This window comes from Pseudomonas sp. DF5 (genome assembly GCF_058148225.1).
Genome location: NZ_JBYVYM010000020.1, coordinates 1 through 57,079 on the forward strand (window position 1 = coordinate 1; position 57,079 = coordinate 57,079).

The following is a 57,079-nucleotide window of genomic DNA, read 5'->3' on the forward strand; positions in this document are numbered from 1 at the left end:
GTGATTGGGGTGTTCACAGAGTTTGTGTACGCCGCCGATCCTTGTGGGAGCGGGCTTGCCCGCGATGCTTTTGCTCTTAGCCTTGTACCGGAACCCCTTTGAGGTACGGCGCAGGCTCGGCGCCCAGGTTGTTCAACAGACGCTCGCTGTACCAGTCCACGAAGTTCACCACACCAAACTCATAGGTCTTGGAGTAAGGCCCTGGCTGGTACGCGGTGGAGTTGATCCCGCGCTGGTTCTCTTCGGCCAGGCGACGGTCCTGGTCGTTGGTCGCATCCCAGACCTGGCGCATGCGCTCCACGTCGTAGTCCACGCCTTCGACTGCGTCCTTGTGGACGATCCACTTGGTGGTGACCATGGTTTCCTGGGCGCTGATCGGCCACACGGTGAACACGATGATGTGGTCGCCCATGCAGTGGTTCCACGAGTGCGGCAGGTGCAGGATGCGCATCGAGCCCAGGTCCGGGTTCTTGATGCGGCCCATCAGTTTGGCGCAGCCCTGTTTGCCGTCCATGGTCATTGACACGGTGCCCTTGAGCAGCGGCATGCGCACGATACGGTTACGCAGGCCGAAGCTGGCGTGAGCGTAAGGGATCTTCTCGGCTTCCCAGGCAGCGGCGGAAGCGGCTACGTGGTCCTTGAAGGCCTGGTCGGCACGCGGGTCGGTGACGTCGTCCCATTCCAGCAGGGTTTTCAGCAATTCCGGGTGCGACGCGTTGCAGTGGTAGCACTCGCGGTTGTTTTCCAGCACCAGTTTCCAGTTGGCCTTTTCCATCAAGGTGGTTTGCACCGCCACCTTGGTGTTTTCCATGTCGTACGGTTCCATGTAATGGCTGAGCGTCGACAGGAAGTCATCGATGGCGGGCGGGTTTTCCGCCAGGCTGATGAAGATGTAACCGCCGGCAGTCTTCACGTTCACCGGTTTGAGGCCGTATTGCTTCATGTCGAAGTCGGCGCCCATTTCGGTGCCGGCGAACAGCAGGCGACCGTCCAGCTCGTACGTCCACTGGTGGTAGTGGCAGACCAGTTTGGCGACTTTGCCTTTTTCACTGGTGCACAGGCGTGAACCACGGTGGCGGCAGACGTTGTGGAACGCATGGACCACGCCATCGGCGCCGCGAATCACGATGATTGGGTTCTTGCCGACTTGCAGGGTCAGGTAGTTGCCCTTGGTCGGGATCTCGCAGGTCATGCCGGCGATCAACCACTCTTTCTGGAAAATTTCCTGCATGTCGATATCAAACAGCCGCTCGTCAGAGTAAAACGGCTGCGGCAGCGAAAAGGTGCGCTCGCGCTCTTGCAGCATCTGCGCGGTGGCCTTGCGTGCGGGTTCCAGTGGATCGCCCAGGCTCAGGGTAGTGGTGACGTCCATCGTTTAATCCTCAAGGCCATTCTGTGTGGCCGGCGAAAGTGGCTAATCAGACTTGCTGCTAAGGGTTGCTACGCAAGGTGTAAAGGTTGTGTCTTGGTATGGGGCGAGTGTGGGGCCGACGCGCACCAGAACCTTATCCATGGGCGACATGGCCCAATCTGTTCCCGACGCGCAACCCCCGGTAATTGGGGGCTGGTCGCGATAAGTATGTCAATGTCGCAGATAGGTAAATGGCGGGGCTGCTCTATACGCAGAATCGCCAACATAAAGGCCGGTAGTCGGCCGTGGAGATCAGCATGTCCAACAACTTCCTGAACCCGGTAACCACCCAGACCTGGGCCAATGGTCGACATATTGTCCGTTGCGTCAAAGTCATCCAGGAAACCTGGGATGTGCGCACCTTCTGCTTCATGGCCGACCAGCCGATCCTGTTCTTCTTCAAGCCTGGGCAGTTCGTCACCCTGGAGCTGGAAATCGACGGTGTGCCGATCATGCGCTCCTACACCATTTCCAGTTCGCCGTCGGTGCCGTACAGCTTTTCGGTGACCATCAAGCGCGTGCCGGGTGGCAAGGTTTCCAACTGGCTGCACGACACCCTGCACGAAGGCCAGGAGCTGGCGGTGCACGGGCCGGTCGGGCTGTTCAACGCCATGGACTTCCCTGCGCCGAAAGTGCTCTACCTCAGCGGCGGTGTCGGCATCACGCCGTGCATGTCCATGGCGCGCTGGTTCTATGACACCAACGGCAATGTCGACATGGTGTTTATCCATAGCGCCCGTTCGCCCAAAGACATCATTTATCACCGTGAGCTGGAGCACATGGCGTCGCGGATCGATAACTTCAGCCTGCATCTGATCTGCGAGAAGCATGGTCTGGGCGAACCGTGGGCCGGTTATCGCGGTTACCTGAATCACAAGATGCTCGAACTGATGGCGCCGGACTTCCTCGACCGTGAAGTTTTCTGCTGCGGCCCGACTCCATACATGAACGCGGTCAAGCGCATGCTCGAGGCGGCGGGTTTCGACATGAAGCGCTATCACGAAGAATCCTTCGGCGCCACACCGCCAGAAGCTCGTGCCGACGCGGTGGAACAAGCCGAACAAGCAGCGGACGCTCCGGAAATCGACGCGGCGGATCTGCATCAAGTGGAATTCACCGCCTCCGGCAAGAGCATCCGTGTGGCCCCGGGCGAAACCGTCCACGCAGCGGCCGCCAAGCTTGGCCTGTTGATCCCCAAGGCCTGCGGCATGGGCATCTGCGGCACCTGCAAGGTGATGAAGCTTGCCGGCGAGGTCGAAATGGATCACAACGGCGGGATTACCGAGGAAGACGAAGCCGAAGGCTTCATCCTGTCATGCTGCAGCGTGCCGAAGGGGGACGTGCGGATCGAGTATTAAAGTCCGGGGTAATGAGTGACCTGGGCATGGTCACTCATTTTTACTCGGTAAAACATTGTTGGTCATGAGTTTGTGCAGATATTTAATTAATATTATTGGTGTTGTTTTTATGTGAGGAGTTTGATGTATATGCCAATGAGTGTTAGGTCTCCTGAGCCGCCTGTGGGGGTTTTAAGTATGAACTTTTTGCGTAGCACGTAAGCAGTTTCTTTTTCGCTAATGAAAATGGTATCGGATTTGGTCAACGATAGCATCTCATTATAACCGTCAGGGTTTACTGCTTTGTCGGGAGCATACCAGAACTCGCCTTCATTGTTGTCCTGCTCTATAAGAGCTAATGTATGGATGTAGTATCTATCGTCTTTCTTCTGATAGATCTTGTAGCTGACAGATCTAGCTCCAATGCCGCCGTCGACTACAGCGATATCGCCTGTTCTAACCGCTAGATACTCTGGGGATGAAGGGAGATTGTGAAAAAGGCATTTTTCATCTTGGCGTTCCATTTGATTTTCCTTTGTATATAAGCGTCTATGAGGTAAAGACTCATGGGGGATATCGGCCCGCTAAGTAAGCATGAATTTAATAGGGACGTGATAAGTCGTCTAGCTATCAGTTATTACAGCTAGACAAGTCTGTAGGGCTGTGATTCTTGTGCGCTGAGAATTTTGAACTTTCAACAAGAGCATTGTTTAAGCGAAGCGGCGCAAGAAGTCCGACTGTTGGATCGACAAATTTACGCCGTTTTTAAGTTGGCGTTGAAAACTCAATCTACGAACAGATCCGGTATCAACGTAGCGTTGCTGTCCGGTTCGTAGCGATAGTGGGAAAAATCGGTCGTTCCGTGTTCGCGCAAAATCTCCTCATCGATCAGCAAGCGACCGGTAATGCTGCGACCACTGCTGCTCAGAATCGCGTAAGCGGCATCCGCCATGATCGCCGGTGTGCGGGCATGCTTGAAGGATTCGCGCGACCCCAGCTGAAATTCGATGGCAGCCGTGGCGATCATGGTCTGCGGCCACAGGGAGTTGACGCTGATGCCATAGGCGGCAAATTCCTCGCTCATGCCCAGGGTCAACATGCTCATGCCGTATTTAGTCACTGTGTAGGGGCTGTACTGGGCGAACCATTTGGTGGCCAGGTTCAGCGGCGGTGACAGGTTGAGGATATGGCCGCTGGATTTTTTCAGATAGGGCAGGGCGGCCTGGCTGCACAGCAACACGGCGCGGGTGTTGATCTGGTGCATCAGGTCGAAGCGCTTGAGTTCGATGTGTTGCACGCCGGTCAGCTTGATCGCTCCTGCATTGTTGATCAGCACGTCGATGTCGCCGAAATGCTCACTGGCGTCAGCCAGGGCCTGGCGCACGATGGCTTCATCGCGCACATCAACCTCCAATGCCAGCGCCTTGCCGCCCGCAGCTTCGACTTCCGCCGCAACGCTGAAGATGGTGCCGGGCAGTTTGGGGTGAGGGGCGGCGCTTTTCGCGGCAATCACGATGTTGGCCCCGTCGCGCGCGGCCCGCAGCGCAATCTCGCGACCAATCCCGCGACTGGCGCCGGTGATGAACAGGGTTTTGCCTTGTAGTGACATGCGGACGCTCCCGATTGGCGTGATCCGAGCGGATCGAAACGGCTCGCAGTCAATGTAGACCAACTCGTGCGGGACTGTGGCAAGGGGGGCAAGCCCCCTCGCCATAAGATCTCTTGCCAATCAAATAGCTGAGGTCGAGCGCAGAACCTGTGGCGAGGGAGCTTGCTCCCGTTGGGTTGCGAAGCAGCCCCAAAGCCTGAGCATGCGGTCTGTCAGGTGGACCGCGTTGGCTGGTTTTACGACTGCTGCGCAGCCGAGCGGGAGCAAGCTCCCTCGCCACAAAAGTTGGTGGGGTGTCAGGCCGCCATCACGTGCCGAATATCCGCTGCCAGTTCCCGCACGCGTTCTTCTTCGGTGTCCCACGAGCACATGAACCGCGCGCCGCCGTTGCCGATGAAGGTGTAGAAGCGCCAGCCCTTGGCGGTCAGCGCGGCAATGGCCGGTTCCGACAGTTGCAGGAACACACCGTTGGCCTGCACCGGGAACATCAGCTCGACGCCAGGAATGTCGCTCACCAGTTCGGCCAGCAACTGCGCGCAGTGGTTGGCGTGGCGGGCGTATTTGAGCCAGGCGTCGTTTTCCAGAATCCCGACCCAGGGGGCGGAGAGGAAGCGCATTTTCGAGGCCAATTGCCCGGCCTGTTTGCAGCGGTAGTCGAAGTCTTCGGCCAGTTTGTGGTTGAAGAACAGGATCGCTTCGCCCACCGCCATGCCGTTTTTCGTGCCGCCGAAGCACAACACGTCGACGCCGGCCTTCCAGGTCAGGTCCGCTGGCGAGCAGCCCAGGTACGCACAGGCGTTGGAAAAGCGTGCGCCGTCCATGTGCAGGTTCAGGCCCAGTTCTTTGCAGGTGACGCTGATGGCGCGGATTTCATCCGGTGTGTACACGCTGCCGACTTCAGTGGCCTGGGTAAGGGTGACGACGCGTGGTTTCGGGTAGTGGATGTCCTGGCGCTTGAGGGCGATTTCGCGGATAGATTCCGGGGTCAACTTGCCGTTTTCGGTACGGGCGATGAGCAGCTTGGAACCGTTGGAGAAAAACTCCGGTGCGCCGCATTCGTCAGTTTCGACGTGGGCGGTTTCCGAGCAGATCACGCTGTGGTAACTCTGGCACAGCGACGACAGCGCCAACGAGTTGGCCGCGGTGCCGTTGAAGGCGAAGAACACTTCGCAGTCGGTTTCGAACAGTTTGCGGAATTGATCCGCGGCGCGTGCGGTCCACTCATCGTCGCCATAAGCGCGCTGGTGTCCGTGGTTAGCCTGTTCCATGGCAGCCCAGGCTTCAGGGCAAATACCGGAATAGTTGTCGCTGGCGAATTGTTGGCTCTTGTCGGTCATGGCCGGCTTCCGTGATCGAGGCGCTTGTGGCGCTTCGTTGGTCAATGATGGTGCGCACTTTACCGAAGATCGTCCGGGGAGCACACGGGGTGAGTCTGTCAGAAAAATACAAACGCCTCGGGCAATTATGCACATGACGCAGAGGGACGGTGCACTGGATCTGCTCAAATGGCTGGCGCTGTTGAGCATGGTGCTCGATCACCTGCGATATGTCGGCTATTCCCTTGATCAGTTGTATGTGCCGGGCAGGCTGGCGTTCCCGTGGTTCTGTCTGGCGATGGCGGCGAACCTGTCGCGTGCCCGCGCAATGACGACCAACGGTCAGTGGCGCTACCTCGGTTGGTTGTTGCTGTTCAGTGCTCTGAGCGAAATTCCCTATCGGATGTACATTCCTGATCACGACACCTTGAATGTATTGCCTACGCTGGCCCTGGGGTTGTTGGTGGTCCGTGGCTGGCAGCACGGGCCAGTTCAGTCGCGTCTGTTGGCGGTCATTGCCTTGGTGCTGGCGGCACTGTTCCCGCAGCGACTGATGTTCGGTTTCTTCGGCGTGCTGTTGCCACTGGCGATGTTGTTGGTGATCCAGCGGCCCTGGTATTTCGGCCTGTTGCCGGGGCTGGTGTGCCTGGCGGCCAATCAATGGCAAGTGCTGTACTCCGCTGCCTGGTTCGGCAGCGGTGCGGCGATTTTGGGTGTTGTCGTTTGTCTGATTGCGCCATTGTCGGGCCTGCTGCTATTGCGACATGCCCAAGGCATCCAGCCACCGCCGATGCGCCGCTGGGCCTACGCCCTTTATCCCGGGCATTTCCTCGTACTTCTGGCCTTGCGCCAACTCATCGCCTGACGCCCGTCCCCTGTGGCGAGGGAGCTTGCTCCCGCTGGGCTGCGCAGCAGACCCAAACCCGGCGCATGTGGTTAGTCATTTAGATCGAATTTGTCGGTTTTACGACTGCTTCGCAGTCGAGCGGGAGCAAGCTCCCTCGCCACAGGGGTGTTCGCCCGTTCACCCATTTCGGCCCATGTCGTAAACGCACCTTTGCGTGGCGTCCATAGGCATTTGACCTGTCTGCGCCGGTCATACCATCGCTATCAAAGGGCACTGCCGAAATGCCAGTGCCTCACCGAGACGAAAGGCGCACCGCCGCCGCTGGGAGAGACGCGATGTTCAGCAAGCAAGACCAGATCCAGGGTTACGACGATGCACTGCTGGCGGCGATGAATGCCGAGGAGCAACGCCAGGAAGATCACATCGAGCTGATCGCGTCAGAGAACTACACCAGCAAGCGCGTGATGGAAGCGCAAGGCAGCGGCCTGACCAACAAATACGCCGAAGGCTATCCGGGCAAGCGCTACTACGGTGGCTGCGAGCACGTCGACAAGGTTGAAGCCCTGGCCATCGAACGCGCCAAGCAATTGTTCGGTGCCGATTACGCCAACGTCCAGCCGCACTCCGGTTCTTCGGCCAACAGCGCCGTTTACCTGGCCCTGCTGCAAGCGGGCGACACCATTCTGGGCATGAGCCTGGCCCACGGCGGTCACCTGACCCACGGCGCCAAAGTGTCGTCCTCGGGCAAGCTGTACAACGCTGTGCAGTACGGCATCGACACCAAAACCGGCTTGATTGACTACGATGAAGTCGAGCGCCTGGCTGTCGAATGCAAGCCGAAGATGATCGTCGCCGGTTTCTCGGCCTACTCCAAGACCCTCGACTTCCCACGCTTCCGCCAGATCGCTGACAAGGTCGGTGCCCTGCTGTTCGTCGACATGGCGCACGTTGCCGGTCTGGTCGCTGCTGGCCTGTACCCGAACCCGCTGCCGTACGCTGACGTGGTGACCACCACCACCCACAAGACCCTGCGCGGTCCGCGTGGCGGCCTGATCCTGGCCAAGGCCAACGAAGAAATCGAGAAGAAGCTCAACGCCGCGGTGTTCCCTGGTGCCCAGGGCGGCCCGCTGATGCACGTCATTGCCGGTAAAGCAGTGTGCTTCAAGGAAGCACTGGAGCCTGGCTTCAAGGCCTACCAGCAACAAGTGATCGATAACGCCCAGGCGATGGCCGGCGTATTTATCAAACGCGGCTACGATGTAGTGTCCGGCGGTACCGATAACCACCTGTTCCTGGTCAGCCTGATTCGTCAGGGCCTCACCGGCAAAGAGGCGGATGCTGCACTCGGTCGCGCCCACATCACTGTGAACAAGAACGCTGTCCCGAACGATCCACAGTCGCCGTTCGTGACCTCCGGCCTGCGTATCGGCACCCCGGCGGTGACCACTCGCGGCTTCAAGGTTACCCAGTGCATCGAGCTGGCTGGCTGGATCTGCGACATCCTCGACAACCTCGGCGACGCCGATGTCGAGGCCAATGTCGCCAAGCATGTGGCAGCCCTGTGCGCGGACTTCCCGGTTTATCGCTGAGCGCGGTTTTGGAGTAAATGACTATGCAACGCTATTCGGGCTTCGGCCTCTTCAAACACTCCCTCAGCCACCATGAAAACTGGCAGCGCATGTGGCGCACGCCGACCCCGAAAAAGGTTTACGACGTGGTTATCGTCGGCGGTGGCGGGCATGGTCTGGCGACCGCCTACTACCTGGCCAAGGAACACGGCATCACCAACGTGGCCGTGGTCGAGAAGGGCTGGCTGGGCGGCGGTAACACCGCGCGCAACACCACCATCGTGCGCTCCAACTACCTGTGGGACGAGTCAGCACACCTGTACGAACACGCGATGAAATTGTGGGAAGGCCTGTCCCAGGACCTGAACTACAACGTGATGTTCTCCCAGCGTGGCGTCTACAACCTGTGCCACACCCTGCAGGACATTCGTGATTCCGAGCGTCGGGTCAGCGCCAACCGCCTCAACGGCGTGGACGGCGAGCTGCTCGATGCCAAGCAAGTGGCAGACGAGATCCCGTACCTCGACTGCTCCAAGAACACCCGCTACCCGGTGATGGGCGCAACCGTTCAGCGTCGCGGCGGCGTGGCCCGTCACGATGCCGTGGCGTGGGGCTTTGCCCGTGCCGCCGACGCCTTGGGCGTGGATCTGATCCAGCAGACCGAAGTGATCGGTTTCCGTAAGGAAAACGGTGTGTGCATCGGTGTTGAAACCAACAAGGGCTTCATCGGCGCCAAGCGCGTCGGCGTGGTGACTGCCGGTAACTCCGGGCACATGGCCAAACTCGCCGGTTTCCGCCTGCCGATCGAATCGCACCCACTGCAAGCGCTGGTGTCCGAGCCGATCAAGCCGATTATCGACAGCGTGATCATGTCCAACGCCGTACACGGTTACATCAGCCAGTCCGACAAGGGCGACCTGGTGATCGGCGCCGGTATCGACGGCTACAACGGCTACGGCCAGCGTGGTTCGTACCCGGTGATCGAGCACACCATCCAGGCCATCGTCGAGATGTTCCCGGTGCTGTCGCGCGTACGCATGAACCGTCAGTGGGGCGGCATCGTCGACACCACGCCGGATGCGTGCCCGATCATCTCGAAGACTCCGGTACCGAACATGTTCTTCAACTGCGGTTGGGGCACCGGTGGCTTCAAGGCTACACCTGGCTCGGGCAACGTGTTTGCCGCAAGCCTTGCCAAGGGTGAAATGCACCCATTGGCTGCACCTTTCTCCATCGACCGCTTCCACAGCGGTGCGTTGATCGACGAACACGGCGCTGCAGCAGTCGCCCACTAACAGGAGAAATCCCTATGTTGCATATCTTCTGTCCTCACTGTGGCGAACTGCGCTCCGAAGAGGAATTCCATGCATCCGGCCAGGCGCACATCCCGCGTCCACTGGATCCGAACAGCTGCACCGACGAGGAGTGGGGCGACTACATGTTCTTCCGCGATAACCCTCGCGGTCTGCACCACGAACTGTGGGATCACGTCGCCGGTTGCCGTCAGTACTTCAACGTGACCCGTGACACCGTGACCTACGAGATTCTCGAAACCTACAAGATCGGCACCAAGCCGCAGTTCACCGACAAGACCGACAGCCCGAAAGCGGCCGCCACGGCTCTGGGAGAGAAGGTATGAGCCAGATCAATCGCCTGTCCAACGGCGGACGCATCGACCGCAACAAAGTGCTGAGCTTCACCTTCAACGGCCAGGTCTACAAAGGCTTTGAAGGCGACTCGCTGGCCGCAGCCTTGCTGGCCAACGGTGTCGATATCGTCGGCCGCAGCTTCAAGTATTCGCGCCCACGCGGCATCTTCGCCGCCGGTGCCGAAGAGCCGAACGCCGTGCTGCAGATCGGTGCGACCGAAGCCACGCAGATCCCGAACGTGCGCGCCACGCAACAAGCGCTGTATCAAGGCCTGGTCGCCACCAGCACCAACGGCTGGCCAAGCGTGAACAACGACATGATGGGGATTCTCGGCAAGGTCGGCGGCAAGCTGATGCCACCGGGCTTCTACTACAAAACCTTCATGTACCCGCAATCGTTCTGGATGACTTACGAGAAGTACATTCGTAAGGCAGCCGGTCTTGGCCGTTCGCCGACCGAGAACGATCCGGACACCTACGACTACATGAATCAGCACTGCGACGTGCTGATCGTCGGCGCTGGCCCTGCGGGTCTGGCGGCTGCACTGGCGGCTGCCCGCAGCGGCGCCCGTGTGATCCTGGCCGATGAGCAGGAAGAGTTCGGCGGCAGCCTGCTCGACTCCCGCGAAAGCCTCGATGGCAAACCAGCTACCGAGTGGGTTGCCAGCGTCATCGCCGAGCTGAAAAACACCCCTGACGTGCTGCTGTTGCCGCGCGCCACGGTCAACGGTTACCACGACCATAACTTCCTGACCATTCACGAGCGCCTCACCGATCACCTCGGCGACCGCGCCCCGATCGGCCAGGTGCGTCAGCGTATCCACCGGGTTCGCGCCAAGCGCGTGGTGCTGGCGACCGGTGCTCACGAGCGTCCACTGGTTTACGGTAACAACGACGTGCCGGGCAACATGCTCGCCGGCGCTGTGTCGACTTACGTGCGTCGCTACGGCGTGGCACCGGGCAAGAAACTGGTGCTGTCGACCAACAACGACCACGCCTACCGCGTTGCCCTGGACTGGCTCGACGCCAGCCTGCAAGTGGTGGCCATCGCCGACGCCCGCAGCAACCCTCGCGGTGCGCTGGTGGAAGAAGCGCGCGCCAAAGGCATCCGCATCCTGACCGGCAGCGCCGTGATCGAGGCCCGTGGCAGCAAGCACGTGACCGCCGCTCGCGTTGCAGCGATTGATGTAAAAGCACACACCGTGACCAGCCCAGGCGAATGGCTCGATTGCGACCTGGTCGCCAGTTCCGGCGGTTACAGCCCAGTGGTTCACCTGGCTTCGCACCTGGGTGGCAAGCCGATCTGGCGTGAAGACATCCTCGGTTTCGTACCGGGCGAAGCACCGCAGAAACGCGTGTGCGTCGGTGGCATCAACGGCGTCTACAGCCTCGGCGATTCGTTGACCGATGGTTTTGAAGGCGGTGCTCGCGCTGCCAGCGAAGCTGGTTTCGGCAAGGTCGAAGGCGTACTGCCCAAAGCCCTGAGCCGACTCGAAGAGCCGACGCTGGCGCTGTTCCAGGTGCCTCACGAAAAAGCCACTGCCCGTGCGCCGAAGCAATTCGTCGACCTGCAGAACGACGTCACCGCAGCCGCCATCGAACTGGCGACCCGCGAAGGTTTCGAATCGGTCGAGCACGTCAAGCGCTACACCGCACTGGGCTTTGGCACCGATCAGGGCAAGCTCGGCAACGTCAACGGCTTGGCCATCGCCGCCCGTTCGCTGAACGTGACCATCCCGCAGATGGGCACCACCATGTTCCGCCCGAACTACACGCCGGTGACTTTCGGCGCCGTGGCCGGTCGTCACTGTGGGCACATCTTCGAGCCGGTTCGCTTCACCGCGCTGCATCACTGGCACGTGAAGAATGGCGCCGAGTTCGAAGACGTCGGTCAGTGGAAACGTCCTTGGTACTTCCCGAAAAACGGTGAAGACCTGCATGCCGCCGTAAAACGCGAATGCAAAGCCGTGCGCGACAGCGTCGGCCTGCTGGACGCTTCGACCCTGGGCAAGATCGACATCCAGGGCCCGGACTCCCGCGAGTTCCTCAACCGTATCTACACCAACGCCTGGACCAAGCTCGACGTGGGCAAGGCGCGCTACGGCCTGATGTGTAAAGAAGACGGCATGGTGTTCGACGACGGCGTGACTGCATGCCTGGCCGACAACCATTTCGTGATGACCACCACCACCGGCGGCGCTGCGCGCGTGCTGCAATGGCTGGAAATCTACCACCAGACCGAATGGCCAGACCTGAAGGTGTACTTCACTTCCGTGACTGATCACTGGGCAACCATGACCCTGTCCGGGCCGAACAGCCGCAAGCTGCTCAGCGAAGTCACCGACGCCGACCTGAGCAACGAAGCCTTCCCGTTCATGACCTGGAAAGAAGCCCTGGTCGGTGGCGTGCCGGCGCGGATTTTCCGGATTTCGTTTACCGGTGAGCTGTCGTACGAAGTCAACGTGCAGGCCGACTACGCCATGGGCGTGCTCGAGAAAATCGTCGAGGCCGGCAAGAAGTACAACCTGACCCCGTACGGCACCGAAACCATGCACGTACTGCGGGCCGAGAAGGGCTTCATCATCGTCGGTCAGGACACTGACAGCTCGATGACCCCGGACGACCTGAACATGGGCTGGTGTGTCGGTCGCACCAAACCGTTCTCGTGGATCGGATGGCGTGGCATGAACCGCGAAGACTGTGTGCGTGATCAGCGCAAACAGCTGGTTGGCCTGAAGCCGATCGATCCGACCAAATGGCTGCCGGAAGGTGCACAACTGGTGTTCAACACCAAGCAAGCGATTCCGATGACCATGGTGGGTCACGTGACTTCCAGTTACTTGCACAACTCCCTGGGCTATTCGTTTGCCATGGGCGTGGTCAAGGGCGGCTTGAAGCGCATGGGTGAGCGGGTGTTCGCACCGCTGGCCGACGGCAGCGTGATCGAGGCGGAAATCGTTTCTTCGGTGTTCTTCGATCCGAAAGGCGATCGCCAGAACGTTTAACACCACAGTACCTGTGGGAGCGTGGCTTGCCCGCGATAGCGTCAGACCAGGCAACATCAATGGTGACTGATGCATCGCTATCGCGGGCAAGCCCGCTCCCACAGGGATACGAATACAGGACAGGTGCTTTATGACCGCAGCCAATGTTTACCAACAACGCCCAACCACTGGGGCCAAGGCCGAGTCGTCGCTGCATCACGCCGACCTCGCCAGCCTGGTGGGCAAGGGTCGCAAGAACGCCGGCGTGATCGTGCGTGAGAAAAAACTCCTCGGTCACCTGACCATCCGTGGCGATGGCCACGACGCCGCGTTCGCTGCTGGTGTGCACAAGGCCCTTGGCATCGAATTGCCAGGTGCGCTGACCGTGATCATCAAAGGCGAAGCCAGCCTGCAATGGATGGGGCCGGATGAATGGCTGCTGATCGTGCCGACTGGTGAAGAATTCGCGGCCGAGAAAAAACTCCGTGAAGCGCTGGGCGACCTGCACATCCAGATCGTCAACGTCAGCGGTGGCCAGCAGATCCTCGAACTCAGCGGCCCGAACGTGCGTCAGGTGCTGATGAAGTCCACCAGCTACGACGTGCACCCCAACAACTTCCCGGTGGGCAAGGCTGTTGGCACGGTGTTCGCCAAGTCGCAACTGATGATCCGCCATACCGCCGAAGACACCTGGGAACTGCTGATTCGCCGCAGCTTCTCGGATTACTGGTGGTTGTGGTTGCAGGATGCGGCTGCTGAGTACGGGCTTAGCGTCCAGGCGTAATTAGGTTTGTGACTGCTTTTGTGGCGAGGGAGCTTGCTCCCGCTCGGCTGCGCAGCAGTCGTAAACCCTGCCTCCGCGTTCCTTCTGCAGGAATGCGGATGTTGATTTTGGGGTCGCTTCGCAACCCAGCGGGAGCAAGCTCCCTCGCCACAGAGTTCTCTCTGATCACAGATGTAGCAGCAGGAGTCACCGCACTATGAGCCGCGCCCCAGACACATGGATTCTGACCGCCGACTGCCCAAGCGTCCTCGGCACCGTGGATGCGGTGACCCGCTTTCTGTTCGAGCAGGGCTGCTACGTCACCGAGCACCACTCCTTTGATGACCGGCTCTCAGGCCGTTTCTTCATCCGCGTGGAGTTTCGGCAACCCGACGCTTTCGACGAACAAGCCTTCCGCGCAGGCCTGGCGGAGCGTGGTGCCGCCTTCGGGATGGTCTTCGAGCTGACCCCGCCGAACTACCGGCCAAAAGTGGTGATCATGGTCTCCAAGGCCGATCACTGCCTCAACGACTTGCTCTACCGCCAGCGCATCGGCCAGTTGTCGATGGACGTGGTCGCGGTGGTCTCCAACCACCCGGACCTCAAGCCGTTGGCCGACTGGCACCAGATTCCGTACTACCACTTTCCGCTGGACCCCAACGACAAACCATCGCAGGAGCGTCAGGTCTGGCAGGTGATCGAAGAGGCCGGCGCCGAACTGGTGATCCTTGCCCGCTACATGCAGGTTCTGTCGCCAGAGCTGTGCCGCAAACTCGATGGCAAGGCGATCAACATTCACCACTCGCTGCTGCCGGGCTTCAAGGGCGCCAAGCCGTATCACCAGGCCTACAACAAAGGCGTGAAACTGGTCGGCGCCACGGCGCATTACATCAACAACGATCTGGATGAAGGTCCGATCATCGCCCAAGGCGTGGAAGCCGTTGATCACAGCCACTATCCCGAAGACTTGATCGCCAAGGGGCGGGATATCGAAGGGCTGACGTTGGCGCGGGCCGTGGGTTATCACATTGAACGACGCGTATTTTTGAACGCCAATCGCACGGTCGTTCTTTAGATCGCTTTCGCGGGCAAGCCCGCTCCCACAGGGTTTTGTGTTGTCCACAGACCTTGTGTACACCCGATCCACTGTGGGAGCGGGCTTGCCCGCGATGGCGGCATAACAGACAACACAAGACACACAGGCAATACCCGAGCAATCAACGCGCCGCCGCTGTCGGGCGACGCGACCGCTACATAAAAACAACAGCGAGGTGAAAGCATGTCTGGTAATCGTGGTGTGGTGTATCTCGGCGCAGGCAAGGTCGAAGTACAGAAAATCGACTATCCCAAAATGCAGGACCCGCGCGGCAGGAAGATCGAGCACGGTGTCATCCTGCGCGTAGTTTCCACCAACATCTGTGGTTCCGATCAGCACATGGTGCGCGGTCGCACCACCGCTCAGACCGGTCTGGTGCTGGGCCACGAGATCACGGGTGAAGTGATCGAGAAGGGCAGCGGTGTCGAGAACCTGCAGATCGGCGACTTGGTGTCGGTACCTTTCAACGTTGCCTGTGGCCGTTGCCGTTCGTGCAAAGAGCAACATACTGGCGTCTGCCTGAGCGTTAACCCGGCGCGTCCGGGCGGTGCCTATGGTTATGTCGACATGGGTGACTGGACCGGTGGCCAGGCCGAATACGCGTTTGTGCCGTATGCCGACTTCAACCTGCTGAAACTTCCAGATCGCGACCGGGCCATGGAAAAAATCCGTGACCTGACCTGTCTCTCCGACATCCTGCCTACCGGTTACCACGGCGCAGTGACTGCCGGCGTCGGCCCTGGCAGCACCGTGTACGTCGCCGGCGCCGGCCCGGTTGGCCTGGCAGCTGCCGCTTCCGCTCGCCTGCTGGGTGCTGCGGTGGTGATCATCGGTGACGTCAACCCGATCCGCCTGGCCCATGCCAAGGCTCAGGGTTTCGAAATCGCCGACCTGTCGACAGACACCCCACTGCACGAACAGATCGCTGCACTGTTGGGCGAACCAGAAGTGGACTGCGCCGTCGATGCCGTAGGCTTCGAAGCTCGCGGTCACGGCCATGCCGGCGTGAAGCACGAGGCTCCGGCCACCGTACTCAACTCGCTGATGGGCGTGGTTCGCGTCGCTGGCAAAATCGGTATTCCTGGCCTGTACGTCACCGAAGATCCGGGTGCAGTGGACGCTGCCGCGAAAATGGGCAGCCTGAGCATCCGCTTCGGCCTGGGCTGGGCCAAATCCCACAGCTTCCACACCGGCCAGACGCCAGTGATGAAGTACAACCGCCAACTGATGCAGGCGATCATGTGGGACCGCATCAAGATTGCCGACATCGTCGGCGTGGAAGTCATCAGCCTGGATGACGCGCCACGGGGTTACGGCGAGTTCGATGCCGGCGTGCCGAAGAAGTTTGTGATTGATCCGCACAAGTTGTTTAGTGCGGCGTAAGGCTTCATGCAAAATAAGACGGCGACTTTCAAGTCGCCGTTTTTTTTTGGGCGGGGTAAATCAGTGACTAGAGTTTAAATGTGCAAGCAGTCACAGTGTCTGCGCTGCATTCTTTGTTATAGGTGCCTGCGCTGTTTTGATTGGACTGTTTCCAGATGCCTGCCTCACCGGTTGCCGGTTTTGCAGTTCTCTGCGAGAGCCTGACTCGGTCGTTTTCTCCTTGACCTTCATAATCACATCTTACGTAGGTGATGATGCTGCCAGGTTTATCCGCAGGGTCTTCACCACGACCCTCCGAATCGACCTTGCGCTGTGCAATGGTGGCGGTTTTGAACTTGACCCCTTTAACCCCCGAATAATTGACATTTTCCGGCTCTACACCTGCATCTGCGTTGGAGCCTTTCCATTCGCCAGCACTGTATTGATAACTGCCATTAACGCTTTCTGCTTTTACGGAACTGAGTTCAGGGCAGCTTTGAGCGAATGTGTACGTGCTTGCCATCAACGCCATCAGCGTAAAAGTGCCGAGCGATAGTCCTTTCAACGCTTTGTTTTTCTGGGTGGAAAACTGCATGGTTGTACTCCGTTACGTAATTGGAGTGCCAATGCTAGTGGGGGTTATTTATTATGCCTACTATCAGAAATGCTAGTTTTTTATATTGATTTTGAGTTTTTCAGTGCTTGGTTGTTCGAGCTCGATATAAGCGATAAGGCATCATGAAATGCTGCCTCTCCTTTAAAAATGGCCCACACTCACGATCACGCGGTGTAGGCCTTATCGAACACTCAGGCTTCGACTTGGACCTCATCTGCCTGCATTCCCTTCTGCCCTTGTACTACAACGAAAGTTACCTTTTGACCCTCTTCCAGCGACTTGAAACCGTTGCCCTGAATTGCTCTGAAGTGTACAAAAATGTCTGGGCCGCTTTCCGGGGTGATGAACCCATGGCCCCTTTCATGGTTGAATCATTTCACCGTACCGGTTTGTCTAATTGCCATTTCCATGCTTCCTACAAACTCAATAGTTGAAGGGTGTGAGCAATGTTCCTGTTACACACCCAGTTCCGTTGTTTCAAAACCAACGTAAACGCATCCATTACTGGTGCCAACTATCGGATCTGACAGGTCATCATGTTGTTTTGAAATAATGGGCTTCGTGATTAATAGCTCTGGAGAATAAGACACTCCGGCGGTTCACGTTTTATAGACGCCACTTGGGTAAAAATGCCTGCACACCCGAGGAACATGCCACTGGATGCCCGGTCCAATCGGCAGTTTTGCCGCTCCCGTTACCAGGCGGCTTTCATGGCACAAGAGGATGTCTGGATGAACGTTTCACGCGGTTTTGCATTGGCATCGCTCATGGCTGTCGCTTCGTTGACGACGCTGGCCGCCAGCCCGGCCTTTGCACAGTTAAGCCTCAGCGATGCGGTCAAGGCGGTGTCATCGATGCAGGACGACGAGGATGTCGAGGGTGTCGAGGCCGATGATGTCGATGGCATCGTGGCGGCGGCGCCCAAGGCGGCCGGTTTGCTCAATACCCTGGGTTCGCAGCTCGACATTACCCCGGAGCAGGCCATCGGCGGTGCCGGTGCGATGCTGGGGCTGGCGAGGAATCAGCTCAGCGGCCAGGACTTCTCCGAACTGAGCAAAACCGTGCCAGGCCTCGCTCAGATCGCCGGTAACAGCGCGATCAGTGGTCTGACTGGCTTGGGCGGGCTACTCGGCGCGGGCTCGGACAATAATGCGTTGCTCAATGGCTTGCTGGGTAACGTCAAGGACACCAAGGACCTGAACAACGCCTTCAGCGCCCTGGGCATGGACACCGGGATGGTCGGCGTGTTTGCCCCGGTGATCCTGCAATACCTCGGTCAGCAAGGCGTTGCCGGTTCGCTGTTGCAAAACCTCGGCGGGATCTGGGGTACCGGCGCCGGTAGCTGAGTCAGCCCTCGGCGCGTAGTGCCTGGATGCGCCGGTCCTTCTCGATCCAGAGCTGGTTGACCCAGTTCTGGATTGTTTCGCGAAACTCCGGATCGTTTTCGTAATCGCCTTGCCACAGTGCCGGGTCCAGTTCGCGGGTGTGGATGTCGATGATCACCTTGGGCACGTTGCCACTGAGCAAATCCCAGAACCCCGGAATCTTCTGCTGCGGATACACCACCGTCACATCGAGAATGGCGTCCAGCTGTTCACCCATCGCCGCCAGCACAAACGCCACGCCGCCCGCCTTGGGCTTGAGCAGGTGGGTGAACGGTGACAGCTGCTGGGCGCTTTTCGCCGCGGTGTAGCGGGTGCCTTCCAGGTAGTTGACCACGGTCACCGGCTGGCGCTTGTACAACTCGCAAGCTTGTTTGGTGATCTCCAGGTCCTTGCCGGCCAGCTCCGGGTGCTTCTCCAGGAACGCCTTGCTGTAGCGCTTCATGAACGGATAGTCCAACGCCCACCAGGCCAGGCCCAGGAACGGCACCCAGATCAGTTCTTTCTTCAGGAAGAACTTGAAGAACGGCGTGCGCCGGTTCAGTGCCTGGATCAGCGCCGGGATATCGACCCAGGACTGATGGTTACTGATCACCAGATACGAGGTGTCGCCGCGCAGCTCATCGCCGCCGCGAATGTCCCATTGGGTGGGAATGCACAGGCGGAAGATCAGTTTGTCGATCTCGGCCCAGGTTTCGGCAATCCACATCACCGCCCACGAGGCGTAATCGCGAAAGCGCCCGGGCAGGAGCAGTTTGAGCAGCGCGAACACCATCAAAGGCCCGAACAGGACCAGCGTGTTGAGCAATAGCAGCAGGGTAACGAAACAGCCGGTGAGCAGGCGGCGCATAGGTAACTCTTGAAAGCGTGTGGGCGCGCCATAATAAGCAGCTTCGGTTGGCAGGCCAAATCGGTGGTGACGAATGTTTCACCTTGGCAACGGTATGCTCTCAGCGTATCGCTATTGCCTTTGTGGCGAGGGCCACAAAAGTGGGAAGTGGTCCAACTATCGTTGTTTTTTGCGGTCTAGAATTCGGCCATGCATCCATCCCTCAAGGAAGCCCCTTACGTGAAATCTCTCCTTGCACTGCTTGCCCTCGTGGCCCTGCCGGTCCTGGCCGCCGAGCCGACCCTGTACGGGCGTTACGAATACATCGCGCTGCCGGAAATCGGCGGTGAAGTCCTCAAGGCCAAAATGGACACCGGCGCCCTGACCGCGTCGCTGTCGGCCAAAGACATCGAAACCTTCACCCGCGACGGCGACGAGTGGGTACGTTTCCGTCTCGCCACCAAAGGCGCGAGCAACAAAGTCTATGAACACAAGGTCGCGCGGATCAGCAAGATCAAGAGCCGAGCCGATGAAGAAGACGAAGACAAGGTCGTGAGTGACGTGACCAAGCGTCCGGTGATCGATCTGGAACTGTGCCTGGGCAACGTCAAGCGCACCGTCGAGGTCAACCTCACCGACCGCAGCAGCTTCAACTACCCGCTGTTGATCGGCGCCAAGGCGTTGCGCGAATTCGGTGCGGCAGTGAACCCGGCGCGTCGATTTACAGCCGACAAACCCGACTGCTGATTGACGGCGAATCAGCCTTGGGGCACCGTTCGTCCACTTAACCAGCGGGCTCGGACGCCATGCCTCATATCCTGATTGTCGAAGACGAAGCGGCGATTGCCGACACCCTGATTTTCGCCTTGCAGGGCGAGGGCTTTACCACGACCTGGTTGAGCCTTGGCGCGGCGGCGCTCGAACATCAGCGCGCGACGCCTGCCGACCTGATCATTCTCGACATCGGCCTGCCAGACATAAGCGGCTTCGAGACCTGCAAGCAGTTGCGGCGTTTCAGCGAAGTACCGGTGATGTTCCTCAGTGCCCGTGACGCCGAGATCGACCGCGTGGTGGGCCTGGAAATTGGCGCCGACGACTACGTGGTCAAACCGTTCAGCCCCCGGGAAGTGGCGGCGCGGGTCCGGGCGATTCTCAAGCGCATGGCGCCACGACCGGTGGCGGAGGTGGCGTCAGCGCTGTTTCGCATCGACGGCGAGCGGGTGCAGATCAGCTATCGCAACCAGCTACTGAGCCTGACTCGCCATGAGTTTCGTTTGCTGCAATGCCTGCTGGAACAACCTGAGCGAGTCTTCAGCCGCGAGCAATTGCTTGATGCGCTGGGCGTGGCCGCCGATGCCGGTTACGAGCGCAGCATCGACAGCCACATCAAGAGCGTGCGCGCCAAGTTGCGCCTGGTGAAGGCCGACGCCGAGCCGATCCAGACTCATCGTGGCCTCGGCTACAGCTACAGCCCGGGGCAGAGCTGATGTCACTGGGGATCCGGATTTTTCTGGTCTACGTGCTGTTCATCGGCCTGACCGGCTACTTCGTGCTCAACACCGTGATGGAAGAAATCCGCCCCGGTGTGCGCCAGTCCACCGAAGAAACCCTGGTGGACACCGCCAACCTGATGGCCGAGATCCTGCGCGACGACTTCAAGGCCGGCACCCTCAGCCAGAACCGCTGGCCCGAGTTGCTCAAGGCTTATGGCGCGCGGCAACCGAAAGCGAGCATCTGGGGGCTGTCGAAGAATCAGGTCAACCACCGCATATACGTCACCGATGCCAAAGGCATCGTGGTGCTGGATTCCAGCGGTACTGCGGTGGGCCAGGACTACTCGCGCTGGAATGACGTCTACCTGACCCTGCGTGGCGAGTACGGTGCGCGTTCGACGCGCAGCAACCCGGACGACTCGAACTCGTCGGTGATGCACGTCGGTGCTCCGATTCGCGACAACGGCCAGATCATCGGCGTGGTGACCGTGGCCAAACCCAACAGCTCACTGCAGCCTTACGTCGATCGCACCGAACGGCGATTGCTGACGTATGGCGCCGGATTGATCGGCCTCGGTTTGTTGTTCGGTGCGCTGTTGTCCTGGTGGCTGAGCGCGGCACTGCGGCGGTTGACGGCTTATGCCCAGGCCGTCAGCGAAGGTCGACGGGTCGAGGTGCCGCATTACCGAGGCGGCGAACTGGAACAACTGGCCACGGCGTTGGAGCACATGCGTACCCAGCTCGAAGGCAAAGCCTACGTCGAACGTTATGTACACACCCTGACCCATGAATTGAAAAGCCCGCTGGCGGCGATTCGCGGTGCGGCGGAGCTGCTGCAAGGCGAAATGCCGCCAGCCCAGCAGCAGCGCTTCGTCAGTAACATCGACAGCGAAAGTGCGCGCATGCAGCAGTTGATCGAGCGACTGTTGAACCTGGCGCAGGTCGAGCAACGCCAAGGGTTGGAAGAGCGGGTGGCGGTGCCCTTGGCGCCCTTGGTGGCCGAGCTGTTGAGCGCCCAGGCTGCGCGAATCGAAGGCAAGCAGTTACGTGTGGAACGGCAAATTGCAGCGGACCTGAACCTGCTTGGCGAGCCGTTCCTATTGCGCCAGGCGCTGGGCAATCTGCTGGAGAATGCCTTGGACTTCACCCCAGCGAACGGCGTGCTGCGATTGTGTGCCGAACGAGTCGGTGAGCAGATCGAGTTCAGGCTGTTCAACCAGGCCGAAGCGATTCCCGACTATGCGTTGCCACGCTTGAGCGAGCGCTTCTACTCACTGCCGCGTCCGGACAGTGGACGCAAGAGCACCGGTTTGGGGCTCAACTTCGTTGAGGAAGTGGTCAAGTTGCATGGTGGTGTGATGAGTATCGGCAACGTCGACGGCGGTGTTCAAGTGCGTTTGCGGTTGCCTTCAAGCCGCTGAAGATCGCAGCCTTCGGCAGCTCCTGCGCCGAGCGCAAATTCCACACACTCTCCACATTCCTCCCACAAAACCCCCACATACCCAATCCAGACTTTCCCCATCCAAACAGGGAGAGTCCCATGAACCGAAGCCTGACCCTAAAACTCGGGGCAATTGCCCTGCTGATTCTGTTGCTGCTGATCCCGCTGCTGATGATCAACGGCGTGATCCAGGACCGCCAGCAACTGCGCGACGGTGTGCTCGAAGACATCGCCCGCAGCTCCAGCTACAGTCAGCAGCTGAGCGGCCCGCTGATGGTGGTGCCCTATCGCAAAACGGTGCGCACCTGGAAAACCAACGAAAAAACCAACCAGCGTTATCAGGATGTCGGCGAGGAGCGCGGGCGCTTGTATTTCCTGCCGGAGCGTTTTGAACTCGACGGCCAGGTCCAGACCGAACTGCGCGCCCGGGGCATCTACGAGGCGCGGCTGTTCCATGCCGACAACCGCATCAGTGGGCAGTTTTCGGTCCCGGCGCAACTGGGCATCAAGGAAGACTTCGCCGATTACCGCTTCGATCAGCCGTTCCTGGCCGTTGGCATCAGCGACATTCGCGGCATCGAGAATGCGCTGAAACTCGAACTCAATGGCCAGAAGCTGGATTTTGTACCGGGTAGCCAGGTGGGCTGGTTGGGCGAGGGTGTGCACGTGACGTTGCCGGCGCTGGACACCCAGCAGGCCACGGAGCTGGCCTTCGGTTTCGACTTGCGTCTGCAAGGCACCGGCCAGTTGCAGATTCTCCCGGTGGGCAAGACCAGCAAGGTTTCACTGGCCGCCAACTGGCCTCATCCCAGCTTCATCGGCAATTACCTGCCGGCTCAGCGTGAAATCACCGATCAGGGCTTCACCGCCAATTGGCAGACCTCGTTTTTCTCCACCAACCTGCAAGAGGCGTTGAACAGTTGCGTGTCGGGCGGTCAGTGCGAGGCGTTCAGCGGCCGCAGCTTCGGCGTGAGCTTCATCGACCCGGTGGACCAGTACCTGAAAAGCGACCGGGCAATCAAATATGCGTTGCTGTTCATCGTCCTGACCTTCGCCGGTTTCTTCCTCTTCGAAGTGCTGAAAAGCCTGGCAGTGCACCCGGTGCAGTACGCCTTGGTGGGCGTGGCGCTGGCGTTCTTCTACCTGTTGCTGTTGTCGCTGTCCGAACACATCGGCTTTGCCCTGGCGTATCTGCTGTCGGCGAGTGGCTGCGTGGCATTGATCGGTTTCTATGTCTGCCATGTGCTGCGCAGCGTGCGCCACGGCTTGAGTTTTTCGGCGGGGTTGGCGGCGTTGTATGGTTTGCTCTACGGCTTGTTGAGCGCCGAGGATTACGCGCTGTTGATGGGCTCGTTGCTGTTGTTCGGTCTGCTGGGCGTGTTCATGGTGCTGACCCGCAAGCTGGACTGGTACGGGATCGGGCAAAAATCCGCCAAGCCGTTGGCATTTGATATCGGAGCGGTGGAATGAGCCGGTCGTTGGGGTTGCGCGAGGATCAGCGTGTGGGTGAGGTGTTGGCGACGCGGATTGCCGGGTTGTTTCCGTTGGGTCCGGTGTGGCGCCAACGCGAGCAGGCTCGTTCCCACAACAGATCTCCAGTGGTTCGTTCGCGGGCAAGCCTCGCTCCTACGGATCACTTCAACCTGTAGGAGCGAGGCTTGCCCGCGAATAGGCCGGTACAGCCAGCGAAGATTTAAGCCTTGGGCATCGTCGCAATCATCGAAGGCCGCTGACTCACTTCGAAATACCACTCGGCCAACTTTGGATTCTCTTTGCGCCATTCCAGATCCGGATGGCGCAAATCCAGGTAACCCAAGGCACAGGCCACACTGATCGCTGCCACATCGAAATGGCTGGTCAGCTCGGCAATCGCATCGGCCTCCAATAGCGCCAGAGCGCGACGAATCTTGTCGCGCTGACTGTCGAGCCATGCGTCCCAATGTTTTTCCGGCGAGCGCAGGGCCACTTCATAGCGAACCATCACAGCGGCATCCATGATTCCGTCTGCCAGAGAAGCCAGGGTCAGGCGCCGCCAGCGCGCCGAGCCTTCGCGAGGAATCAGCGGATTGCCGACGTGCTGGTAATCGAGGTAGTCGAGGATCACCCGGCTGTCATAAATCACATTGCCGTCTGCCAGGCGCAGGGCCGGAATCTTGCCCAGCGGGTTGTCCTTGTTGAGGGCCGGATCCGGGCTGACCGGCGTGAGCTGGCAGGCTTGCAGCGCCACGCGGTTCGTTTGACCGGTCTCGTGCAACAGCACCATGACTTTGCGAACAAAGGGCGAGGCGGGGTTGTGGAACAAGGTCATGCTGGGGGCGGACATGTCGGCATCTCGATCATGGGCAGAGTCGGGAGCATAGCGCTTTAGTGCCTGAGCTCAAGCTCGTTTCCACAGGTTTTGTACCGTTCGCCGATGTCGCAAGCGACACAAAGCTTGTAGGAGCGAGGCTTGCCCGCGAAGGCATCAGCACAGCCACCGCAGATTCAGAAAGAAGGCGCTTGCCGCCGCCGTTTCCACTGACTCAACCGTTGTTGCAGGTTCAATGGGCTATGAATCTGTTGCTGTCGCGCCCGGCTGAACAAAATCAGCATCAGCTCCGCCGTTGCCAAGGCGTCGGCACTGGCATTATGCCGTTCGAAGACCTCCAGTTTGAACCACTCGATCCACTCGTCCAGCCCCGCCTCGCGAAAGTGTGCCTGGGGGCAAAGCAGCGGGGCGATGTCTGCCACGTCCAGAAACGGATGCTGCAACTTGTAGCCCAGATGTTCTTTCAGTGCGCGCCCGAGCATGTGCTGGTCGAACGGCGCATGAAACGCCAACACCGGACTGTCGCCGACAAACTCCATGAATTCGAGTAAGGCTTGCACCGGGTCACTGCCGGCGGCAATGGCGCTCGGGCCCAGGCCGTGAATCAACACGCTGGGACCGAGTTTGAGTTCAGTGCATTGCAGCGTGCGTTCGAACTGCTGACTGAAGTCGATCGCGCCGTCCTCGATCACCACCGCCCCGATCGACAATAGCCGATCCTTGTTCAGATTCAGCCCGGTGGTTTCCAGGTCGAGCACCACCCAGCGTTGCTCGCGCAGGCTGCAGTCGCTCAGTTGGGCCACGGCCGGCAAGCGATCCAGACGGTGTTGCAGTTCGCCGGGCAAAACGGGACTGGCCGGGCGCAGCCATGAAAACAGGCTCATAGCTGATACCGCAGAGTCAGGCTGCTTTGCAGGCGTTGGGCCTGGCGCAGGGATTCACGCAGGATGCGTCGGTCCAGATGATTGAGGCTGTCGGGATCGACGCGGTTGGAGTAGGGCAGGTTCTCTCGGGTCTGTAGCTGATGTTGCTGCATGCGGGTTTGCTGGATGAAGTGATACGCCTCTTCATAGGCAGCGCCGTCCAGCTGTTCGATGACCTCTTTTTCCACCAATTGGCGAAAGCGCTCCAGGGTGTTGTTGGCATCGATGCCGTGGGCCAGGGCCAGCACTCGCGCGCCGTCGACGAAGGGGGTCAGGCCCTGGAGTTTCAAGTCGAGGGTGGCTTTCTCGCCATTCTTGCGCGCCAGGACGAATTCGCGGAAACGTCCTACGGGTGGACGGTTGCGCAGGGCGTTCTCGGCCATCATGCGCTGGAACAACCGGTTGTCGCCGACCTGATCGAGAATGCCCCGGCGCAGTTGCTCACAGCCTCGCTCATCGCCCCAGACCACGCGCAGATCGAAATAGATACTCGACCCCAACAGGTTTTCCGGTGTCGCCTCGCGGATAAACGCCGCAAAGCGTCGCGCCCATTCGACTCGGGACAAACACAGCTCGGGGTTGCCGGCCATGATGTTGCCTTTGCACAAGGTAAAGCCGCACAGCGCCAGGCTCTGATTGACCTGCTGGGCGATGGGCAGCAACTTGCCGCGAATCTCGGCGGCGTGGGCCGCATCGCGAGCTTCGAACAGAATGCCGTTGTCCTGATCAGTGTGCAGCGTCTGTTCGCGGCGGCCTTCACTGCCGAAACACAGCCAACTGAATGGCACGCCGGGGTCACCTTTCTCCGCGATGGCCAGTTCGATCACCCGGCAGACGGTGTGGTCGTTGAGCAGGGTGATGATATGGGTGATCTGCGTCGAGGACGCGCCGTGGGCCAGCATCCGCTCGACCAATTGGCCGATTTCGCCGCGGATCGCCACCAGGTTTTCCACCCGTTGGGCACTGCAAATGGTCCGCGCCAGGTGCACCAGATCGACCCTTTGCAGGGAAAACAGGTCGCGCTCCGAAACTACGCCACACAGGCGCTGGTCCTTGACCAGGCAGACGTGGGCGATGTGTCGTTCGGTCATGGCGATCGCCGCGTCGAAGGCGCTGTGGTCCGGCGTCAGGTAAAACGGCGCCAGGGTCATGTGTCGCTCGATGGATTCATTGAAATCGCTGGTGCCGTTGGCCACCACGTGTCGCAAGTCACGCAGAGTGAAAATGCCCAGCGGCGCCTTTTGCTCATCGACCACCACAATGCTGCCGACTTGCTGATCATGCATCAGCGTCACGGCTTCACGCAGGGGCGTGATCGGGCTGCAGGTTACCGGGTGACGCATGGCCAATTCGCCCAGCCGGGTATTGAGCGAATACTGGGTGCCGAGGGTTTCCACGGCTTTTTGCTGGACTTGCTGATTGACCTGATCCAGCAAACTGCTGACACCGCGCAGGGCAAAGTCTCGGAAGGGGTTGGACAGTGCGAACAGTTTGATGAACGCGAGCTTATTCAGCTGTAGGCAGAAGGTATCTTCGGCCGCCAGATGTTCGGTACGGGTTGCACGCTCGCCCAGCAGTGCGGCGAGGGGAAAGCACTCGCCGGTGGTGATTTCGAAGGTGGTTTCGGTGCCACCCTTGGCCGTGTGCGGGCGTTCACCCACGACTCGGCCCTGTTTGACGATGTAGAAATGCTCAACCGGGCCATCGGCGGGTTTGATGATGCTTTCGCCGGGGGCATAAAAACGCAGCTGACATTGCTCGACCAGATAGGCCAGGTGGGCGTGTTCCATCTGATTGAACGGCGGGAAGCGCTGCAGGAATTGCAAAGTGCCCTGGATGTTCTGCAATACCGCGGTTTTCCCTGCCTGGGTGAAGGCGTCCGCTTTACTCATAACCATTACCGCAGTCTTTTTCTGATTGTTGTGTCGGATCGTTGTTTCAGATCGTTCCAGGCATGGTCGACCCCTGCGGGCAGGGTGCCCATTGGACGTAAGTCTAGGTAGGCAGTGCAGCGGCCGGAATATGGGAAATGTCTGACACAACGGTGGGAAAAACCTCCTACATTGTCTATTGGAAAAGATTCCGACGAAGTGCACATTGAAGCCTGCTGAGCGATGTCTGACACCCTGTGTCAGGGATCGCATTGAAAACGTTGAGAACGCCATGTCCGACCACGATATTTTGAGTGATGCCGAGCGCGAAGCGCTCAGCGCCGTCATGCTGGAACCAGACTTGCCGCCGCAGCGGGTGCTGATCGTCGATGACGATAAGGATGCCCGCGAATTGCTGTCGGAAATTCTGGGGCTCGATGGCATTCACTGCATGACGGCGGCCAGTGGCGAAACGGCGCTCAAAATGCTGGAAGAGAAGCCATCGATCGGTCTGGTGATTACCGACCTGCGGATGGGCCACGTCGACGGCCTGGAACTGATCCGCCTGGTGCGGGAGTCGCCACGCGCGGCATTGCCGATCATCATCGTTTCCGGCGATGCCGACGTGAAGGATGCGATCGAAGCCATGCATTTGCACGTCGTGGATTTTTTGCTCAAGCCCATCGATAGCGAAAAATTGCTTGAATTGGTCAAGCATGAGCTGGGGATAGATGTGTAGCGCGGACTTCCAGGTTGGCAGCTTTTGTGGCGAGGGAGCTTGCTCCCGTTGGGTTGCGAAGCAGCCCCAAAAACTGCGATCCCAATGTCCCTGATACACCGCATACACCGGATTTACGACTGCTGCGCAGTCGAGCGGGAGCAAGCTCCCTCGCCACAGGGGACCGCAGCGTGTCTCTTCCTGAAATAGGTGTGAACCTATTTCAGGAAGAGACAGCGTAAATGAAAAAGCCCTGATCTCTTGATCAGGGCTTTTTCACGTCCGGCGTCAGCGTTTACTCAAAGGCCGTTGGCAGCCTTGAACTCACGACGACGACGGTGCAGAACCGGCTCGGTGTAGCCGTTCGGCTGTTTAGTGCCTTCGACCACCAGCTCGACCGCCGCCTGGAAGGCGATGTTGCTGTCGAAGTTCGGTGCCAGCGGGCGGTACAACGGGTCGTTGGCGTTCTGACGGTCAACCACCGGCGCCATGCGCTTGAGGCTTTCCATCACTTGCGCTTCGGTAACGATGCCGTGGCGCAGCCAGTTGGCGATGTGCTGGCTGGAAATACGCAGCGTCGCACGGTCTTCCATCAGGCCGACGTCGTTGATGTCCGGCACTTTCGAGCAACCTACGCCCTGGTCGATCCAGCGCACCACGTAACCGAGAATGCCTTGGGCGTTGTTGTCCAGTTCGTTCTTGATCTGTTCCGCAGTCCAGCTCGGATTTACAGCCAGCGGGATAGTCAGGATGTCGTCCACCGAAGCACGCGCACGTTTGGCCAGCTCGGCCTGACGGGCGAACACGTCGACCTTGTGGTAGTGCAACGCGTGCAGCGCAGCAGCGGTCGGCGATGGAACCCAGGCGGTGTTGGCACCGGCCAATGGGTGAGCGATTTTCTGTTCCAGCATCGCTGCCATCAGGTCCGGCATGGCCCACATGCCTTTACCGATTTGGGCACGACCTTGCAGGCCGGTGCTCAAGCCAATATCGACGTTCCAGTTCTCGTAGGCACTGATCCACTTCTCGGCCTTCATGTCGGCCTTGCGCACCATCGGGCCGGCTTCCATGGAGGTGTGGATTTCATCACCCGTGCGGTCGAGGAAACCGGTGTTGATGAACACTACGCGCTCGCTGGCAGCCTTGATGCAGGCCTTGAGGTTGACCGTGGTACGGCGCTCCTCGTCCATGATCCCGACTTTGAGGGTGTTGCGCGGCAGGCCGAGGACGTCCTCGATGCGACCGAACAGCTCGTTGGTGAACGCGGCTTCTTCCGGGCCGTGCATCTTCGGCTTCACAATGTAGACCGAACCGGTACGGCTGTTCTTGCGCGAACTGTTGCCGTTGAGGCTATGGATCGCCGCGAGGCAAGTCACCAGACCGTCGAGAATGCCTTCTGGCACTTCGTTGCCGTCTTTGTCGAGGATCGCGTCAATGGTCATCAGGTGACCGACGTTGCGCACGAACAACAGCGAGCGACCGTGCAGGCTCAGTTCGCTGCCATCGAGAGCGGTGTAGGTGCGGTCGGCGTTCATGGTACGGGTAAAGGTCTGACCGCCCTTGGAGACTTCTTCCGACAGGTCACCCTTCATCAGGCCGAGCCAGTTGCGATAGATCACCACTTTGTCATCGGCATCGACTGCGGCGACCGAGTCTTCGCAGTCCATGATGGTGGTCAGCGCGGCTTCCATCAGGATGTCTTTGACACCGGCCGCGTCGGTCTGGCCGACCGGGGTGCTGGCATCGATCTGGATTTCGAAGTGCAGGCCGTTGTTCTTCAGCAGGATTGCGGTCGGAGCCGCTGCATCGCCGTGGAAACCGATTAGTTGAGCATCGTTGTGCAGGCCGGTGTTGCTGCCGCCTTTGAGGGCGACGACCAGTTTGCCGTCAACGATTTTGTAGCCGGTGGAGTCGACGTGGGAACCGGCAGCCAGTGGCGCGGCTTCGTCGAGAAAGGCGCGGGCGAAAGCAATGACCTTGTCGCCACGTACCTTGTTGTAGCCTTTGCCCTTTTCCGCGCCATCCGCTTCGCTGATGGCGTCGGTGCCGTAGAGCGCGTCATACAGCGAACCCCAGCGGGCGTTCGAGGCGTTGAGCGCGAAACGCGCGTTCATTACCGGCACCACCAACTGTGGGCCGGCCATGCGGGCGATTTCGTCATCGACGTTTTGTGTCGTTGCCTGGAAATCGGCCGCTTCTGGCAGCAGATAACCGATGTCTTGCAGGAAGGCTTTGTAGGCCACCGCATCGTGCGCAACACCTGCACGAGCCTGGTGCCAGGCATCAATGCGAGCCTGGAAATCATCGCGTTTGGCGAGTAGGGCTTTGTTCTTCGGTGCCAGGTCATGGATGACCTTGTCAGCACCGGCCCAGAACGTGTCGGCGGTGAGGCCGGTACCGGGAATGGCTTCGTTGTTCACGAAGTCGAACAGGACTTTGGCGACCTGCAGGCCACCGACTTGAACGTGTTCAGTCATTGCTTGCCTCACTCTGCTCAGCTATTTCGCTTTTCAGCTCTTCAATTTAACAATGAAGCCTCTGGCCATTTAAACCACAAACCCTTCTACCAGTACATGCCATTGCTGGCGGCTGGGTTCGTTCCGATCAACGGCATTGCGGCCTTGCTGACGGGGCTTTCAGGGTTGCGAGTGTGCCTGCGGCAGACATCGATCCAGCGTTATGTAGTGCGCGCTGCGGCATACTACATGATGAATTGCGGTTGTGAAAATTAGACTAATTACGTCGTTCTGCGACCCCATGACGCATTGCAGTCACGTCGGGGCACGGGATGTTCTCAAAAAACTATTGGATTGTTCCAGCTAAATATAAAAACTTGTACACGATTTGTGTTCGGCGGGTTTGTCGGCGGCGATCCCATCGCGGGCAAGCCCGCTCCCACAGGGATATGCGCAACCTTGTGGGAGCGGGCTTGCCCGCGAAGGCGTCAGACCTGTCACCACAGACTCAGCCCTTGCCTATACTTGCCTTTCCATAACAAAAGTCATGACAAGAGGGCTGTGCCATGGACCACCTCGTACTCACGGTATTCGCCCCGGACAAGCCCGGGCAGGTCGAGCGCATTGCCCAATGCATTGCCGAGCATGGCGGCAACTGGCTGGAGAGCCGCATGTCGCGCATGGCCGGGCAGTTCGCCGGGATTCTTCGGGTGGGCGTACCGGCCGAAGCCTACGATGAACTGGTAGACGCCCTACAGGGACTGTCGACCCAGGGCATCCGCGTGATGATCGCCGAAAGCAGCATCGAACAATCCTGCACCTGGAAGCCGATTGCCATGGAACTGGTGGGTAATGATCGTCCGGGCATTGTGCGGGACATTACGCGTCTGCTGAGTGAGCAAGGGGTGAGCCTGGAGCGGCTGGTGACCGAAGTGCGTCCGGCGCCGATGAGCAGCGAGCCGTTGTTCCATGCCGAAGCAATTCTTGCGGTGCCCTTGACCTTGTCGCTGGAGGTGCTGCAATCGCGCCTGGAAACCCTGGCGGACGATCTGATGGTCGAATTGGTGCTGCGCAGCGAACCTTGAGCAGGTTATCCAAGTTATACGTGCACCTGCCTGTGGATAACCTGTAGAGACACCCCGCCAACCCACGCCGGCTGGGGCTCTTCAGGATCTGATCAAAAAACCAGCAGTTTCAGTGACTTGCGCACAAACGCCGGGGATCACGCTGTGGATAACCTTGGGAAGGATGGATGCAGGCCACGGGATACGTGGCCTGTAGAGATTTGTACGTTTTCTGATCAGCTGCGGCGGCGCAGACTTATCCACGCGTCGATGCTGTAAACCGCCAGACCTGCCCAGATAAAGATGAACGCCACCAGCGTGCTGGATGACAAGTGCTCGCCAAACAGCAGAACGGCTTGCAACAGCACCAGCGTCGGCGCCAGGTACTGGAGAAATCCGAGGGTGGTGTAGGGCAAGTGTCGGGCGGCGGCGTTGAAACACACCAGCGGCACCAGCGTCACCGGACCGGCGGCTACCAGCCACCAGGCTTCTGAGCTGGTCCAGAATGCGGCTTGCGCGCTGGTCGCCGTCGGGTTGAACAGCAGCCAGGCGACAGCAATCGGCACCAGCATCCAGGTTTCCACCACCAGCCCCGGCAACGCCTTGACCGGTGCCTGCTTGCGGATCAAACCGTAGAAGCCGAAGGTTAATGCCAGCACCAGCGACACCCACGGCAGGCTGCCGACCTGCCACACTTGCTGCGCGACACCGACCGCCGCCAGCCCCACCGCGATCCACTGCATGCGCCTTAGCCGTTCGCCGAGGATCAGCATCCCCAGCAGCACGTTTACCAACGGGTTGATGTAGTAACCGAGGCTGGCCTCAAGCATGCGTCCGTTGTTCACCGACCAGACGTAAGTCAGCCAGTTGGCCGCGATCAGCGTGCCGCTCAGGGCCAGGATCGCCAGCCGCCGTGGATTCTCACGCAGCTCACGCCACCAGCCGGGATGTTTCCAGACGAGCAGCAGCAAGGCGCCGAACAACGCAGACCAAAGCACCCGATGGATGATGATCTCAACGGCGGGCACGCTGGCGATGGCTTTGAAGTAGAGCGGGAATAGTCCCCAGATGATGTAGGCACTCAGGCCCAGGATGTACCCGCGACGCGGGTTGGCGGCTTGCATGAGAATCCTTGCTTAGGCAGCTAACAAAGAGGGGATTGTATAGATGTGTGGCCTTTTTTGTAGGAGCGAGGCTTGCCCGCGAAGAACGATGACTCGGTATGTCAGGCAAACCGCATTATCGTTCTTCGCGGGCAAGTCGGATCGCCGCACCGCTCGCTCCACAGGGACGCGGTGTTTAGAAGAGTTTCAATGGCTCTTCATTCAGCGCCGCCAATTGCTCACGCAACGCCAACACTTGATCGCCCCAATAGCGTTCGGTGCCGAACCACGGAAAGCTGCGAGGGAAGGCCGGGTCGTCCCAGCGACGGGCGAGCCAGGCGCTGTAGTGCATCAACCGCAAGGCGCGCAGCGGTTCGATCAGTGCCAGTTCCCGCGGGTCGAAGTCGTGGAATTCGCTGTAGCCGTCCATCAGTTCCGACAATTGCCCCAGACATTCCTGGCGGTCACCCGCCAGCATCATCCAGATATCCTGCACCGCCGGGCCCATGCGGCAGTCGTCGAGGTCGACGATGTGGAACATTTCATCGCGGCACATCATGTTGCCGGGGTGGCAATCGCCATGTATGCGGATGTTCTGGTGTGGCGTGGCCTGGTAGACCTCTTCCACGCGCTTGAGCAAGTCGCGGGCGACGGACTCGTAGGCCGGCAGCAGACTGCGCGGTACGAAATTGCCTTCGAGCAAGGTGGCCAGTGAGTCGTGACCGAAGTTTTTCACCCCAAGCACTTCACGGTGTTCGAACGGTTTTGTAGCGCCGACCGCATGCAGACGACCCAGCAGTTGGCCCAGGCGATACAGCTGATCAAGGTTGCCCGGCTCCGGTGCGCGACCACCCCGGCGCGGGAACAGGGTGAAACGGAATCCGGCGTGTTCGTGCAGGCTTTCATCGTTGTGGATCAGCGGCGCGACCACCGGTATATCGCACTCGGCGAGTTCGAAGGTGAATTGGTGTTCTTCGAGAATCGCTTGGTTGGTCCAGCGCTGCGGACGGTAAAACTTTGCGATCAGTGGCTCGGAGTCTTCGATGCCGACCTGATAGACACGGTTCTCGTAGCTGTTGAGCGCCAGAATGCGCGCGTCGCTGAGAAAGCCGATGCTTTCGACGGCATCGAGCACGAGGTCTGGGGTGAGGGTTTCAAACGGGTGGGCCATGCTGACTCCTGCGCGCGGCAGGCTGCCGCGTCCGGCCAAGCATGGTAGCGCAGACGGGGCCTCTTTAGGGGGTGGGCTTGAGGTAAGTGTGGTTTGGGCTGACGCTTTCGCGGGCAAGTCGGATCGCAGCACCGCTCGCTCCTACAGTAGGCGCGAGCGGTGCGGCGATCCGACTTGTCCGCGAAGAGGCCCTGTCAGGCGCCGACGATCCCGCCATCCTCGCGGGTAATCGCCATCACCGAAGACCGCGGCTTGCCGTTGGGCAGGTGTTCAGGGAACGTCGACCCGCCGTTTTCCCCCGGATGCTGAATCCCGACAAACAAGGTCTTCTGATCCGGCGAGAAACTGATCCCCGTCACCTCACAGCCCACCGGCCCGACCATGAAACGGCGGATCTCACCGGTCATCGGGTCGGCGCACAGCATCTGGTTATTGCCCATGCCCGCGAAGTCGCCCGCGTTGCTCGTGTCGCCATCGGTGAGAATCCACAAGCGTCCGGCCTTGTCGAAGCCCAGGCCGTCCGGGCTGTTGAACATGTTTTGCGGGGTGATGTTCGACGAGCCGCCCTTCGGCGTGCCGGCGTGGACACCCGGGTTGCCGGCGACCACAAACAGGTCCCAGGCAAAGCTATTCGAACCGTGATCGTCGCGGTCGGTGCGCCAGCGCAGGATCTGCCCGTAGACGTTCTTCTCGCGCGGGTTCGGGCCGCCTACCGGCTGGCCTTCTTCGCCGCGCTTGGCATTGTTGGTCAGGGTGCAATAAACCTGGCCGTCCTTGGGGCTGACAACGATCCATTCCGGACGGTCCATGCGCGTGGCGGTTACCACACTGGCTGCGAGGCGTGCATGAATCAGCACTTCGGCCTGATCGGCAAAACCGCTGCTGGCGTCGATGCCGTTCTTGCCGTGGGTCAGTTCGATCCACTGACCCTGGCCTTTCGGATGATCGGCATTGCCATCGCCCGCGTCGAAACGCGCCACATACAAGGTGCCGTGATCCAGCAGGTCGCGGTTGGCCTTGGGGTTTTCGTGGTTGATCTTGTCGCGGCTGACGAATTTGTAGATGAACTCGCCACGTTCGTCGTCGCCCATGTACACCACGGCGCGACCGTCATTGGTTTCGGCCAGCGCGGCGTTTTCATGTTTGAAGCGGCCCAGCGCGGTGCGTTTGACCGGCGTCGATTGCGGATCGAACGGGTCGATCTCAACAACCCAGCCGTGGCGGTTGAGTTCGTTGGGATTTTTCGCGAGGTCGAAGCGTGGATCGTGTTGATGCCAGTTGATGTCTTTGCTGGTTGCCACGGCGCCGTAGCGTTTCTGCGCGGCGTCGAACTTCTGCTCGGCATTGCTGCTGCCGAAGCAGTCGGTGAAGTTCTCTTCGCAGGTCAGATAAGTGCCCCACGGCGTTTTGCCGTTGGCGCAGTTCTGGAAGGTGCCGAGGACGTTCTTGCCGTGTTTGTCGGCACTGGTTTTCAGCAGATCGTGACCCGCCGCAGGGCCGCTCAGTTTGATGGGCGCATTACCGTGAATGCGCCGGTTGTAGCGCGAGCCCTGGACGAACTGCCACTGGCCGTTCTTGCGCTGCACTTCGATCACTGACACGCCTTCGCAGGCCAGGGCCTTGCGCACCTCTGTAACCGATTGCGGCATGCCGCGGTGAGGGTAGAGGTAGCGGTAATTGGTGTATTCGTTGTTGATCGCCATCAGCGCCCGGTCCTTGTCACCGGGGAATTCGAACAGGCTCATGCCGTCGTTGTTGTCGCCGAACTGGACTTCCTGGTGCTCGGCCGTACCGTTGCCGCTCGGGTCGAATGCCGGGCCATTCTTTTGCAGAGGCTGACCCCAGCTGATCAGCACCGAGGATTTGTAACCAGGCGGCAGGGTGATGGTGTCGGTGGTGGCGGCGGCGATACTGTCGAAACCCAACAGTTTGCTGGAGCCAGCGCTGACGCTGGCAGCCAGCACGCTGCGACTCAGCAGGTTGCCACCGAGGAACATCGCCGCACCGCAGAGGGCGCCGGCGCTGATGAAGCCACGACGGCTGAGGCCGACCATTTTTTCGAGGTCGGTGGGTTGGTTGTCTTCTAATAGGCTCACATCAGGCTCCCTGCGGGTTTTTGCAGTCACCTTAAGGGCGGTTGATGAAGCTTTTGTTGCAGTGTCTACAGGCTAGAGCGGTGTACCCAGCAGGATGTTCGATGGCGCGAACTGCACCTGCACCGGTTTACCGGCGGCAAGCCCGAGGTTTTTCAGGTGCAGCGGCTCGGCCAGGGCGCAAAGTGTCTGGCCATTGGGCAGGCCGATGCGCACTTCGCTGGGGCTGTCTTCGGCGTCGAGGATTTCTTCGATCGTGCCCTTCAGGCAATTGTTGCCATGTGTTGCAGCTTGATCGATGCCAAGCAGTTCCAGCCAACCGGCCTTGATCAGTGCGACCACTTCGGTACCCGTTTCCAGCTCCAGGCGCAGGGTGCTGTCGTGAGTGATCTGCGCGTCGATGAGCAAGCCTTCGGCCAGTTCAAGGCGGATCCGGTCGTTGCGCCCCTGTGCATCGATCGCCACGACCTTGCCGTGCAATTGATTGCGCGCGCTGGTTCTGAGCATCAGCCGACCGAGCAAGTCCAGGTCGCTGGCCTCTTCAGCGGCTTCCAGAACCTGAGCCTGCAACGCTTGCAGCTTTTGATACAGGCGCAACACGCGCTCGCCTTCGCTGGACAATTTGGCGCCACCGCCGCCCTTGCCACCAACGCTGCGCTCCACCAGTGGTTTCTGCGCGAGGTTGTTCAGCTCGTCGATGGCGTCCCACGCGGCCTTGTAACTCAGGCCGGCGCTTTTTGCGGCGCGGGTGATCGAGCCCTGTTCGGCGATGTGTTGCAGCAACGCAATGCGCTGCGGACGACGGACAATGTGCTGGGACAACAACGTAGGCAAGGACATGGCAAGGCGCTTTGGGCTGTGGCGATGGATGGGACGTTGGCGGCTTGGCGTGCGGGAGTCAAGTCAGGCCCCATCGCCAGGTTTGGGGGTACGGGCCAGGCAGTAGACGTCGACCCGCGTCGCCCCCGCCGCCATCAACAGCCGGGCCAGGGCCTGTGCGGTGGCGCCGGTGGTCAGCACATCGTCCACCAGTGCGAAGTGGCGACCTTTGACCGAGGCCTCGGGTGCCAGTGCGAAGGCGTGGCGCAGGTTCTTTTTACGTGCGTCGGCATTAAGGTCTTGTTGCGCGCTGGTGTCCTGAATCCTCACCAACAGCGTTTCATCGCAGGGAATGCCGAGGCCAGTGCTGAGCCAGCGGGCTAGCATTGCGGCCTGGTTGAAACCTCGCTGGCGCAGCCGCCTGGCGGCCAGCGGTACCGGTATCAGCGCATCGGGCCGATCCAGATCTTCATCGAAGCGATGTTGCAGGAACTGAGCAAGAAGTTCGGCGAGCAGGCGGCCAAACGGCCATTTTGCGCTGTGCTTGAAGCGGGTGATCAAACTGTCGACGGGAAAGCTGTAAGTCCAGGGAGCGGCGACTCGCTCGAAGGCTGGCGGTTGTTTCAGGCATTGGCCGCACGTCAGACCGGTGGCGGGCAAGGGCAGGGCGCAGGTATGGCATTGGTCGCCCAGCCAGGGCAGCTCGGTTTCGCAGGCCATGCAGATCGGTATGGTGTCGTCCGCGACCTCTGAGCAGAGCAAACAGGATTGTTTGTTTTTTAACCAGATGTAAACCGGTCCTTCGTATCGTGGTTGACAGTGCATGAGTCTTCCTTAAATATGCCGAACATCCGTGTCGCGTCTGTGGGTATTCCATTCCCCAGTCGCTTGCCAAGCATAACCAAGGAATCGCCCATGAGCGCCAGCACCACTGCCACCCTGCGTCACGACTGGTCTTTGGCTGAAGTCAAAGCACTCTTCGTTCAGCCATTCAATGACCTGTTGTTCCAGGCGCAGACGGTGCACCGCGCGCATTTCGACGCCAACCGCGTCCAGGTTTCCACCCTGCTGTCGATCAAGACCGGCGCGTGCCCTGAAGATTGCAAATATTGTCCGCAATCGGGCCACTACAACACCGGCCTTGAAAAAGAAAAACTGATGGAAGTGCAGAAGGTCCTCGAAGAGGCCGCTCGCGCCAAGGCCATCGGTTCGACCCGTTTCTGCATGGGCGCGGCGTGGAAACACCCGTCGGCCAAAGACATGCCTTACGTGCTGGAAATGGTCAAAGGCGTGAAAGCCATGGGCCTGGAAACCTGCATGACCCTCGGCCGTCTCGATCAGGACCAGACCGTCGCCCTGGCCGAAGCCGGCCTGGACTACTACAACCACAACCTCGACACCTCGCCGGAGTACTACGGCAGCATCATCACCACTCGCACTTACAGCGAGCGCCTGCAAACCCTGGCCTACGTGCGTGACTCGGGGATGAAGATCTGCTCTGGCGGCATTCTCGGCATGGGCGAGTCCCTCGACGACCGCGCCAACCTGCTGATCCAGCTGGCCAACCTGCCAGAGCATCCAGAGTCGGTACCGATCAACATGTTGGTGAAAGTCGCCGGCACGCCGCTGGAAAATGCCGACGACGTCGATCCGTTCGACTTCATCCGCATGCTCGCCGTTGCACGCATCCTGATGCCGAAATCCCATGTACGCTTGTCCGCCGGCCGCGAAGCGATGAACGAACAGATGCAGGCCCTGGCGTTCTTTGCCGGCGCCAACTCGATTTTCTACGGCGAAAAACTGCTGACCACCGCCAACCCGCAAGCCGACAAGGACATGCAACTGTTCTCGCGTCTGGGCATCCTGCCGGAAGCCCGCGAAGAGCACGCCGACGAAGTGCATCAGGCCGCCATCGAACAGGCACTGGTGGAGCAGAAGAGCAGCGAGCAGTTCTATAACGCTGCTGTCTGATCCAGCACAAATCGAATGTGGGAGCGGGCTTGCTCGCGAAGGCGTCAGTACAGCCGACATCAAGGTTGAATGTCACACTGCTTTCGCGAGCAAGCCCGCTCCCACATTAACCGCGCTCAACCTGTGGGAGCGTGGCTTGCCCGCGATGGCCGTGACTCGGTCTCCAGACAAGTCAGGATAGCTCCCCATATCTGACCTTCGAGGCCTGCATGTCTTTCGATCTCGCCGCACGCCTTGCTGCCCGTCGTGCTGAAAACCTTTATCGCCAGCGCCCGCTGCTCGAAAGCCCTCAAGGCCCGGAAGTGGTGGTCGATGGTCAGCCGTTGCTGGCGTTCTGTAACAACGATTACCTGGGCCTGGCCAATCACCCGCAAGTGATCGAAGCCTGGCGCGCCGGCGCGTCGCGTTGGGGTGTGGGCGGTGGTGCTTCGCATCTGGTGATTGGCCACAGTGGCCCACATCACGCGCTGGAAGAAGCCCTTGCCGAATTCACCGGCCGCCCACGCGCACTGCTGTTCACTACCGGCTACATGGCCAACCTCGGCGCGGTCACCGCATTGGTCGGGCAGGGCGATACGGTGCTGGAAGACCGACTCAATCACGCGTCACTGCTGGATGCCGGGTTGCTGTCCGGGGCGCGTTTCAATCGCTACCTGCATAACGACGCGGCCAGTCTGGCCAAGCGCCTTGAGAAGGCCACCGGCAATACGCTGGTGGTCACCGACGGTGTGTTCAGCATGGACGGCGACATCGCCGATCTGCCGGCGCTGGCGCGGGAAGCCAAGGCCAAGGGTGCCTGGTTGATGGTCGATGATGCTCACGGCTTTGGTCCGCTGGGCGCCAATGGCGGTGGGATCGTCGAGCATTTTGGCCTGAGCCAGGATGACGTGCCGGTGCTGGTCGGCACTCTCGGCAAGGCGTTCGGTACGGCCGGTGCTTTTGTGGCTGGCAGTGAAGAGTTGATCGAGAGCCTGATCCAGTTCGCTCGTCCTTACATCTACACCACCAGCCAACCGCCGGCGCTGGCCTGCGCGACGCTGAAAAGCCTGGAGTTGTTGCGCAGAGAACACTGGCGACGTGAGCATTTGCAGGCGCTGATTCGCCAGTTCCGCGAGGGTGCCGAACAGATTGGCCTGGAGTTGATGGACAGCTTCACGCCGATCCAGCCGATCATGATTGGCGATGCCGGGCGCGCGGTCCGGTTGTCTCAGATGCTGCGTGAGCGCGGCCTGATGGTGACTGCGATCCGCCCACCGACCGTGCCTGCCGGTAGCGCCCGTTTGCGTGTGACCTTGACCGCAGCCCACACCGAGGCTCAGGTACAGCTATTGTTAAATGGACTGGCCGATTGTTTTCAACAACTGGGACCGGAGCCAAGCCATGCGTGATCGTCTGATTCTGCTGCCGGGCTGGGGGCTCGGGATTTCTCCGCTGGAACCCTTGGCGGCTGCCTTGCAAGGCCTGGATGAGCATCTGCGCGTCGAAATCGAACCACTGCCGGAACTGGAATCGAGCGACCTTGAAGAATGGCTCGATGAACTGGATTCGACGCTGCCCCAGGATGCCTGGCTCGGTGGCTGGTCATTGGGCGGCATGCTGGCGTCCGAATTGGCGGCGAAGCGTGGTGACCGTTGCTGCGGTTTGGTGACCCTGGCGAGTAATCCTTCTTTTGTCGCCCATGAGCAGTGGTCGAGCGGGATGCCCGGCGAGACCTTCGACGCGTTTCTGGCCGGTTGCAAAGTCGACCCAGGCATAACGTTGAAACGTTTCTCGCTGCTGTGCACCCAAGGTGCCGCAGACCCGCGCGGGCTATCGCGGCTGTTGCTCGCTGGCGCACCGCTTTCGTCTCCATCGGTGCTGATGAGCGGCCTGGAGTTGCTTGCACAGCTGGATACCCGGCAAGCGTTGCAGGCGTTTCGTGGTCCGCAATTGCACTTGTTCGGTGGCCTCGACGGATTGGTCCCGGCCGAAGCGGCGGGGGATTTGCTGGCGCTGCTGCCGGATGTCGAAATCGGTCTGATTGAACAGGCCAGCCACGCGTTTCTTCTGGAAGACCCCCATGGTGTGGCGGGGGCGATTCAGGCCTTTTTGCATGAGTCCGGTGATGACTGATTTGTCCCTTCCCAACCTGCCCGGCGGCTTGCCCGATAAACGCCAGGTAGCGGCGTCCTTTTCCCGAGCGGCAGCGAGCTACGACAGCGTGGCCGAATTGCAGCGCGACGTTGGCAATGAATTGTTGCGTCGCTTACCGGAGGATTTTGTCCCGGGTCGATGGCTGGACATGGGTTGTGGCACCGGGTATTTCAGCCGTGCGCTCGGTGAGCGTTTTCCTGCCGGCAACGGGCTGGCCCTTGATATCGCAGAGGGGATGCTCAATCACGCCCGTCCCTTGGGCGGCGCCAACCATTTCATCGCCGGTGATGCCGAACGCTTGCCGTTGCAGGATTCGACCTGCGACCTGGTCTTCTCCAGCCTGGCGGTGCAATGGTGCGCGGATTTCGCCTCGGTGCTCAACGAAGCGAATCGGGTGCTGAAACCGGGCGGTATTTTCGCGTTTGCTAGTCTGTGTGTAGGGACTCTGTACGAATTGCGCGACAGCTGGCGTCAGGTGGATGGCATGGTGCACGTCAACCGCTTCCGCGAGTTCGGTGTTTACCAGCAGCTTTGCGCGGGCAGTGGCTTGAAGGTCATCAGCCTTGAAACACATCCACATGTGTTGCATTACCCCGATGTCCGCAGCCTGACCCATGAGCTCAAGGCTCTCGGGGCGCATAACCTGAACCCCGGTCGGCCGGGCGGTTTGACCGGCAGGGCGCGAATCCTCGGCTTGATCGAGGCTTACGAGCAGTTTCGTCAGGCACAGGGACTGCCGGCGACTTATCAAGTGGTTTACGCCGTTCTGGAGAAACCCTTATGAGCGCAGCCTATTTCATCACCGGTACTGACACCGATGTCGGCAAGACCACCGTCGCCGCAGGTTTGCTGCATGCCGCGCGATTGTCAGGCTTGAGCACCGCGGCGGGTAAGCCGGTAGCCTCCGGGTGTGAGCTGACGCCCAAGGGATTACGCAACGCCGACGCACTGGCACTGCTGGCTGAATGCTCGATACCGTTGACCTACGATCAGGTCAATCCGGTCGCGTTCGAGCCGGCGATCGCACCGCATCTGGCGGCGCGGGAGGCTGGCGTGGCGCTGACCGTGCAATCGTTGCTGGCACCAATGCGGCAGGTTCTCGATCTGCAGGCGGACTTCACCTTGATCGAAGGCGCTGGCGGCTGGCGAGTGCCGTTGGCGGATCAAGACAATCTGTCAGATCTGGCCATGGCGCTGGATCTGCCGGTGATCCTGGTGGTCGGCGTGCGCCTGGGCTGCATCAACCATGCGCTGCTGACGGCCGAGGCAATTGCTCGCGATGGTTTGCAGTTGGCGGGGTGGGTGGCGAACATCATCGATCCGAAGACCTCGCGTCTTGAAGAGAACCTGGCGACGCTGGCCGAGCGGATTCCCGCGCCGTGCTTGGGGCGGGTGCCGAAACTCAAGTCGGTGACGGCCGAAGCGGTGGCCGAACATCTACAGCTGGATCTGCTGGACTGACGTTTATGGCGTGGGTTTTACCTATGATAAGGCACTGTGCCATTAGTGTTTTTGTCGGGCCTTTTAGCGGCGTGTCTGGTTCAATGGCCGCTGTTGATCCTTTGTAGGACGAGTTCTCCCATGGAAATCTCAGGAAACACCGCTTTCTATGCCGGTCTGAGCACTATTCAGACAGGGCAGAGCCGCGTCGATCAGGCTTCGGGGCAGATCGCCAACAACACCATCGAGCGTTCGGTCACCAGTCAATCCTCTGAGGTTCAGGTCGATCGTCTACGCTCGGTAGATCGCAGCCAGCAATCGGATCTGGCCAGTAATGTGGTCGAGATGTCTCAAGGCAAGTTCCAGGTGGAACTTGGCGTCAAAGTCGCCAAGGCCTCCGATGAAATGCTCGGTACGTTGATCGATACCTTCGCCTGATTCCTCACTGAATTCACTATCCCAGCGCCGCGCCTGTCCGCGGCGTTTTTCTGCGTAAGTCCTTCTCCCTCAACTAATCTCTCCTACATGACGTGTTGCTCAATCAACGACGTTGCGCCACTGCGCGCCCAAGATTTTCATAGATCGAAGACGAACGGCAAAAGATCGGCGCTTGACAAGATTTGGGCGTAAACGTATGTTTCAAACAACTGTTTGACCGTTACAACAAATCACCACGGTCGTTCATTCCCGGTTACATCAGCAGAGGTTTATCGCTATGCCTGACTACAAGGCCCCCTTGCGTGATATTCGCTTCGTTCGTGACGAACTGCTCGGCTACGAAGCGCACTATCAGAGCCTTCCGGCTTGCCAGGACGCAACTCCGGACATGGTTGACGCCATTCTCGAAGAAGGCGCCAAGTTTTGTGAGCAGGTGCTGGCGCCGCTGAACCGCGTGGGTGACACCGAAGGCTGCACCTGGAGCGAGTCCGGCGTTAAAACCCCGACCGGCTTCAAAGAAGCCTACAAGCAATTCGTCGAAGGCGGCTGGCCAAGCCTGGCTCACGACGTAGAGCACGGCGGCCAGGGTTTGCCAGAGTCTCTGGGGCTGGCTGTCAGCGAAATGGTTGGCGAGGCCAACTGGTCGTGGGGCATGTACCCAGGCCTGTCCCATGGCGCGATGAACACCATTTCCGAACATGGCACGCCTGAGCAGCAAGAGGCTTACCTGACCAAACTGGTTTCCGGCGAATGGACCGGCACCATGTGCCTGACCGAACCGCACTGCGGCACTGACCTGGGCATGTTGCGCACCAAGGCTGAACCTCAGGCCGACGGCTCCTACAAAGTGTCCGGCACCAAGATCTTCATCTCGGCCGGTGAGCACGATATGGCCGACAACATCGTCCACATCGTTCTGGCACGTCTGCCGGACGCACCTGCCGGCACCAAAGGCATTTCGCTGTTCATCGTGCCGAAATTCCTGCCGAACGCAGATGGCTCGATCGGCGCGCGCAACGCGGTGAGCTGCGGTTCCCTGGAACACAAGATGGGCATCCACGGCAACGCCACCTGCGTGATGAACTTCGACGCGGCCACCGGTTACCTGATCGGCCCGGCTAACAAAGGCCTGAACTGCATGTTCACCTTTATGAACACCGCACGTCTGGGTACCGCGCTGCAAGGTCTGGCACACGCCGAGATCGGCTTCCAGGGCGGCCTGAAATACGCTCGCGATCGCCTGCAAATGCGCTCCCTGACTGGCCCGAAAGCGCCGGACAAAGCCGCTGACCCGATCATCGTTCACCCTGATGTACGTCGCATGCTGTTGACCATGAAGGCGTTCGCCGAAGGCAACCGTGCGATGGTTTACTTCACCGCCAAGCAAGTCGACATCGTCAAATACGGCGTCGATGAAGAAGAGAAGAAGAAAGCCGACGCATTGCTGGCCTTCATGACGCCGATCGCCAAAGCCTTCATGACTGAAGTCGGTTTCGAATCCGCCAACCACGGCGTGCAGATCTACGGTGGCCACGGCTTCATCGCCGAGTGGGGCATGGAGCAGAACGTTCGCGACAGCCGTATTTCGATGCTGTACGAAGGCACCACCGGCATCCAGGCACTCGACCTGCTGGGCCGTAAAGTGCTGATGACTCAAGGCGAAGCGCTCAAGGGCTTCACCAAGATCGTTCACAAGTTCTGCCAGAGCAACGAAGGCAATGACGCGGTCAAAGAGTTCGTCGAGCCATTGGCTGCGCTGAACAAAGAATGGGGCGAGCTGACCATGAAGGTCGGTATGGCGGCCATGAAAGATCGCGAAGAAGTCGGCGCAGCATCCGTGGACTACCTGATGTACTCCGGTTACGCCTGCCTGGCCTACTTCTGGGCTGACATGGCGCGTCTGGCGGCCGAGAAACTGGCTGCCGGTACCACCGAAGAGGCGTTCTACACCGCCAAGCTGCAGACTGCGCGCTTCTACTTCCAGCGCATCCTGCCGCGTACCCGCACTCACGTTGCAACCATGCTGTCGGGCGCCAACAACCTGATGGACATGAAAGAAGAAGACTTCGCACTGGGTTACTAAGCCCTACGCAGTCTCTTCACAAAGCCGCTGCTTCTTCGGAAACAGCGGCTTTTTTATGCCTGACGCAAACGATCACGTCTTTAAATATTCCTGACTAAAACGCTAAGAAGAACGACTTTGCTGCCGTTAAAGAGGCTGCGATGTGACACGTGTCACATTGCACGTGCTTAGCTGCTCCAAATGCAGGCACAATGCCATCTTTGTTTGCCGGGTCGGAGCTTTACCCTTGCCGCGTTCTTCCGCTGTACGTTTCAGCCATTTTTTGCCATCGCTGCTGTTGTTGCTCGCGGGGCTTGCGGCTGCCTACGTCAAGGATCTCAACGTCTTCTTCACTTCGCTGTTCAACGTGCTGCCCACTCTGGTGCTGTTGCTCGGCGGTGCGTATTGCGCGGTTTATCGACGTCAGCGTGAACTGTTTTTGATGGTCACGGTGTACATCGCCTACTTTCTGCTCGACACCCAGACTGACTATTACCGCGACAACGGCAAGGTTCGTGAAGACGCCGCGGTGGTGTTCCATCTGTGCTGTCTGTTGTTGCCGTTGCTGTTTGGCTTGTTCGCTGCCTGGCAAGAGCGTACTCACCTGTTCCAGGACATGGTGGCGCGTTTCGCTGTGTTGCTGGCGTTCGGCAGTGTGGCGCTGGGGCTGGAGCAAAGTTACCCACAGGCGCTGCTGATGTGGCTGTCGGAGATCCGCTGGCCGGCGTTGCATGGTGCGTGGATGAGCCTGATCCAATTGTCTTATCCCGTGTTCATCGCCTCGTTCCTGTTATTGGCCTGGCAATACTGGCGCAACCCAAGACCCTTGCACGCTGCGCAATTGGTGGGGCTGTTGGGATTGTTCTGGATGTTGCCGAAAACCTTCATCCTGCCCTTCACCCTCAACATCATGTGCAGCCAGGTGATGTTGATGATTGCCGCCGCAGTTGCCCATGAGGCCTATCAGATGGCTTTCCGCGACGAACTCACCGGCCTGCCGGGGCGCCGCGCCCTGAACGAGCGCATGCAACGGCTGGGGCGCAATTACGTGCTGGCGATGAGCGACGTCGACCACTTCAAGAAATTCAACGACACCCACGGCCACGATGTCGGCGACCAAGTGTTGCGTCTGGTCGCCAGCAAGCTGTCGAAAATCAGCGGTGGGGGTAGGGCATATCGCTACGGCGGTGAGGAATTTGCCTTGGTGTTCGCAGGCAAGACCCTCGAAGAGTGCATGCCGCATCTGGAGGTCATCCGCGAATCCATTGCCACTTACAACATCCAGCTGCGCAATCAGGACAGCCGTCCCCAGGATGACCAGCAGGGACGCCAGCGTCGCGCGGGTTCGGGTGCCTCGAGTGTTTCGGTCACCGTCAGCATCGGCGTCGCCGAACGCCTGGAACAACGCACCCCCGAAGAAGTGCTCAAATCCGCCGACCAGGCGCTCTACAGCGCCAAGGGCGCGGGGCGAAACTGTGTGATGGCCTTCGGTCAGAACCGCCGTGGCGCAGTGCGCATGGACGCTGCTGCGGGTTGAGTGATGATGGCGCATTCAGCGTCTGGACTGTGATTGTGAGGTGTGATGCACGGCAGTAGGTTTGAGCCATCTGCTGCCGGAGAAATGACCATGCCCGAGTACAAAGCTCCCCTGCGCGACATGCGCTTTCTGATCGATCACGTCTTCGATTTTCACCGCAATTACGCCGCGCTGGGGGCCACCGATGCCAGCCCGGACATGGTCAATGCGATCCTCGAAGAAGGCGCGAAGTTCTGTGAGAACGTTCTCGCACCGCTGAACCGCAGCGGCGACGAAGAAGGCTGCCATTTCGACAACGGAGTGGTCACAACGCCTACAGGTTTCAAGCAAGCATTCGCACAGTACGTGGAAGGCGGCTGGCATGGGCTGGCGGCGGACCCGGCTTACGGTGGCCAGGGCTTGCCAAGTTCTCTGGGACTGGTTATCAGCGAAATGATCGGCTCCAGCAATACGTCCTGGGGCATGTACCCTGGCCTGACCCACGGTGCGATGTCGGCCATCCATGCCCATGGCACTGAAGAACAGAAACAGACCTACCTGAGCAAGCTCACCGCAGGCCAATGGACCGGCACCATGTGCCTGACCGAAGCTCATTGCGGCACCGATCTGGGCATCATCAAGACCCGCGCCGTGCCTCAGGCCGACGGCAGTTACGCGATCTCCGGCAGCAAGATATTCATCTCCGCCGGCGAACACGACATGAGTGACAACATCATTCATCTGGTGCTGGCCAAACTGCCGGACGCGCCAGCGGGGACCAAAGGTATTTCGCTGTTTATCGTGCCCAAATTCCTACCCAATGCCGAGGGCGAGGCGGGCGAGCGCAACGGCGTTTCCTGCGGCTCGATCGAACACAAAATGGGCATCAAGGCCTCGGCCACCTGCGTGCTGAATTTCGACGATGCCAAGGGCTTCTTGATCGGTGAGCCGAACAAGGGCCTGAACTGCATGTTCACCATGATGAACCACGCGCGGCTCGGCACCGGCATGCAAGGTTTGTGTCTGGGGGAGGCGAGCTTCCAGGGCGCGGTCAAATACGCCAACGACCGTCTGCAAATGCGCTCGCTGACCGGCCCGAAAGCGCCGGAAAAACCCGCCGACCCGATCATCGTTCATCCCGATGTGCGCAGGATGTTGCTGACGATGAAGGCCTTCAACGAGGGCAACCGGGCACTGACTTACCTCACCGCACAGTTGCTGGACGCTGCGCATATGAGCCCGGATGAAACGGCGCGTCAGGACGCTGAGGATTTGCTGGCGTTCCTCACACCGATCTGCAAAGCCTTCATGACCGACACCGGGCTGGAGGTGACCAACCTTGGCATGCAGGTGTTTGGCGGCCACGGTTTCATTCGTGAGTGGGGCATGGAGCAGTTGGTTCGCGACTGCCGGATCGCGCCGATCTACGAAGGCACCAACGGCATTCAGGCGCTGGATCTGCTGGGGCGCAAAGTCCTTGGCAGTCAGGGAAAACTGCTGCGCGGCTTCACCAGAATCGTCCACAAGTTCTGTGCGGCAAATGCTGAGCACCCGCAACTCGGCGGTTATGTGGCGCAACTCAACGATCTGAATCAGCAGTGGGGTGAATTGACCACCAGGATCGGCATGGCTGCGATGAAAAATCCGGATGAGGTCGGCGCCGCTTCGGTGGATTACCTGATGTACTGCGGCTACATCATCCACGGCTACCTGTGGCTACGCATGGCGCTGGTAGCTCAGTCGCAGTTGGAGGCGGGCAGCGGTGATGCCGATTACTGCCGAGGCAAACTGGCGACCAGCGAGTTTTACTTCAAGCGTTTATTGCCGCGGACGGCTGCTCATCGGGCGGCCATCGAGGCGGGTAGCGACTGTTTGATGAAGTTGCCGGCGGAGTTGTTTGCACTTTAATCATTCAAATCAGCCATAAAGAAGCCCGCCTTGCTGCGGGCTTCTTTATGAAGAACAGGCCTGTGACTAAAAATAACAAATTGGTCATGGGCTGACCCTATGTGTCGTAAAAGTTGTTGAGGTACACTCGGACACAACGAAATCACTATTCCTACGAACCACCTGTTTAGATCTTGCGAGGTTTGCCATGGCTGACTACAAAGCGCCCCTGCGCGATATGCGCTTCGTCCTCAATGAAGTTTTCGAGGTCGCCAAACTCTGGGCCGAACTGCCTGCGCTCGCCGAGACCGTCGATGCTGAAACCGTCGAAGCTATTCTGGAAGAAGCCGGCAAGGTCACCAGCAAAAGCATCGCGCCCCTGAGCCGAGCGGCTGACGAAGAAGGTTGCCACTGGGCCGACGGTGCCGTCACCACCCCGGCTGGTTTCCCACAGGCGTATCAGACCTACGCTGAAGGCGGTTGGGTCGGTGTCGGTGGCGATCCGACCTACGGCGGCATGGGCATGCCCAAGGCGGTTTCGGCGCAGGTCGAAGAAATGGTCAACTCCGCCAGCCTGTCGTTCGGTCTGTACCCTATGCTGACCGCCGGCGCCTGCCTGTCGATCAACGCCCACGCCAGCGAAGAGCTGAAAGCCGCGTACCTGCCGAACATGTACGCCGGTGTATGGGCCGGTTCCATGTGCCTGACCGAGCCGCACGCCGGCACTGACCTGGGGATTATCCGCACCAAGGCCGAACCTCAGGCTGACGGTTCCTACAAGGTCAGCGGAACCAAGATCTTCATCACCGGCGGCGAACACGACCTGACCGAGAACATCATCCACTTGGTACTGGCCAAACTGCCGGACGCGCCAGCAGGGCCGAAAGGTATTTCGCTGTTCCTGGTGCCGAAGTTTATGGTCAATGCCGATGGCAGCCTCGGTGCGCGCAACCCGGCGACCTGTGGTTCGATCGAACACAAGATGGGTATCCAGGCGTCCGCAACCTGCGTGATGAACTTCGACGAAGCCGTGGGTTACCTGGTTGGCGAGCCGAACAAAGGCCTTGCGGCGATGTTCACCATGATGAACTACGAGCGTCTGGGTGTCGGTATCCAGGGCCTGGCCTCGGGTGAACGTTCCTACCAGAACGCTATTGAATACGCTCGCGACCGCCTGCAGAGCCGTTCGCCGACCGGCGCGCAGAACAAGGACAAAGTGGCTGACCCGATCATCGTCCACCCGGACGTGCGTCGCATGCTGCTGACCATGAAAGCCTCGAACGAAGGCGGCCGTGCATTTTCCACTTACGTGGCGATGCAACTGGACACCGCCAAGTTCAGCGAAGACGCCACCACCCGCAAGCGCGCAGAAGACCTGGTTGCACTGTTGACGCCTGTTGCCAAGGCATTCCTGACCGACCTGGGGCTGGAAACCACGGTTCATGGCCAGCAGATTTTTGGCGGCCACGGCTACATCCGTGAGTGGGGCCAGGAGCAACTGGTTCGTGACGTGCGTATCACGCAGATCTACGAAGGCACCAATGGTATTCAGGCGCTGGACCTTGTCGGGCGCAAGATCGTCGGCAGCGGCGGGGCGTTCTACAAACTGTTCGCTGACGAGATTCGTCATTTCACCGCGACGGCCAGTGCTGATTTGGCGGAGTTCACCAAACCGCTGAACGATGCAGTGGGCAGCCTCGACGATCTGACCGCTTGGCTGCTGGACCGGGCGAAAAACAACCCGAACGAAATCGGCGCTGCTTCGGTCGAGTATCTACAAGCATTCGGTTACACCGCCTATGCCTACATGTGGGCACTGATGGCCAAGGCAGCCTTCGGCAAAGAAGCGCAGGACGATTTCTACGCGAGCAAACTGGGTACGGCGCGGTTCTATTTCGCTCGTCTGCTGCCACGTATTCATTCGTTGAGCGCGTCGGTAAAGGCAGGAAGCGAATCGTTGTTCCTGTTGGACGCAGGACAGTTCTGACGTCTGTAACGTCATGTAAGCATTCTCTTACATGACGTGCTGCTGTTTTCCCATATGCGCAGATTGGATCCAGAGCTAATCTACTTCACATGGACGTCGCGCAGGAAGCGCAAAGCAACAACACGGACACGTAGGATTCTGCCAGGATGGCGGAGTGAAATGGATGTCAGGGAAACAGTCTGCAAAGCCCCGCTTCGGCGGGGTTTTCTTTTGCCTGCAAAAAAGTTCAGCTCAACCCATCCAGGGCCGTCGGGCTACGCAAGTGTTCATCCATCACCTCTTCCAGCAATGTCCGCAACAACGCCAGCGAAGCCTGTTGCCGCTGCACATCCCGACACACCAACCCCACTTTCAGCGGCACCCGCGGCTCACTCAGTGGTTTCCACAGCAACTCTTGGTCGCCATGGGTCTTTTGCGAGCGTCCGGGCAGCACAGTCGCCAGCCGCGTGTGCGGCAGGCTGTCGAGAATCCCCGCCATGTTGTTCAGCTCGGCCTGCACCTGCGGCCGGCGCCCAAGACTGGCCAATTGTGCCTGCCAGATCTGCCGCACCTGGAACTCTTCACCCAACAGCAACATGGGCAACTCGGCCGCCTGGCTCATGGAGACCTTCTTGAATTCGCGCAACGGATGGTCCGCCGGGATGACAAGGGTCAGCTCATCTTCGTACAACGGCACGCCGTGCAAACCCGGCTGACGGGGCGGCAGGTAACTGATCCCGATGTCCAGCGAACCATTGAGTAGTCGTCGCTCGATTTCCAGGCCGGTCAGTTCATAGATCTGCACCACCAGATGCGGCTGTGCCTTGCGCACGCGTTCGAGCATTTGCGGCACCAGGCTGGAGTGGACGGTCTGCAGTACGCCAATGGCCAAGGTTCGCAGCGCCTTGCCCTTGAAATTGCCCAAGGCTTCGCGCGCGCGTTGCAAACCATCGAGCAAGGGCAGGGCATGGTTGTACAACGTGTGGGCCGCCAGGGTTGGCAGCAGACGCTTGCTGCTGCGTTCGAACAGGCTTACATCGAGGTTCTGTTCGAGTTGGCGGATCTGCTGAGACAACGCAGGCTGGGAGATAGAAAGCCGCTCGGCGGCCCGACCGACGTGGCCCTCTTCGTAGACCGCGACGAAATAACGCAGTTGTTTGAAATCCATAAGCAATACTTATCGAAAATGCTGAGAAATCGAAATGGCTCAGTGCCTTGCCTACGCCTAGTCTAACCGCATTCACAAGGCTTACAGGGCCATAAAGCACGATGAATACCGTTTACAGCGATGGTGTTTACATAGGCAAGGCAAAAAACCTCGGACGAGGTTTTATCCGATGAATCTGTTCAACCTGCGACGCAAGCCACCGAGCCTTGATGACCTGGCGATGGACACTTCCCTGCCGGCCAGAAGCGACAACTTTTCCAGCGAGTGCCTGATGCCCTGTGTCGAACGACCGAAACAGATTTTCGTGCGTGGCCAAGGCTCCTGGTTGTGGGACAGCGACGACCGCGCTTACCTGGATTTCTCACAGGGTGGCGGCGCCAATAGCCTCGGACATAGTCCTTCAGCGCTGGTCAAAGCGATTGCTGAACAGGCTCAGTCGCTGATCAATCCGGGTTTCGGACTGCACAACCGCGGCATGCTCAACCTCGCCGACCGGCTCTGCGCCAGTACCGGCAGTGACCAGGCGTACCTGCTCAACAGTGGCAGCGAAGCCTGTGAAGCGGCGATCAAACTGGCGCGCAAATGGGGCCAGCAACATCGTGGCGGCGCTTCGCGGATCATTGTGGCCAGTAAAGGCTGTCATGGCCGTAGCCTCGGGACGATTTCTGCGTCGGACAGTTCGAATCTGATCAACCGATTCGAGCCACAGTTGCCGGGCTTCAGCCATGTCCCGTTCAATGACCTGCCCAGCTTGCATGCGGCCGTGGATGCCCAGACGGTCGCGATCATGCTCGAACCGATCCAGAGCGAGGCCGGGGTGATTCCCGCCACCGAGCACTACCTCAAGGGTGTCGAGCGCTTGTGTCGTGAGCTTGGCATTCTGCTGATATTTGACGAAGTGCAAACCGGCGTCGGTCGCTGCGGCACATTGCTTGCCGAACAGTCCTACGGCGTACGGGCAGATATCGTGGTGCTCGGCAAAGGGCTCGGTGGTGGCGTGCCATTGGCGGCATTGTTGGCGCGAGGCAAGGCCTGTTGTTTCGAAATCGGCGAAATGAGCGGCACTCATCATGGCAATGCGTTGATGAGTGCCGCCGGGCTTGTCGTGCTCGACAGCGTGCAAGACAAGGGCTTTCTCGATCATATGCGGGAAACCGCTCAGCATCTGGGCGAAGGCCTGAGTCGTCTGGCCCATCGCTATGGTCATGGTGAATTGCGTGGGCAAGGGCTGCTTTGGGGGCTTGCCCTGTCCGACGATTCAGCTGACGCCGTAGTCAAAGCCGCGTTGCATGAAGGCTTGTTGCTCAACGCTCCGCAACCCGATTGCCTGCGCTTTACCCCGGCCCTCACCGTCAGCAAGGCCAATATCGACGAAATGCTCCTGCGCCTGGCCCGCGCCTTCTCCCGCGTACGCACCGCGCAACTGCAGTGCCGCAAAGGTATTGCGGTCTGATCAGACCCGCCCTACACGAATTTCCGAACCGTCTCGCGGTATAACGCAGCGCCCCACGTTTGATTCCTTTCGCGTGGGGCGTTTTTTTGTCTCTGCGTTTTGCCGAAGGCATTTCAGTGCTTGAGCGATAGCGGGATCAATGGCTTTTTAGAAGGAGTCGGCAAGGAGTGCCGATGCCAGCGAAACAACATGGTTGTGGCAATGGCTTTGAGTTCTATACCACTGAGTGGTATGTTTTATGGAAGGGATGCCGATGTCACCGAGGTTATTCAAGACAAAGCGTTTTGCGATGCAGGCCGGTAAGGCTTGGGTCGGTGATGAAGAGCTTCGGGAGGCATTCACCGAAATGCTCGAAGGCCAGGCGGACAATCTCGGCGGCGGGGTCTGGAAAAAACGTTTGAATGCCAACCGCCACCGCTCAATTGTTCTGGCAAAGGGTGGGTATTATTGGATCTATCAATTGCTGTTTGCCAAGAAGGATCGAAGCAATATCAGCCTTGCGGAGCTGACTCAACTGCGGGGATTAGCCAAGGTTTATGGCACATTGACCGAGATGCAGGTCCAGCACTTGCTGGACACTAAGGAGTTTGTGGAGATACCCCATGAGTAAGACATTCAAAAGTGACGTGTTTGAGTCGGTACACGAGTCAGCCAGTGCTTTGTATGCCATCGGTGCCATCAGTAAGGCGACCATGCGTGAATTCGACGAGTCATGTCTTGCAACGGTTCCGGACGCGATCCCGGCTGAGCAGATCAAAGCGCTACGTGAACGTAACAATGTCAGCCAGCCAGTGTTTGCACGTTATCTGAACACCAGCGCTTCGACGGTCAAGCAATGGGAGGCGGGAGCCAAACACCCCAGCGGTATGGCTCTGAAGTTGCTGAGCATCGTTCAGAAACACGGCCTGGAGATACTGGCCTGAAGCATCGCACTGAACCCTGACGAACACCGCAGGTTGATTAAATGAGGCGCTACGATTTCAGCCCACCTACTCCATCACCCGCCGATAAAACAACCATTCCTGCTCCAGCGCATGGGCCTGGTTGCCGGCCTTGCGAAAGCCATGGCGTTCGTCGCCGTAGTAATGCGCTTCGACCAGAATGCCATTGTCCTGTAGCGCCTTGACCATGTCGCGGGTCTGTTGCGGCACCACCACGGCGTCCAGTTCACCCTGAAAGAAGATCATCGGAACGCTGATGTTGTGCGCGTGCAGCAGCGGCGTGCGCGCTGCGTAGCGCTCAGCGTCCTGCACCGGGTCGCCGATCAACCAGTCCAGATAATCACCTTCGAACTTGTGGGTAACACGACCCAGCGCAACGGGATCGCTGACGCCATACAGGCTGGCGCCCGCACGAAACACCTTGTGAAAGGCCAGTGCGCACAACGCGGTATACCCGCCGGCGCTACCGCCGCGGATAAACGCTTTACTGCCGTCGATCAGTCCACGTTCGGCGAGGTAGTCGACCACCGCGCAGGCGTCCTCTACATCGACATCGCCCCAGCTCAAATGCAGCGCCTGGCGATAAGCGCGGCCGTAACCACTGCTACCCCGGTAATTGAGGTCGGCCACGGCGAAGCCCCGTTGTGCCCAATACTGGATTCGCGGGTCGAACATCGGGTAGCAGGCCGACGTCGGTCCGCCGTGAATGAACACCACCAAGGGCGGTTTCGTATTGTCGTTCATTGCCGGGTAGAAGAACCCGTGGGCCTCGCCCGAACCGCTCGGATAACGCAGGGTTTGCGGGCGGCTGATTTGATCGGCCGGCAGGGGGACAACGCCACCGGCGAGGGTCTTCACCTGCCGGGTCTTGCGGTCAATGGCAATCACCGATGCCGAACTGACTGGTGAAGCGGTGATGCAGTAGATGAACTGGTCATCCTGTGCGAGATGGCGGAAGCGGCTGTAGTCGCCCGTGAAATCCTCACGGGAGCCATCGCCATGACAAAGCCCCAGTCGCCCAAAACCCTCTTCGGTCCAACTCGCCAGATAAGTGTCTTCGCTCAACGGTAACCAGGTGCAACCACCCAATTGCCAGGGCGCCGGTCCATGGTCGGCAGCAGCGCTCGGGAGTGGGCTCAGACCGTCGGTCGACTCCACCCACGGCTGCCAGAAACCGCCGCGATCGGTCAGACAATACAGACGGCCGCTGTCATCGAATCTCGGTTGTTGCAGCGACTCCTGAGGACCGTCGCCGGCCACACAGCGCGGCGACGCAAAGGTGTGATTGCTCTGGCGTTCGGCAACCATCAGGCGAGTAGCGGTCCAGGGCTGATCCGGGCGATTCCACTCGATCCAGGCCAGTCGCCGGCCATCGGGGCTCAGGGTCGGTGCCGCGTAGAAATCGGCACCCTCGGCCAGCAGATGGCGTCGGCCATCTGCCAGATCGATCGCCACCAGGCGATGCCGATCGCGATTCTCTTCCACTGCCAGAACTTGCCCGTTGGCGAACTGCAGATCGCCGTAACGGCATTCACTTGAAGTCAGCACCTCAGGTGTCTCATCGCTCAGTGATTGCCGATACAGCTGCTGATCGGCCTCGTTGACGAACACCAGCCCGTCATCGGTCAGACAAAACGCGCCGCCGCCATATTCGTACACCCGGCTGCGCGCACTGAACGTGGGTGGCGTCAGGCAATGGGCCTGACCGTCGCGCCACTGCCAGACTCGGCAGGCAGCATCTTCGGGGCGGTACTCGTTCCAGAACAGGCCATGTGGCCCGACCTGCAACTCGGCGAAGTCGATACCGGCCGCGACGGCCCTGGCGGCGCTCAAGGGTTCAGCTTTTGGCGATGAGGCGTGAGTTTCGTTCATTGCGAAAGGCCAGTTGTTCGATGGTCTGGGTCGCGTGCTCGGCTTCTTCGCGGGCCTTGAGGATCACGCCGTGATGTTCCGACTTGCTGCACACCGGGTCGGCATTGCTCGCGTCACCCGTGAGCATGAACGCCTGGCAACGGCAGCCGCCGAAGTCCTTTTCTTTCTCGTCGCAGGAGCGGCACGGCTCGGGCATCCAGTCGTAACCGCGAAAGCGGTTGAAGCCGAACGAGTCGTACCAGATGTGCTGCATGCTGTGATCGCGCACGTTGGGAAACTGCACCGGCAGCTGTCGGGCGCCATGACAGGGCAGGGCGGTTCCGTCTGGTGTGACCGTCAGAAAAATACTGCCCCAGCCGTTCATGCAGGCTTTCGGACGTTCTTCGTAATAGTCCGGCGTTACGAAAATCAGCTTACACGGATGCCCTTCGGCTTCCAGTTTGGCGCGGTATTCGTTGGTGATGCGTTCGGCGCGAACCAGTTGCTCTTTGGTCGGCAACAGGCCGACCCGATTGAGCTGCGCCCAGCCGTAGAACTGGCACGTCGCGAGTTCGACGAAGTCTGCCTCAAGGGCAATGCACAGCTCGATGATCCGGTCGATCTTGTCGATGTTGTGCCGATGGGTGACGAAGTTCAGCACCATCGGATAGCCGTGTGCCTTCACCGCACGGGCCATTTCGAGTTTTTGCGCGAAGGCCTTTTTCGAGCCGGCCAGCAGATTGTTCACCTGCTCGTCGCTGGCTTGAAAACTGATCTGGATGTGGTCCAGACCGGCCTTTTTGAAGTCGCTGATTTTCTGCTCGGTGAGGCCGATGCCGGAGGTGATCAGGTTGGTGTAGAACCCCAGTTTGCGCGCCTCAGCGATCAACTCGGCGAGGTCCTGGCGTACCAGCGGTTCACCACCGGAAAAGCCCAACTGCGCCGCGCCCATTTCCCGGGCTTCGCGAAAGACCTTGATCCACTGCTCGGTGGTCAACTCCTGGCCTTGCTCGGCGAAATCCAGTGGATTGGAGCAATACGGGCATTGCAGCGGGCAGCGGTAGGTCAGTTCGGCCAGCAGCCACAGCGGCAGGCCGATTTCGGGCTTGGGCGGTAACTTGCCTGACGCGGAATCAGGCAAGTTCGATCCAGTGCTGAGCACGGGCGACCTCCATGAATTGCTCGATGTCGTCACCGAGCTCGGGCACGCCGGGGAACTGTTTGTCGAGCTCGGCGATGATGGCCGCAACATCTCGCTGGCCATCGATCAAACCGCCGATCAGCGCGGCGCTATCGTTGAGTTTGATCATGCCTTCGGGGTAGAGCAACACATGGCCTTTTTGCGCCGGTTCGTACTGGAAACGGTAGCCGGGACGCCAGGTCGGGGTTTTGCTGCGATCAAAACTCATAAGGTGATTCCTTTATGCCAGACCCGCTGTTCGGTCACGCTGTGGTACGGCGGGCGGTTCAGTTCGTAGGCCATGCTCATGGCATCGAGCATGCTCCAAAGAATGTCCAGTTTGAACTGGAGAATTTCCAGCATGCGCTCCTGGCCTTCCCGCGTAGTGTAATGCTGCAACGTGATCGCCAGACCGTGCTCCACATCCCGGCGAGCCTGGCCCAGGCGTGTGCGGAAATATTCGTAACCGGCCGGGTCGATCCACGGGTAATGCTGCGGCCAACTGTCGAGGCGCGATTGGTGGATCTGCGGCGCGAACAGCTCGGTCAATGAGCTGCTGGCGGCTTCCTGCCAACGGGCCCGGCGGGCGAAGTTGACGTAGGCATCCACGGCGAAACGCACGCCGGGCAGCACCAGTTCCTGAGAGCGCAGCTGATCCGGGTCGAGGCCAACGGCTTGCCCAAGACGCAACCAGGCTTCGATACCGCCGTCTTCACCGGGGGCGCCGTCATGGTCCAGCAGGCGCTGAATCCACTCGCGGCGGATTTCGCGGTCCGGGCAGTTGGCCAGGATCGCAGCATCCTTGAGCGGGATGTTCACCTGATAGTAAAAGCGGTTGGCGACCC

At 59.6% G+C, this 57,079-nt stretch carries 51 protein-coding genes and 1 pseudogene (1 of these 52 cut by a window edge); 31 read left to right on the plus strand and 21 right to left on the minus strand.

Going from position 1 to position 57,079, the window contains the following annotated elements:
• Nucleotides 1-76: 76 nt before the first annotated feature.
• A complete protein-coding gene (gene gbca / locus AC30D7_RS18550) occupies nt 77-1,372 on the minus strand; it encodes a glycine betaine monooxygenase oxygenase subunit (RefSeq protein WP_096479443.1) in 1,296 nt (431 codons plus the stop codon).
• Between the two features lie 296 nt (nt 1,373-1,668).
• Between gbca and gbcB the strand changes: the two genes are divergently transcribed.
• A complete protein-coding gene (gene gbcB, locus AC30D7_RS18555; RefSeq protein ID WP_490135037.1) occupies nt 1,669-2,769 on the plus strand; it encodes a glycine betaine monooxygenase reductase subunit in 1,101 nt (366 codons plus the stop codon).
• 107 nt (nt 2,770-2,876) lie between these two features.
• On the opposite strand, the gene AC30D7_RS18560 is transcribed toward gbcB, so the two are convergent.
• The 3 genes from AC30D7_RS18560 to AC30D7_RS18570 form a co-directional block, all read right to left on the minus strand.
• Entirely contained in the window at nt 2,877-3,272 is a 396-nt protein-coding gene (locus AC30D7_RS18560) for a hypothetical protein (RefSeq protein WP_490135038.1), read from the minus strand.
• Between the two features lie 260 nt (nt 3,273-3,532).
• Nucleotides 3,533-4,357 carry an SDR family oxidoreductase gene (locus AC30D7_RS18565; protein ID WP_490135039.1) on the minus strand — a complete coding sequence of 275 codons (825 nt, stop codon included), beginning with the start codon at nt 4,355-4,357 and terminating at the stop codon, nt 3,533-3,535.
• A 296-nt stretch (nt 4,358-4,653) separates the two neighbouring features.
• Nucleotides 4,654-5,694, minus strand: a complete 1,041-nt coding sequence (locus AC30D7_RS18570; protein WP_490135040.1) for a threonine aldolase family protein — start codon at nt 5,692-5,694, stop codon at nt 4,654-4,656.
• Nucleotides 5,695-5,821: 127 nt separating this feature from the next.
• Between AC30D7_RS18570 and AC30D7_RS18575 the strand changes: the two genes are divergently transcribed.
• From AC30D7_RS18575 to fdhA, 8 genes are all read left to right on the plus strand, one after another.
• Nucleotides 5,822-6,538: a TraX family protein gene (locus tag AC30D7_RS18575; RefSeq protein WP_490135041.1), complete on the plus strand. Its 717-nt coding sequence runs from the start codon at nt 5,822-5,824 to the stop codon at nt 6,536-6,538.
• A gap of 317 nt (nt 6,539-6,855) precedes the next feature.
• Nucleotides 6,856-8,109 carry a serine hydroxymethyltransferase gene (gene glyA / locus AC30D7_RS18580; RefSeq protein ID WP_490135042.1) on the plus strand — a complete coding sequence of 418 codons (1,254 nt, stop codon included), beginning with the start codon at nt 6,856-6,858 and terminating at the stop codon, nt 8,107-8,109.
• 23 nt (nt 8,110-8,132) lie between these two features.
• The gene (locus AC30D7_RS18585) at nt 8,133-9,383 is read left to right on the plus strand and encodes a sarcosine oxidase subunit beta (RefSeq protein ID WP_007936415.1); all 1,251 of its coding nucleotides are present in this window, start codon (nt 8,133-8,135) and stop codon (nt 9,381-9,383) included.
• A gap of 14 nt (nt 9,384-9,397) precedes the next feature.
• Nucleotides 9,398-9,727, plus strand: coding sequence for a sarcosine oxidase subunit delta (locus tag AC30D7_RS18590; protein WP_007907563.1), 330 nt, complete (start codon nt 9,398-9,400; stop codon nt 9,725-9,727).
• Nucleotides 9,724-12,741, plus strand: coding sequence for a sarcosine oxidase subunit alpha (locus tag AC30D7_RS18595; protein WP_490135043.1), 3,018 nt, complete (start codon nt 9,724-9,726; stop codon nt 12,739-12,741). Before AC30D7_RS18590 ends, AC30D7_RS18595 begins: the two co-directional genes overlap by 4 nt.
• 130 nt (nt 12,742-12,871) lie before the next feature.
• Nucleotides 12,872-13,504, plus strand: a complete 633-nt coding sequence (locus AC30D7_RS18600) for a sarcosine oxidase subunit gamma (RefSeq protein ID WP_490135044.1) — start codon at nt 12,872-12,874, stop codon at nt 13,502-13,504.
• A gap of 196 nt (nt 13,505-13,700) precedes the next feature.
• A complete protein-coding gene (purU, locus tag AC30D7_RS18605; protein WP_018928799.1) occupies nt 13,701-14,558 on the plus strand; it encodes a formyltetrahydrofolate deformylase in 858 nt (285 codons plus the stop codon).
• 204 nt (nt 14,559-14,762) lie between these two features.
• Nucleotides 14,763-15,962 (plus strand): formaldehyde dehydrogenase, glutathione-independent, encoded by a 1,200-nt coding sequence (gene fdhA, locus AC30D7_RS18610; RefSeq protein ID WP_019580688.1) that lies wholly within the window; start codon nt 14,763-14,765, stop codon nt 15,960-15,962.
• Between the two features lie 67 nt (nt 15,963-16,029).
• On the opposite strand, the gene AC30D7_RS18615 is transcribed toward fdhA, so the two are convergent.
• Both AC30D7_RS18615 and AC30D7_RS18620 read right to left on the minus strand, forming a co-directional pair.
• Nucleotides 16,030-16,536: a hypothetical protein gene (locus AC30D7_RS18615; RefSeq protein ID WP_490135045.1), complete on the minus strand. Its 507-nt coding sequence runs from the start codon at nt 16,534-16,536 to the stop codon at nt 16,030-16,032.
• A 212-nt stretch (nt 16,537-16,748) separates the two neighbouring features.
• A pseudogene (locus AC30D7_RS18620) lies at nt 16,749-16,961 on the minus strand (cold-shock protein).
• A 327-nt stretch (nt 16,962-17,288) separates the two neighbouring features.
• Here AC30D7_RS18620 and AC30D7_RS18625 point away from each other — a divergent pair.
• On the plus strand, nt 17,289-17,903 hold the full coding sequence (locus AC30D7_RS18625; protein ID WP_028939047.1) for a DUF2780 domain-containing protein: 615 nt from the start codon (nt 17,289-17,291) through the stop codon (nt 17,901-17,903).
• Between the two features lies 1 nt (nt 17,904).
• Here AC30D7_RS18625 and yihG read toward each other — a convergent pair whose 3' ends face one another.
• Complete coding sequence (gene yihG / locus AC30D7_RS18630) at nt 17,905-18,789, minus strand: 1-acylglycerol-3-phosphate O-acyltransferase, YihG family (RefSeq protein WP_490135046.1); 885 nt, start codon at nt 18,787-18,789, stop codon at nt 17,905-17,907.
• A 219-nt stretch (nt 18,790-19,008) separates the two neighbouring features.
• Here yihG and rloA2 point away from each other — a divergent pair, with 219 nt between their 5' ends.
• The 5 genes from rloA2 to AC30D7_RS18655 all read left to right on the plus strand — a co-directional run bounded on the left by rloA2 (nt 19,009) and on the right by AC30D7_RS18655 (nt 23,351).
• Nucleotides 19,009-19,515: a retropepsin-like aspartic peptidase RloA2 gene (gene rloA2, locus AC30D7_RS18635; protein ID WP_490135047.1), complete on the plus strand. Its 507-nt coding sequence runs from the start codon at nt 19,009-19,011 to the stop codon at nt 19,513-19,515.
• Between the two features lie 59 nt (nt 19,516-19,574).
• Nucleotides 19,575-20,255, plus strand: a complete 681-nt coding sequence (gene creB / locus AC30D7_RS18640) for a two-component system response regulator CreB (RefSeq protein ID WP_490135048.1) — start codon at nt 19,575-19,577, stop codon at nt 20,253-20,255.
• Nucleotides 20,255-21,682: a two-component system sensor histidine kinase CreC gene (gene creC, locus AC30D7_RS18645; RefSeq protein WP_490135049.1), complete on the plus strand. Its 1,428-nt coding sequence runs from the start codon at nt 20,255-20,257 to the stop codon at nt 21,680-21,682. The genes creB and creC overlap by 1 nt, the downstream gene beginning before the upstream one ends.
• Before the next feature lie 119 nt (nt 21,683-21,801).
• Nucleotides 21,802-23,172 (plus strand): cell envelope integrity protein CreD, encoded by a 1,371-nt coding sequence (gene creD, locus AC30D7_RS18650; RefSeq protein ID WP_490135050.1) that lies wholly within the window; start codon nt 21,802-21,804, stop codon nt 23,170-23,172.
• Nucleotides 23,169-23,351, plus strand: a complete 183-nt coding sequence (locus AC30D7_RS18655) for a hypothetical protein (protein WP_490135051.1) — start codon at nt 23,169-23,171, stop codon at nt 23,349-23,351. The genes creD and AC30D7_RS18655 overlap by 4 nt, the downstream gene beginning before the upstream one ends.
• Nucleotides 23,352-23,395: 44 nt before the next feature.
• Here AC30D7_RS18655 and AC30D7_RS18660 read toward each other — a convergent pair whose 3' ends face one another.
• From AC30D7_RS18660 to AC30D7_RS18670, 3 genes are all read right to left on the minus strand, one after another.
• Nucleotides 23,396-24,025 (minus strand): glutathione S-transferase, encoded by a 630-nt coding sequence (locus AC30D7_RS18660; protein ID WP_490135052.1) that lies wholly within the window; start codon nt 24,023-24,025, stop codon nt 23,396-23,398.
• Nucleotides 24,026-24,186: 161 nt separating this feature from the next.
• Nucleotides 24,187-24,894, minus strand: a complete 708-nt coding sequence (locus tag AC30D7_RS18665; protein ID WP_490135053.1) for a 3'-5' exonuclease — start codon at nt 24,892-24,894, stop codon at nt 24,187-24,189.
• Complete coding sequence (locus AC30D7_RS18670; protein ID WP_490135054.1) at nt 24,891-26,825, minus strand: putative nucleotidyltransferase substrate binding domain-containing protein; 1,935 nt, start codon at nt 26,823-26,825, stop codon at nt 24,891-24,893. The genes AC30D7_RS18665 and AC30D7_RS18670 overlap by 4 nt, the downstream gene beginning before the upstream one ends.
• Nucleotides 26,826-27,096: 271 nt before the next feature.
• On the opposite strand from AC30D7_RS18670, the gene AC30D7_RS18675 reads away from it, so the two are divergent.
• Nucleotides 27,097-27,543 (plus strand): response regulator, encoded by a 447-nt coding sequence (locus AC30D7_RS18675; RefSeq protein WP_477746212.1) that lies wholly within the window; start codon nt 27,097-27,099, stop codon nt 27,541-27,543.
• Nucleotides 27,544-27,821: 278 nt separating this feature from the next.
• On the opposite strand, the gene AC30D7_RS18680 is transcribed toward AC30D7_RS18675, so the two are convergent.
• The gene (locus AC30D7_RS18680; RefSeq protein WP_096479452.1) at nt 27,822-29,999 is read right to left on the minus strand and encodes a malate synthase G; all 2,178 of its coding nucleotides are present in this window, start codon (nt 29,997-29,999) and stop codon (nt 27,822-27,824) included.
• Between AC30D7_RS18680 and AC30D7_RS18685 the strand changes: the two genes are divergently transcribed.
• The gene (locus AC30D7_RS18685) at nt 29,982-30,254 is read left to right on the plus strand and encodes a hypothetical protein (protein WP_490135055.1); all 273 of its coding nucleotides are present in this window, start codon (nt 29,982-29,984) and stop codon (nt 30,252-30,254) included. The genes AC30D7_RS18680 and AC30D7_RS18685 overlap by 18 nt on opposite strands.
• Nucleotides 30,255-30,544: 290 nt before the next feature.
• Entirely contained in the window at nt 30,545-31,063 is a 519-nt protein-coding gene (locus tag AC30D7_RS18690) for a glycine cleavage system transcriptional repressor (protein ID WP_007936467.1), read from the plus strand.
• 215 nt (nt 31,064-31,278) lie between these two features.
• On the opposite strand, the gene rarD is transcribed toward AC30D7_RS18690, so the two are convergent.
• The 5 genes from rarD to AC30D7_RS18715 all read right to left on the minus strand — a co-directional run bounded on the left by rarD (nt 31,279) and on the right by AC30D7_RS18715 (nt 37,053).
• Nucleotides 31,279-32,166 carry an EamA family transporter RarD gene (gene rarD / locus AC30D7_RS18695; RefSeq protein ID WP_490135056.1) on the minus strand — a complete coding sequence of 296 codons (888 nt, stop codon included), beginning with the start codon at nt 32,164-32,166 and terminating at the stop codon, nt 31,279-31,281.
• A 175-nt stretch (nt 32,167-32,341) separates the two neighbouring features.
• Complete coding sequence (locus AC30D7_RS18700) at nt 32,342-33,316, minus strand: serine/threonine protein kinase (protein WP_105340924.1); 975 nt, start codon at nt 33,314-33,316, stop codon at nt 32,342-32,344.
• 194 nt (nt 33,317-33,510) lie between these two features.
• Nucleotides 33,511-35,412, minus strand: coding sequence for a PhoX family protein (locus tag AC30D7_RS18705; RefSeq protein ID WP_490135057.1), 1,902 nt, complete (start codon nt 35,410-35,412; stop codon nt 33,511-33,513).
• Between the two features lie 72 nt (nt 35,413-35,484).
• The gene (locus AC30D7_RS18710; protein ID WP_018928815.1) at nt 35,485-36,249 is read right to left on the minus strand and encodes a TOBE domain-containing protein; all 765 of its coding nucleotides are present in this window, start codon (nt 36,247-36,249) and stop codon (nt 35,485-35,487) included.
• Between the two features lie 63 nt (nt 36,250-36,312).
• Nucleotides 36,313-37,053, minus strand: coding sequence for a ComF family protein (locus AC30D7_RS18715; RefSeq protein ID WP_490135058.1), 741 nt, complete (start codon nt 37,051-37,053; stop codon nt 36,313-36,315).
• Nucleotides 37,054-37,143: 90 nt separating this feature from the next.
• Here AC30D7_RS18715 and bioB point away from each other — a divergent pair, with 90 nt between their 5' ends.
• The 10 genes from bioB (at nt 37,144) to AC30D7_RS18765 (ending at nt 49,662) form a co-directional block, all read left to right on the plus strand.
• Nucleotides 37,144-38,199 (plus strand): biotin synthase BioB, encoded by a 1,056-nt coding sequence (bioB, locus tag AC30D7_RS18720; protein ID WP_490135059.1) that lies wholly within the window; start codon nt 37,144-37,146, stop codon nt 38,197-38,199.
• A gap of 209 nt (nt 38,200-38,408) precedes the next feature.
• Complete coding sequence (bioF, locus tag AC30D7_RS18725; protein ID WP_490135060.1) at nt 38,409-39,587, plus strand: 8-amino-7-oxononanoate synthase; 1,179 nt, start codon at nt 38,409-38,411, stop codon at nt 39,585-39,587.
• Nucleotides 39,580-40,311, plus strand: coding sequence for an alpha/beta fold hydrolase (locus AC30D7_RS18730; RefSeq protein WP_019580705.1), 732 nt, complete (start codon nt 39,580-39,582; stop codon nt 40,309-40,311). The genes bioF and AC30D7_RS18730 overlap by 8 nt, the downstream gene beginning before the upstream one ends.
• The gene (gene bioC / locus AC30D7_RS18735) at nt 40,304-41,116 is read left to right on the plus strand and encodes a malonyl-ACP O-methyltransferase BioC (RefSeq protein ID WP_028940262.1); all 813 of its coding nucleotides are present in this window, start codon (nt 40,304-40,306) and stop codon (nt 41,114-41,116) included. Before AC30D7_RS18730 ends, bioC begins: the two co-directional genes overlap by 8 nt.
• Nucleotides 41,113-41,793, plus strand: coding sequence for a dethiobiotin synthase (gene bioD / locus AC30D7_RS18740; RefSeq protein ID WP_018928820.1), 681 nt, complete (start codon nt 41,113-41,115; stop codon nt 41,791-41,793). Before bioC ends, bioD begins: the two co-directional genes overlap by 4 nt.
• Before the next feature lie 120 nt (nt 41,794-41,913).
• Nucleotides 41,914-42,210: a hypothetical protein gene (locus tag AC30D7_RS18745; RefSeq protein ID WP_018928821.1), complete on the plus strand. Its 297-nt coding sequence runs from the start codon at nt 41,914-41,916 to the stop codon at nt 42,208-42,210.
• Nucleotides 42,211-42,487: 277 nt separating this feature from the next.
• Nucleotides 42,488-44,293 (plus strand): phenylacyl-CoA dehydrogenase, encoded by a 1,806-nt coding sequence (locus AC30D7_RS18750; RefSeq protein WP_007936490.1) that lies wholly within the window; start codon nt 42,488-42,490, stop codon nt 44,291-44,293.
• 226 nt (nt 44,294-44,519) lie between these two features.
• Entirely contained in the window at nt 44,520-45,809 is a 1,290-nt protein-coding gene (locus tag AC30D7_RS18755; protein WP_018928822.1) for a GGDEF domain-containing protein, read from the plus strand.
• 90 nt (nt 45,810-45,899) lie between these two features.
• On the plus strand, nt 45,900-47,696 hold the full coding sequence (locus AC30D7_RS18760; RefSeq protein WP_490135061.1) for an acyl-CoA dehydrogenase C-terminal domain-containing protein: 1,797 nt from the start codon (nt 45,900-45,902) through the stop codon (nt 47,694-47,696).
• 187 nt (nt 47,697-47,883) lie between these two features.
• Nucleotides 47,884-49,662 carry an acyl-CoA dehydrogenase C-terminal domain-containing protein gene (locus AC30D7_RS18765; protein WP_490135062.1) on the plus strand — a complete coding sequence of 593 codons (1,779 nt, stop codon included), beginning with the start codon at nt 47,884-47,886 and terminating at the stop codon, nt 49,660-49,662.
• 226 nt (nt 49,663-49,888) lie between these two features.
• Here AC30D7_RS18765 and AC30D7_RS18770 read toward each other — a convergent pair whose 3' ends face one another.
• The gene (locus AC30D7_RS18770) at nt 49,889-50,809 is read right to left on the minus strand and encodes a LysR family transcriptional regulator (RefSeq protein ID WP_028940266.1); all 921 of its coding nucleotides are present in this window, start codon (nt 50,807-50,809) and stop codon (nt 49,889-49,891) included.
• Between the two features lie 169 nt (nt 50,810-50,978).
• Between AC30D7_RS18770 and AC30D7_RS18775 the strand changes: the two genes are divergently transcribed.
• The 3 genes from AC30D7_RS18775 (at nt 50,979) to AC30D7_RS18785 (ending at nt 53,185) form a co-directional block, all read left to right on the plus strand.
• The gene (locus AC30D7_RS18775) at nt 50,979-52,262 is read left to right on the plus strand and encodes an aspartate aminotransferase family protein (protein WP_490135063.1); all 1,284 of its coding nucleotides are present in this window, start codon (nt 50,979-50,981) and stop codon (nt 52,260-52,262) included.
• A gap of 253 nt (nt 52,263-52,515) precedes the next feature.
• A complete protein-coding gene (locus AC30D7_RS18780; protein ID WP_490135111.1) occupies nt 52,516-52,872 on the plus strand; it encodes a type II toxin-antitoxin system RelE/ParE family toxin in 357 nt (118 codons plus the stop codon).
• Nucleotides 52,865-53,185, plus strand: a complete 321-nt coding sequence (locus tag AC30D7_RS18785; protein ID WP_490135064.1) for a helix-turn-helix domain-containing protein — start codon at nt 52,865-52,867, stop codon at nt 53,183-53,185. The genes AC30D7_RS18780 and AC30D7_RS18785 overlap by 8 nt, the downstream gene beginning before the upstream one ends.
• A gap of 66 nt (nt 53,186-53,251) precedes the next feature.
• Here the strand turns inward: AC30D7_RS18785 and AC30D7_RS18790 are convergent, their stop codons facing one another.
• The 4 genes in view from AC30D7_RS18790 to pqqC are tightly spaced (each overlapping or abutting the next) and all read right to left on the minus strand, a layout consistent with a single transcriptional unit that may run on beyond the window.
• Nucleotides 53,252-55,075 (minus strand): S9 family peptidase, encoded by a 1,824-nt coding sequence (locus tag AC30D7_RS18790; RefSeq protein WP_490135065.1) that lies wholly within the window; start codon nt 55,073-55,075, stop codon nt 53,252-53,254.
• Nucleotides 55,041-56,195: a pyrroloquinoline quinone biosynthesis protein PqqE gene (gene pqqE / locus AC30D7_RS18795; protein WP_490135066.1), complete on the minus strand. Its 1,155-nt coding sequence runs from the start codon at nt 56,193-56,195 to the stop codon at nt 55,041-55,043. The genes AC30D7_RS18790 and pqqE overlap by 35 nt, the downstream gene beginning before the upstream one ends.
• On the minus strand, nt 56,188-56,463 hold the full coding sequence (pqqD, locus tag AC30D7_RS18800; RefSeq protein WP_019580716.1) for a pyrroloquinoline quinone biosynthesis peptide chaperone PqqD: 276 nt from the start codon (nt 56,461-56,463) through the stop codon (nt 56,188-56,190). Before pqqD ends, pqqE begins: the two co-directional genes overlap by 8 nt.
• On the minus strand, nt 56,460-57,079 hold the 3' portion of the coding sequence (gene pqqC, locus AC30D7_RS18805; RefSeq protein ID WP_490135067.1) for a pyrroloquinoline-quinone synthase PqqC. It continues 133 nt past the right edge of the window; the window shows 620 of its 753 coding nt (coding positions 134-753); the start codon falls outside the window, past its right edge — the gene reads right to left on this strand; its stop codon occupies nt 56,460-56,462. The genes pqqD and pqqC overlap by 4 nt, the downstream gene beginning before the upstream one ends.

Excerpts from the sequence above, each read along its gene's own strand:
- AC30D7_RS18700 (WP_105340924.1), bottom strand. The coding sequence starts at position 33,316 with ATGGCCCACCCGTTTGAAACCCTCACCCCAGACCTCGTGCTCGATGCC.
- creB (WP_490135048.1), top strand. The coding sequence starts at position 19,575 with ATGCCTCATATCCTGATTGTCGAAGACGAAGCGGCGATTGCCGACACC.
- rarD (WP_490135056.1), bottom strand. The coding sequence starts at position 32,166 with ATGCAAGCCGCCAACCCGCGTCGCGGGTACATCCTGGGCCTGAGTGCC.
- gbca (WP_096479443.1), bottom strand. The coding sequence starts at position 1,372 with ATGGACGTCACCACTACCCTGAGCCTGGGCGATCCACTGGAACCCGCA.
- AC30D7_RS18765 (WP_490135062.1), top strand. The coding sequence starts at position 47,884 with ATGGCTGACTACAAAGCGCCCCTGCGCGATATGCGCTTCGTCCTCAAT.
- gbcB (WP_490135037.1), top strand. The coding sequence starts at position 1,669 with ATGTCCAACAACTTCCTGAACCCGGTAACCACCCAGACCTGGGCCAAT.
- AC30D7_RS18670 (WP_490135054.1), bottom strand. The coding sequence starts at position 26,825 with ATGAGTAAAGCGGACGCCTTCACCCAGGCAGGGAAAACCGCGGTATTG.
- AC30D7_RS18715 (WP_490135058.1), bottom strand. The coding sequence starts at position 37,053 with ATGCACTGTCAACCACGATACGAAGGACCGGTTTACATCTGGTTAAAA.
- AC30D7_RS18745 (WP_018928821.1), top strand. The coding sequence starts at position 41,914 with ATGGAAATCTCAGGAAACACCGCTTTCTATGCCGGTCTGAGCACTATT.
- bioD (WP_018928820.1), top strand. The coding sequence starts at position 41,113 with ATGAGCGCAGCCTATTTCATCACCGGTACTGACACCGATGTCGGCAAG.
- AC30D7_RS18730 (WP_019580705.1), top strand. The coding sequence starts at position 39,580 with ATGCGTGATCGTCTGATTCTGCTGCCGGGCTGGGGGCTCGGGATTTCT.
- AC30D7_RS18690 (WP_007936467.1), top strand. The coding sequence starts at position 30,545 with ATGGACCACCTCGTACTCACGGTATTCGCCCCGGACAAGCCCGGGCAG.
- AC30D7_RS18655 (WP_490135051.1), top strand. The coding sequence starts at position 23,169 with ATGAGCCGGTCGTTGGGGTTGCGCGAGGATCAGCGTGTGGGTGAGGTG.
- AC30D7_RS18770 (WP_028940266.1), bottom strand. The coding sequence starts at position 50,809 with ATGGATTTCAAACAACTGCGTTATTTCGTCGCGGTCTACGAAGAGGGC.
- AC30D7_RS18785 (WP_490135064.1), top strand. The coding sequence starts at position 52,865 with ATGAGTAAGACATTCAAAAGTGACGTGTTTGAGTCGGTACACGAGTCA.
- AC30D7_RS18750 (WP_007936490.1), top strand. The coding sequence starts at position 42,488 with ATGCCTGACTACAAGGCCCCCTTGCGTGATATTCGCTTCGTTCGTGAC.
- AC30D7_RS18760 (WP_490135061.1), top strand. The coding sequence starts at position 45,900 with ATGCCCGAGTACAAAGCTCCCCTGCGCGACATGCGCTTTCTGATCGAT.
- AC30D7_RS18575 (WP_490135041.1), top strand. The coding sequence starts at position 5,822 with ATGCACATGACGCAGAGGGACGGTGCACTGGATCTGCTCAAATGGCTG.
- AC30D7_RS18710 (WP_018928815.1), bottom strand. The coding sequence starts at position 36,249 with ATGTCCTTGCCTACGTTGTTGTCCCAGCACATTGTCCGTCGTCCGCAG.
- AC30D7_RS18590 (WP_007907563.1), top strand. The coding sequence starts at position 9,398 with ATGTTGCATATCTTCTGTCCTCACTGTGGCGAACTGCGCTCCGAAGAG.
- AC30D7_RS18565 (WP_490135039.1), bottom strand. The coding sequence starts at position 4,357 with ATGTCACTACAAGGCAAAACCCTGTTCATCACCGGCGCCAGTCGCGGG.
- pqqD (WP_019580716.1), bottom strand. The coding sequence starts at position 56,463 with ATGAGTTTTGATCGCAGCAAAACCCCGACCTGGCGTCCCGGCTACCGT.
- AC30D7_RS18570 (WP_490135040.1), bottom strand. The coding sequence starts at position 5,694 with ATGACCGACAAGAGCCAACAATTCGCCAGCGACAACTATTCCGGTATT.
- creD (WP_490135050.1), top strand. The coding sequence starts at position 21,802 with ATGAACCGAAGCCTGACCCTAAAACTCGGGGCAATTGCCCTGCTGATT.
- bioF (WP_490135060.1), top strand. The coding sequence starts at position 38,409 with ATGTCTTTCGATCTCGCCGCACGCCTTGCTGCCCGTCGTGCTGAAAAC.
- yihG (WP_490135046.1), bottom strand. The coding sequence starts at position 18,789 with ATGCGCCGCCTGCTCACCGGCTGTTTCGTTACCCTGCTGCTATTGCTC.
- AC30D7_RS18775 (WP_490135063.1), top strand. The coding sequence starts at position 50,979 with ATGAATCTGTTCAACCTGCGACGCAAGCCACCGAGCCTTGATGACCTG.
- AC30D7_RS18595 (WP_490135043.1), top strand. The coding sequence starts at position 9,724 with ATGAGCCAGATCAATCGCCTGTCCAACGGCGGACGCATCGACCGCAAC.
- AC30D7_RS18790 (WP_490135065.1), bottom strand. The coding sequence starts at position 55,075 with ATGAACGAAACTCACGCCTCATCGCCAAAAGCTGAACCCTTGAGCGCC.
- AC30D7_RS18675 (WP_477746212.1), top strand. The coding sequence starts at position 27,097 with ATGTCCGACCACGATATTTTGAGTGATGCCGAGCGCGAAGCGCTCAGC.
- AC30D7_RS18615 (WP_490135045.1), bottom strand. The coding sequence starts at position 16,536 with ATGCAGTTTTCCACCCAGAAAAACAAAGCGTTGAAAGGACTATCGCTC.
- AC30D7_RS18560 (WP_490135038.1), bottom strand. The coding sequence starts at position 3,272 with ATGGAACGCCAAGATGAAAAATGCCTTTTTCACAATCTCCCTTCATCC.
- AC30D7_RS18780 (WP_490135111.1), top strand. The coding sequence starts at position 52,516 with ATGTCACCGAGGTTATTCAAGACAAAGCGTTTTGCGATGCAGGCCGGT.
- fdhA (WP_019580688.1), top strand. The coding sequence starts at position 14,763 with ATGTCTGGTAATCGTGGTGTGGTGTATCTCGGCGCAGGCAAGGTCGAA.
- AC30D7_RS18680 (WP_096479452.1), bottom strand. The coding sequence starts at position 29,999 with ATGACTGAACACGTTCAAGTCGGTGGCCTGCAGGTCGCCAAAGTCCTG.
- bioB (WP_490135059.1), top strand. The coding sequence starts at position 37,144 with ATGAGCGCCAGCACCACTGCCACCCTGCGTCACGACTGGTCTTTGGCT.
- AC30D7_RS18665 (WP_490135053.1), bottom strand. The coding sequence starts at position 24,894 with ATGAGCCTGTTTTCATGGCTGCGCCCGGCCAGTCCCGTTTTGCCCGGC.
- AC30D7_RS18660 (WP_490135052.1), bottom strand. The coding sequence starts at position 24,025 with ATGTCCGCCCCCAGCATGACCTTGTTCCACAACCCCGCCTCGCCCTTT.
- AC30D7_RS18600 (WP_490135044.1), top strand. The coding sequence starts at position 12,872 with ATGACCGCAGCCAATGTTTACCAACAACGCCCAACCACTGGGGCCAAG.
- bioC (WP_028940262.1), top strand. The coding sequence starts at position 40,304 with ATGACTGATTTGTCCCTTCCCAACCTGCCCGGCGGCTTGCCCGATAAA.
- creC (WP_490135049.1), top strand. The coding sequence starts at position 20,255 with ATGTCACTGGGGATCCGGATTTTTCTGGTCTACGTGCTGTTCATCGGC.
- AC30D7_RS18625 (WP_028939047.1), top strand. The coding sequence starts at position 17,289 with ATGAACGTTTCACGCGGTTTTGCATTGGCATCGCTCATGGCTGTCGCT.
- purU (WP_018928799.1), top strand. The coding sequence starts at position 13,701 with ATGAGCCGCGCCCCAGACACATGGATTCTGACCGCCGACTGCCCAAGC.
- glyA (WP_490135042.1), top strand. The coding sequence starts at position 6,856 with ATGTTCAGCAAGCAAGACCAGATCCAGGGTTACGACGATGCACTGCTG.
- AC30D7_RS18585 (WP_007936415.1), top strand. The coding sequence starts at position 8,133 with ATGCAACGCTATTCGGGCTTCGGCCTCTTCAAACACTCCCTCAGCCAC.